The sequence below is a fragment of the Streptomyces sp. NPDC031445 genome (assembly GCF_055581365.1).
In genome coordinates, this window is record NZ_JBVIJO010000027.1 from 1 (window position 1) to 46,105 (window position 46,105).

Consider the following 46,105-nt stretch of genomic DNA (forward strand, 5'->3'; position numbering starts at 1 on the left):
ACGCAATCCCCGGAACTACCTGGCCTTTCTCGGCCTCGCCGCCGCCCTGTGCTGCTACAAGAGACTCGTCCACCTCACCACATAGGACACCGTCTAAGAGGCCGGATGCCCTGGAATCCGGGACGTACGCACACGAGTTCCGGCTCATTCCCAACGGGGGCCGGAAACGGGGGCACGATCTGGCGTCGCCGCCCGGCGCCGGTCCTCCGCGACCTGCGCGCCCACGGCCCGCCCGCCCGGCTCTTCACCCCTGCGCTGCGCCCGAGGCGGGAGAGCCCCGGGCGGACAGCCAGGGCGGGTGGAGTGCCGACCGGGCCCACCGTGCCGGGCAGGCCGACAGAACGACAGATCGGGACCGCCAGTGGGTGCGGTCGGCCTGGCCGGCCGGTCAGGACGGTCGAGCCGGTCGGCCGGTCGGGCTGGGCGGACCGGTCGGGCTGGGCGGACCGGTCGGCCTGGGCGGACCGGTCGGGCTGGCCGAGCTGGTCGAGCCAATGGGCCGGTCGGCCGGTCGGACCGAGCGAGCCGGTCTGCCGGTCGGGCTGGTCGAGCCGGTTGGCCAGGCGGGCCAGTGAGGCCGGTCTAGCCGGGCAAGCGAATCAAGCCAATGAGCCGGTCGGACCGGGCGGACCAGGTGAGCTGGTCGGCCGGTCAGACTGATCGGGCCGGGCGGACCGGTCGCACTGATCGGCTGGTCAAGCCGGTCAGGTCGGTCGGGTCGGTCGAGCCAGTCGAGCCAATCGGACCGGTCAGGCCCGGCAGGCCGATCCGGCTGGTCGGGCCAGTCGGCCCAGCGGACCGACCAGGCCCGGCGGACCGATCAGGGGCTGCGGACCGATCAGGGGCTGCGGCGGCGGGGGCGCGGTGTCCGTGAGCGGGCGCCGCGCGCCGTCGCGCTCGCGGCCCCCCCGCTCGGCGCCGCCCTGATCTTCGGCGGCCTGCCCGAGGGCGCCGCCGATCTGCCCGCGTCGCCGGCCTCTGCAGTCGCTGACGCGCGGGCTCCGGTATGAGGTCACAGGTACCGTCCGGCGCCCCGGGACGGCATAAGCTCGGCGGATGGCGAAGTACTTCGACGTGCACCCCGAGAACCCGCAGCCGCGCAGCATCGGCCAGATCGCCGACGCGGTCCGCTCGGGCGCGCTCATCGCATACCCGACCGACTCCTGTTACGCGCTCGGCTGCCGGCTGGGCAGCCGGGACGGCACGGACCGGATCCGCTCCATCCGCCGGCTGGACCACCGGCACCACTTCACCCTGATGTGCCGGGACTTCGCGCAGCTCGGCCAGTTCGTCCGGGTCGACAACGACGTGTTCCGGGCCGTGAAGGCGTCGACACCGGGCAGCTACACGTTCATCCTGCCGGCCACCCGCGAGGTGCCGCGCATGCTCCAGCACCCGAAGAAGAAGACCGTGGGCGTGCGCATCCCCGACCACGTGGTCACCCAGGCGCTGCTGGCGGAGCTGGGTGAGCCGCTGCTGTCCAGCACGCTGCTGCTGCCGGACGAGGAGGAGCCGCTGACCCAGGGCTGGGAGATCAAGGACCGGCTCGACCACGTGGTGGACGCCGTGGTCGACTCGGGCGACTGCGGCACCGAACCGACGACGGTGGTCGACTTCTCCAGCGGAGAAGCGGAGATCGTCCGACGGGGCGCCGGGGACACCAGTCGCTTCGAGTGAGCGCCCGGGACACCGGTACCCGCCGGGCGGGCACCCCGGCCGCTCAACGCGAACGGCACGGAAGCCGCGCGGGGGCGGGCGCACACCGACCGCGCACACAGCGCCACCGGCGCCGACCAGCACCGGCACCGGCACCGGCACCGGCACCGGGCGAGCCACCCGAGCACCACCCACCGCGCCCAAGTGCCCCCGGCCGCCCATCGCCGCCCCGCGCGTGAGCGCCCGGGGCACCGGGTGCGCCGGACTGGATCTTGCGTGGCAGCATGGCCGTAGCCGCGGCGCCGGGCGGGCACCCGCCGCCCGCGCCCATCCCCGAGGGAGGGCCTTCTCACCATGACCGATGTCCAGGCGACCGCCGTCGACATCCCCACCGAGGACGGCGTCGCCGACGCCTACCTCGTCCATCCGGCCGACGGCCGGCCCCGTCCGGCCGTCCTCTTCTACCAGGACGCCTACGGTCTGCGGCCGTACCTGCGGTCGATGGCCGACCGGCTCGCCGGTGCCGGATACACGGTGCTGGTGCCGAACGTGTTCTACCGCCTGGGCCGCGCACCGGTCCTTCAGCTGCCCGAGTTCATCGACCCCGGCGCCGACCCGACCCTCTGGGAGCGGCTCGGTCCGATCGTGACCGGACTGACGCCGGACCAGGTCAGGCGGGACGCGGACGCCTACCTGCGGTGGCTGGCGGACAGCCCGGTCGCGGCCGGCGGCCCGGTCGCGCTGACCGGCTACTGCATGGGCGCCCGGCTCGTGCTGTGGACCGCGGGCGCCCACCCGGACCGGGTCGCCGCGGGGGCCGGCTTCCACGGCGGGCGCCTCGCCACCGACGACCCGGACAGCCCGCACCTCCAGGCTCCGGCCATCACCGCCGAGCTCTACTTCGGGCACGCCGACGAGGACCCGTCGCTGCCCCCGGAGCAGGTGGCGCGCCTCGAGGAGGCGCTGACCGCCGCCGGGGTGCGGCACACCTGCGAGGTGTACACCGGCGCCCACCACGGCTACACCCAGGCGGACACCCCGGCCTACGACCGGGAGGCCGACGAGCGGCACTGGGCGGCGCTGCTCGGTCTGCTCGAGCGCACGTTCTGACCCTGTCCCGGGCACGTCCTGACCCCGGGCCCGGCGCCCTCCCGACGGCGGGCGCCGGGCGGATCTCGTCCATGTCATTGACATGCACTCGTCTCGGCCTGAATCTGAGAGCGCTCTCACGCAGGTACGGACCAATTCCGTACGACCCCGACCCCACACGGAGGTGGAGAGTGCTCCACAGGTCCATCCGCCGCGCGCTTCCCCGTCGCGCGCTCCCCCTGGCCGCCGCCGCGGCGCTGCTCGGCGGACTGCTCGGCCTCGGCGCACCGCAGCGCGCCGGTGCCGCCGTCCCCGACACCATCCCGCTGAAGATCACGAACAACTCGGGCCGTTCCGAGCCGGTGTACATCTACGACCTCGGCACCCAGCTGTCCTCGGGACGGCAGGGCTGGGCCGACGCGAGCGGCGCCTTCCACGCCTGGCCGGCGGGCGGTAATCCGCCGACCCCCGCACCGGACGCGGCGATACCCGGCCCGGCCGCCGGGCAGTCCACGACCATCCGCATCCCCAAGTTCTCCGGCCGCGTCTACTTCTCGTACGGCCAGAAGCTCGACTTCAGGCTCACCACCGGCGGACTGGTGCAGCCGGCCGTCCAGAACCCGTCCGACCCCAACCGGAACATCCTCTTCAACTGGTCGGAGTACACGCTCAACGACTCCGGGCTGTGGCTCAACAGCACCCAGGTGGACATGTTCTCGGCGCCGTACGCGGTCGGGGTGCAACGGGCCGACGGCAGCGTCAGCAGCACCGGGCACCTGAAGTCCGGCGGCTGGAACGGCTTCTTCGGCACGCTCCGCGCACAGCCGGGCGGCTGGGCGGGCCTGATCCAGACCCGTCCCGACGGCACCGTGCTGCGCGCGCTGTCCCCGCTGTACGGGGTGGAGACCGGCGCGCTGCCGGCGAACGCGATGGACGACTACGTGAACCGGGTCTGGCAGAAGTACACGACGACGACGCTGACCGTCACGCCGTTCGCGGACCAGCCGAACACCAAGTACTACGGCCGTGTCTCCGGGAACGTCATGAACTTCACCAACTCCTCCGGCGCGGTCGTCACCAGCTTCCAGAAGCCCGACGCGGCCAGCATCTTCGGCTGCCACAAGCTGCTGGACGCGCCCAACGACAACGTCCGCGGGCCCATCTCCCGCACGCTGTGCGCCGGTTTCAACCGCTCGACCCTGCTGGTGAACCCCAGCCAGCCGGACACCACGACCGCGAACTTCTACCGGGACGCGGTGACCAACCACTACGCGCGCGCGATCCACGCGCAGACGGCCGACGGGAAGGCGTACGCGTTCGCCTTCGACGACGTCGGCAACCAGGAGTCCCTGGTGCACGACGGCAGCCCGCAGCAGGCGTATCTGACGCTTGATCCGCTGAGCTGACACGCGAGCGGTCCCGCACCCGGAGGGCCGGGTGCGGGACCGCTGTCGTCAGTGCGGGATCAGCCGGTCGTCAGGGCCGTGTCGTCCACGACGAAGCTGGTCTGCAGCGAGGAGTCCTCCACGCCGTTGAACTTCAGCGTGACCGTCTGGCCCGCCAGCGAGGACAGGTCGAAGGTCTTCTGGGTGTAGCCGGAGGCCGCGTTGAGGTTCGAGTAGGTCGCGAGGGTCGTCGAACCCGCCGTCACCGTCAGCGTGTCGTACTGGGTGCTGGTGGTGGTCTCGGCGGTGTCGACGTGCAGGTAGAAGGTCAGGGTGGCCTTGCAGCCCGCGGGGATCGTCACCGACTGGGAGACGCTGTCGGTGTGCGAGGAGCCGTACCCGTCCAGCCAGGCCTTGTAGGACCCGCTGTGGGCCGCCTGCCCGCTGTCCGTGGTGATGACGCCGCTGGTCGAGGTCCAGCCGGTGCTGCCCGACTCGAAACCGGGGTTGCTCAGCAGCTGGGTGGAGGTGCAGCCGCCGCCGGTCGCGCTGACCGTCCAGCCGAAGGTGGCGGTGCCGGTCGCGCCGGTGGAGTCCTTCACCGTGACCGTGGTGCTGGAGGTGCCCGCCGTGGTGGGCGTACCCGAGATCAGACCGGTCGAGCTGTTGATCGACAGGCCGGCCGGCAGTCCGGAGGCGCTGTACGTCAGGGCGCCGCTGTTGGTGCTGCTCGCCTGGATCTGCAGGCTCACGGCGGTGCCGACGGTGGAGGACTGGCTGCCCGGGTTGGTGACGGTCACCCCGCTGCTCGGCGGGTTGATGTGGCTGCCCACGTTGATGCCGGCGAAGGCGTTGCCCACTCCCGCGTACTGCGTGGAGTTGGTGCCGTACAGCGCGGCGGCGGCGTTGAGGGCGGCGGTGCGGGCGCCGGCGTAGTTGGTGCTGGACGTCATGTACGTCGTCAGCGCCTTGTACCAGATCTTCAGCGCGGCGTCGCGGCCGATGCCGGTGACGGCGACGCCGTCGGAGGTCGGGCTGTTGTAGGTCACGCCGTTGATGACCTTGGTGCCGCTGCCCTCGGACAGCAGGTAGAACATGTGGTTGGCCGGACCGGAGGAGTAGTGCACGTCGAGGTTGCCGACCCCGGAGTACCAGCTGTCCGCCGAACCGCCGTCCTTGCTCGGCTTGTCCATGTAGCGCAGCGGGGTGCCGTTGCCGTTGATGTCTATCTTCTCGCCGATGAGGTAGTCACCGGGGTCGGAGCTGTTGTTGGCGTAGAACTCCACGCCGGTGCCGAAGATGTCGGAGGTCGCCTCGTTCAGGCCGCCGGACTCGCCGCTGTAGTCGAGGCCCGCGGTGTTGGAGGTGACGCCGTGGCTCATCTCGTGGCCGGCCACGTCCAGCGAGGTCAGGGCGTGGGTGTTGCCCGAGCCGTCGCCGTAGGTCATGCAGAAGCAGCTGTCGTCCCAGAACGCGTTGACGTAGCCGCTGCTGTAGTGGACGCGGCTGTAGGCGGCGACGCCGTCGTTGCGGATGCCGCTGCGCCCGAAGGTGTTCTTGTAGAAGTCCCAGGTCTCCTGCGCGCCGTAGGCGGCGTCGGCGCCCGCGGTCTGGGTGTTGGAGCCGGTCCCGTCGCCCCAGACGTCGTCGGCGTCGGTCATCAGGGTGCCGGTGCCGGACGTGCCCCGGTTGAGGTTGTACGTCTTGTGGCCGCCGCGCGTGGTGTCGTTGAGCTGGTACGTCGATCCCGACAGCGTGGTGTTCAGGGTGACGGTGCCGCTGTACTGGGTGTTGCCGGTGCCGGTCTTGACCGCCTGGTACCGGTACAGCTCCTTGCCGGTGCCGGCGTCGGTGATGACGTGCAGCTGGCTGGGCGTGCCGTCGTCCTGGAAGCCGCCGACCACCGTCTCCCAGGCGAGCTTCGGAGTGCCGCTGCCGGCCCAGATCACCTTGCGGGCGCTGTCGGTGGTGGGCTTCTCGGCGCGCAGGGTCTTCGCGGCCTTCAGGGCCGTGGTCGCGGCGGCGGCCTTGCTGACGGTCGCGGTGGTGGAACGCACCTTGATCGTGCGCTTGTTGTTGAAGGTGGCGCTCACCGTGCCCTTGGCCAGCGAGGCGGGCGGGGTGTGCACGACGAGGTCGCCGCCGAGGACGGGCAGCCCGGCGTACGTGCGCTCGTACCGCGTGTGCAGGGTGCCGTCGTTGTCCTTGACGACGTCCTTGACGACCAGCTTCTCCTGGGCGCCGAGGCCGAGAGTGCGGGCGGTCGTGGAGGTCTGCTGCCGGGCGCTCTTGATCAGCGCCTGGTGCTGGGCCGGGCTGAGCTTCGCCTCCAGGCCGCCGGTGCGCAGCGGGCCGGGGTGGGCGGCGGTCGGTGCGGCGGTGGCCGGGACCGCCTGGAGGCCGACGGCGAGGAAGGCCGCGGTGGAGACCAGGGCGGCTCCTAGCGTGGCCCGCTTGTGGGGAAGGGGTCTGTGGGGACTCACTCGTACTCCTCCTGCTGCGGCCGCGGGTCGGCGGCCGGTGACAGACGGGCAGACGGGTCTGCTGCCCGGGGTGAGCTGAGCTGTGCGGGACCGTGATCCAGGAACGGGTGGGGTGGATCAGCGTGCTGAGGGAGAATGACAGCATTGACCGAGCCATGTCACCTCACGGCGAGTCAATCGAGGGTTTTCCCTATCGCTCCGCGCACGCGAACACCATCGCCCGCGGCAGCCGCGCCTCCCCGCGCCGCGTCGTCACCCACCTGGTCCGCGGGGCGGGCAGCCGGCGGTTCCTGGACGTCTGACGACGACGCGACGGTCCCGGCGCACGCCCCGACGCCGCTCTCCTCCTCCCCCGCGGGGGCGGCCGCCTAGGTCGACGCCGGCGTCGTACCGGTCATCCGGTGACGCCCGGAACCCGGTCCCCGGCCCGCAGGCCGTCGCGGAACACCCAGGCACGCGGTCGGACCCACGGTCACCCCGTCGCCCACCGCAGGCAAGCTGCACGCGCCGTCCCGCGGAGGGAGGCGTGCTGCGAACCGGCCGAGCACGCGGGCGCGTTGGGCGTGACCCCGGCGTTCCGCCGCTGACCGGCGCGTTGTTACCGTGCACCGCGTGTCTGACTCCTCACGCGATACCGCACAGGGCGCCGGCTGGGGCGCGGCCGAACCCGGCACCTACGGACGGCTGATGCCGGACCACGTCGAGAAGCTGTCGTGGCTGAACCCGCGCGTCCTGTGGGCCGCCCGCAACGGCGTGCTGGCGTCCTGGTTCGGCGACCCGACCGGCCGTACGCGCAGCCGTTGGGTGGCCTCCCGGGCGGCCGCGGGAGCGCCCGGGGACAAGGTGATCCGCCGGGACGTACCGGAGCGGTTCTCCTTCATGGTCATCGGGGACACGGGTGAGGGGGGCGACTCCCAGTACGCCGTCGTGCCCGGGTTCCTCCGGGTGGGCCGGGACACCGACTTCGCGGTCATCGCCAGCGACGTGATCTATCCCGTCGGCAGCGCCGACGACTACGGCGACAAGTTCTTCAGGCCGTACCAGGACTATCCCGCGCCGATCTACGCGATCCCCGGCAACCACGACTGGTACGAGGACCTCGGCGGCTTCATGCGCGTCTTCTGCGCCGACCCCCCGCCGCCCGCCCCGGAGCCCCGGCCCCGCCCGCTCACCCGCGCCTGGTGGCGCTCCCTGCTGTGGCACCGGGCGCGCCCCGCCGACGAGCAACGGCCGGCGACGGCACGGGAGTCGCGCTCCGCGCCGGGCCAACAGGCGGCACAGCCCGGCCCGTACTGGGCGATCGACGCGGGACCGGTGCGGATCGTCGGCATCGACACCGGTCTGCTGGGCACGGTCGACGCCGAACAGGGCGCCTGGCTGCGGGAGATATCGAAAGGACCCCGGCCGAAGATCCTCGTCACCGGATCGCCGTTGTACGTCGACGGGGAGCACCACCCCTGCCCCATCGAGGGTGGCGGCACGGTGGACGAGATCGTCCGGGCTCCCGAGCACCACTACGTGGCCGCGATCGGCGGCGACATCCACAACTACCAGCGGTACCCGGTCGACGTGGACGGCCGCACGATCCAGTACGTCGTCGCGGGCGGCGGCGGGGCGTTCATGCACGCCACGCACACCATCCCGCCGGTCGCGGTCGGCGGGGTCACCGAAAGCGCGTTCCGCTGCTACCCGCTGCGCGGCGACTCGCTCGCGTTCTACAGCCGCCTGTACGGCCGCAGGCTCCGGCTGCGCCGCTTCTTCACCCTCACCGAGGCGGAGGCGACGGCTGTGATCGCCGAACGGCTCGGCATCGAGCCGGCCCGCGCACCCGGCCCGGACGTCCGGGTCACCCGCCGTGCCCGCCTGGTCGCGAGCCTCCTCGGGGCCGGCCGCCGCCCCGGCCGGTCCGCCCGGTTCCGGCTGCCCGTCCGCAAGATCTACACCCAGTTGTTCTCGCCGTCCTCCGCCACCTACAGCCCGCCCTTCTTCAAGTGCTTCCTGCGGCTGGACGTCGGTCCCGACGCGGTCCGGCTGCGCTGCTTCGCCGCGACCGGCAACCGCGCGCAGGAGCTCGACCCGCCGGTGGAGGACGAGGTGGTGATCCCGCTGCCCCGGACCGCGTGATCACGGGGCCGGCCGAACTGATCACACGGTTGTCACACTCGCCTGCGAGAATCGGTACGGAGCCGACGTACCACCGCTGGAGGAGCCCGTGCCGTCCACCCGTCGCCCGCTGCGCAAGCTGGGCTTCCTCAGCATCGGCCTGTTCGACCCCGCGGACCCGGGCCGGGGCCACGAGTCCACCCTGGAGATCATCGAGCTGGGTGAGCGGCTCGGCTTCGACAGCGCCTGGGTCCGCCACCGGCACCTCCAGTACGGCATATCGTCCCCGGTCGCCGTGCTGGCCGCCGCCTCGCAGCGCACCCGCCGGATCGCGCTGGGCACCGCGGTGACACCGCTCGGCTGGGAGAACCCGCTGCGGCTCGCCGAGGACCTGGCGACGGTGGACGTGCTGTCCGGCGGCCGGCTGAACCCGGGCGTCAGCGTCGGCCCGCCCCTGCACTACGACCAGGTCAAGGACGCCCTCTACCCGGACACCGCCGACGCGGAGGACTTCTCCTACGAGCGCGTGCGGCGGCTGCTGGACCTGGTGCGCGGCAAGCCCGCCACCGACTTCAGCGGGGTGGAGGGCATCGAGGTCTTCAGCGACGTCGTCCAGCCGCACTCCCCCGGGCTCGGCCGGCGGCTGTGGTACGGCGGCGGCAGCCTCGGCTCGGCGCGCTGGGCCGGCGAGCACGGCATGAACTACCTGACGAGCAGCGTCGTCAAGGCGGAGGACCCCGAGGCGCCCCTGGACTTCGCGGAGATCCAGCTGTCCCACATCCGCGCGTTCCGCGCCCATCACCCGGACGGGGAGGCGGCCCGGGTCTCCCAGGGGCTGGTCGTGATCCCCACCGACTCGGCGACACCGGAGCAGCGCGCCAAGTACACGGCCTACGCCGCCGGGCGCCTGCCCCGTACGGCCTCCCCGCAGGGCCCGGCGCGGCTGCTGTTCGCGCCGGACCTGGTCGGCACCTCCGCGGAACTGGCCGAACGGCTGCACGCGCACGTCGCGTTCCGCGAGGTCGACGAGGTGGCGTTCGCGCTGCCGTTCACGTTCGAGCACGAGGACTACGTGCAGATCCTGACCGACATGGCGACGCGGCTGGGCCCGGCGCTGGGCTGGCGGCCCGCCGACTGAGTCACCAGCGACCCGCCTCCGTGCCGGTCACCGGCTCGGAGCAGGTGCATCGTGGCCCGGTTGCTCCAGGAAGCGACACTGCCGGGCACCCAGCCGAAGCGGACCACGGGGCCAGCGGGCCGCCCGCCGGGCGTGCCCGTCACCGGCTCGGAGCACCGCCCGTCCACCCCGACCGGCACCTCACCGCGGAGCATCACCCGGTACGCGCCGAGCACCGGCTCGGCGTCGGCTCCCAGCCCCGGCCGGCGACGACGCTGGGCCGGCGGCCCGCCCGCCCAGTCACCAGCGGCCCGCCTCCGTGCCCGTCACCGGCTCGGAGCAGGTGCATCGTGGCCCGGTTGCTCACTGCCGGGCACCCAGCCGAAGCGGACCACGGGGCCGGCGGCCCGCCCGCCGAGCGTGCCCGTCACCGGCTCGGAGCACCGCCCGTCCACCCCGACCGGCACCTCACCGCGGAGCATCACCCGGTGCGCGCCGAGCACCGGCTCGGCGTCGGCTCCCAGCCCCGGCCGGCGACGACGCTGGGCCGGCGGCCCGCCCGCCGAGTCACCAGCGACCCGCCTCCGTGCCCGTCACCGGCTCGGAGCACCGCCCGTCCACGCCGAGCGGCACCTCACCGCGGAGCATCACCCGGTGCATGACCCGCGGGGAACCCACGTGGGCGTGGTCGCTCGGCGCCAGGTGCATCGTGGCCCGGTTGTCCCAGAAGGCGACGCTGCCGGGCTCCCAGCGGAAGCGGACCGTGTACTCGGGGCGCACGGCCTGCTCCAGCAGCATCTCCAGCAGCGCCGCGCTCTCCGGCCGGGAGACGTCCACGATCTGCTCGACGTAGTAGCCGTTCACGAACAGCACCCGTTCCCCGGTCTCCGGGTGCACCCGGACCAGCGGGTGCACGGAGGCGACCTGGTGGTCCAGCAGATGGCGGAGGTAGGCGTCGTCGCCGGGCCGGGGCTGGTAGCCGACGCCGAGCCGGTGCTCGGCGCGCAGGCCGTCGGCGAAGGCGCGGACCGGCGCGGACAGTCCGGCGTAGGCGGCGGCCAGGTTGGCCCAGGTGGTGTCGCCGCCGTAGGGCGGGACGGTCTCGGCGCGCAGGATGGTCGCGGCCGGCGGGTCGACGCGGGCCCCGTGGTCGCAGTGCCAGCCGCGCAGCAGGGTGTGCCGGCGCCGGCTCAGCCACTCGTCGTGGTCCATGTCGTACCGTCCGCCCAGTTCCAGCCGGTCGGCGGTGGTCTCGATCTCGGGGAAGCCGGGCGGCGAGTGCGGTCCGCGGCGCGGGAGCACCACCGGTTCGCCGAAGCGGCGCGCGAAGGCGATGTGCCCGGCGTGATCGAGCCGCTGACCGCGGAAGAACACCACCTTCCAGCGCAGCACCGCGTCCCTGATGAGCGCGGTCACCGCGTCGTCCAGCGGCCCGGCTAGGTCGACGCCGGTGATCTCGGCGCCGATGTGCCCGGCGACCGGCCGCACCTCCACGCCCGTGACGTGACCCGTTCCGTCCGCGGTCGCCCTGTCCGCCGTCATGCGCCCTCCGGTGCTCGTCCGTGTCCGCTACCGGTCAGATCGTGACACCCTCTGTCCCGGCACGGCGAACTCCCGTATCACCGTGTTGCGGAACACGGCCGTGCCGCCGGCGCTGAACAGGGCCAGGCGGTCGTCGACCAGGTAGGGGAACACCTCGGCGGAGTGCACGTACCGGCCGTCGTCCACGAACATCTCGACGGACGTGCGGTCCACGAGGATCCGCAGCCGCACCCGGCCGGCGGACCGGTCGAACGGGGTGCGGCTCTCCTGCCGGGTGCCGCCGGTGTCGGGGTTGACCGTGCCGCGACGGTTGAGGAAGGCGTAGTCGCCGTACACCCCGGCGTCGATGTGCCGTACGCCGTCCGGGGAGCGGCGCAACTGGACGCCCGCGCCGGTGAGTTCGGACCAGGTGATCTCGGTGCTCAGTTCGTAGGAGATGCCGGTGTGGTCGAGCGTGCGGGTGCCGTCGACCGTCAGGTCGCCGAGGCGCACGGTCCGGGAGACGTAGGCGTCGAGCGCGGGGACCGGGCGGGAGGCGAGGTGGTAGCCGCCGGAGGCGGTCCGCCTCAGGGTGATCTCGCGGACGATCGAGTCGGTGCCGTTGAAACCGTCGCCGTCGATGGTGGGGGTGGTGTGCGCGTAGGCCCAGTTGTTCAGCCAGCCGAGGGCGTGGCGGGTGGCCGGGTCGACCGTGCCGTCCGGGTTCCGCTTCTCGAAGGTGACGGCCGCGTACCAGTCCCAGCCGTGGTCGAGCCACTGCGGGCCGGCGGAGTCGGCGGTGAACCCTGCGCCGTCGAACGAGCCCGTCCAGTAGGCGTAGGTGCCGGGCTGCCCGGAGCCGGTGCCGTCCGCGCTCACGCCCAGCACCCACTTCACGGCGCCGTCGTCGGCGGTGATGCGGAACAGGTCGGGGCATTCGAGGACACCGAGGCCGTCCTTGACGAAACCGCCGGCGTACGTCCAGGACCTGAGGTCCGCCGAGTGGTAGAAGCCGACCTTGTTCCGTTCGGCGAGGGCCATCACCCAGCGGTCGCGGTCGCCGTCGCGGATCACCTTGGGGTCGCGGAAGTCGAGGACGCCCGGGTTGGCGAGAACGGGGCCGGTGCCGTGGTTCGTGAACGTGCGGCCGCCGTCCGTCGAGTAGTACAGGAACTGCTCCTGGTGGTCGGTGCCGCCGCCGGGTGACATGGTGACGACGGCGACGACAGCGCCCGCGCCGAAGCCGGCCGTGCCGGTGGTGTCGACCACCGCCGAGCCCGACCACACGTCGCCGTTGACGGTCGTGTCCTTGGGGACGGCGATGCCCCGGTCGGTGAAGGAGACGAGGTCGGTGCTGGTGGCCAGCCGCCACGCGGTGCCCTCACGGCCGTCCAGGTAGTCGGCGTTGTAGAGGTAGTAGCAGTGGTACTCGCCGTCGATCCAGACCGGGCGCTGCGGGTCGTTCTTCCACTGGTCGGGCACGGTGAAGTGGTAGTCGGCGCGGTACCGCGCGCACCCGGCCGGCGACCCGGGCCGCGGCCTCGCCCCGGCGGGCGCCGCGGGCAGCAGCGCCGCGCCGGCTCCGGCGGCCGTGGAGGCGAACAGGGCCCTTCTGCTCAGACCACGCATCGTTCGGTGTCCCCTTCCTGACGGGTCATCGGCTCAAGGGACTGTAGACCTAACTCGTTAAAGGTCAAGTGTTCCCGCGCCTTGACACGGATGTGACGCGCTTTTCATCATCGGGGGCATCACTCCTCGACTAACACGAGTTAGGCACGCTTGGATGACCGACTCGCTCTACTCCCGCCGCGCCCTGCTGCGCTACGGCGCCTACGGCGCGGGAGCCGCCGCGCTCGCCGGCACCGCCGCGAGCTGGGACCGGCTCACCGGAGCCGACATCCCGGGCCGCGACGACGGCTCCCTGGTCGTCGCCACCCTGGGGTCCGCGTTCGCCCCGGCCGGGGTCCGCGCCCTGGTCGACGGCTTCCGCCGGCTGCACCCCGACATCAAGGTCCGGATCAACGCGGTGCAGGCCGTGGACTGGTCGGACTTCTTCGCCAAGATCCTCACGCAGATCGCGGCGGGCACCGCGCCCGACCTGGTCTACGTGGCCACCGAGGGCGTGCAGTTGTTCGCCCGCCACCTGGGGGTGCCCCTGGACCGCTGGGTGCGGCGGGACGCGGCCGAACTGCGGGAGTACTTCGCCGACGTCCACCCCTCACTGGTGGAGTCGATGATGTACGAGGGCAGCCTGTACCAGCTCCCGATCGAGTTCAACGCCGCAGACATGTACCTCAACACCCGGGTGCTGCGGCGCGCCGGCGCCGAGTTCCCGGCCGGGGACTGGACGCGGGACGACTTCACCGCGCTGCTGCGCCGGATGAAGAGGGCGAGCGACTCGCACTTCACGCCGTACTTCTGGACCAACCGGCTGTGGGGCGGGGTGGTCCCCTGGCTGTTCGCGAACGGCACCAACCTGCTCGCCGAGTCCAAGGCGCCGGGCGGCTCCTGGCTGTGGGACGCCTTCTACCCGGCGGACCGGCGGCGGGGCCGCGGGGGCGGCTTCCGCTGGACGACGCCGCAGGCCACGGACGACCTGGTGGTGGAGGCGTACGACTACCTCGCCGGCCTGGTCCACGACGGACTGTGCACCCGGCCCGAGGGCGGCAACGGCCAGAACCTCATCGGGGTGTTCTCCACGGGCCGGGTCGGGGTCACCCCGGCCGGCGGCTTCTGGGCGGGCGGTCTGCATCTGGCCGGGATGCGCGCCGACGGCTTCGACGTGCAGTACTTCCCGCGCCGGCACACCCAGCGCCACCAGTTCGGCGCGGCCGGCTACGCGCTGCTGCGCACCTCGAAGCAGCAGGACGCGGCCTGGGAGTTCATCAAGTACTCGGCCCGCCGCGACACCCTGCGCAAGCTGTTCACCACCAACCAGACCACCGCGGCCCGCCGTTCGATGCTGACCGCGGACCGCTACCGGGAGACCGGCCCGGCGCACTGGCGGGTCTTCTACGACACCCTCGACCGGTTCCCCGACACCGGCCCCGTCCCGGCCCCGCCGCAGGTCGCCGAGGTGACCCAGGTGCTGCTGAAGCACACCGGGACGGCGCTGTCGAGCCCGGGTTCGGTCGGACCGGCGCTGCGCCGGATGCAGGGCGACCTGGAGAAGGCCATGGAGCGTGACGTATGACGGACACCCGGATCCCCTCCGTGCGGCCGCGCGCCGCGAGCCCGGCCGTGCGGGCCGTGCGCCCGGGACCGCGTGAGCGGGGGACGCGGCTGCTGGCGGCGGTGTTCCTGGCGCCGACGGTGGTCGGGATCGTGGTCTTCACGGTCGTACCGATCGCCGGTTCGGTCGTGCTGAGCCTCTTCCACTGGAACGTGATCGACCCGCCCGCTTTCGCGGGTGCGGCCAACTACCGGGAGGTGTTCGGCGATACGACCGTTCTGGTGTCCTTCCGCAACACGCTGGTCTTCATGGTCTTCGCGGTCGCCGCGCAGCTCCTGATCGCCCTGGCGCTCGCCCTCACGCTGAACGGCCGGATGCCGACGTGGCTGCGGTCGGTGTTCCGGTCGGCGTTCTTCTTCCCGCTCGTGCTGTCCGCCGCGTCCATCTCGGTCGTGATGAAGTACCTGTTCAACCAGGACTTCGGCGTGGTCAACTGGCTGATCGGCCTGTTCGGGATCGCCCCCGTGCCCTGGCTGACCTCCGAGCACGGCGCGATGGCCACGGTCGTCATCGTGTACGTGTGGCAGCAGTTCGGCTTCTCGTTCCTGCTGTTGGTGGGCGGACTGAACAACATCCCCAAGGAGATCCACGAGGCCGCCGCGCTCGACGGCGCGACCGGCCCGCGCAAGCACCTCGCCATCACGCTGCCGCTGCTCTCCCCCACCCTGCTGGTGGCCTCGGTGGTCGGCATCATCAACGCGCTCCAGGTCTTCGAGCAGCCGTACGTCCTCACCGACGGCGGCCCCGGCGACTCCACCCGCACGGTCGTGATGGTCATCTACGAGAAGGCCTTCGAGCAGCTGCGGTTCGGCGAGGCGTCCGCGGTGGGCGTGCTGCTGTTCGTGCTGATCATGGCGGTCACCGCCCTCCAGTTCCGGCTCAGCCGGCGTTTCGTCCACTACCAGTGAGCCGGGTGAGTCCCATGAGCCAAGCAACCCCGACCCTCAGCCGCGCCCGGTACTCGCTCGGACCGTGGGCGCGGGTCGCCGGGCTGGCGGTGTGCGCGCTGCTGACCCTCGGGCCGGTCGTGTGGACCGTGTCCACCTCGCTGCGCACTCCGGCGGAGTCGTTCGACCTGCCGCCGCGGATCATTCCCGCGCATCCCAGTGCCGCCGCCTACCACGGTGTGTTCGAGCAGATCGACGTGTGGCTGCTCGCGCTGAACTCGACCCTCGTGACGGCGTTGGTCGCGGCCGGCCAGATGGTCACCGCGGGGCTCGCCGGTTACGCGTTCGCCCGGCTCGACTTCCGTTTCAAGAAGCCGCTGTTCGGTCTGGTCCTGGCGACCATGATGGTCCCTTTGCAGGTCACCATCGTCCCGGTGTTCCTGGTGCTGAAGTCGATGGGCCTGACCGACACCCTGCTCGGTCTGATCGTGCCGGCGTTCCCGACCGCGTTCGGCACCTTCCTGATGCGCCAGTACTTCCTCGGCATGCCGAAGGATTTGGGCGAGGCGGCGATGCTGGACGGCGCCGGGCCCTGGCGGACCTTCCGGTCCGTGTACGCCCCGCTGGCCCGGCCGGGTCTCGCCATCGTCGGCGTGCTCGCCTTCAACTACCACTGGAACGAGTTCTTCCGCCCGCTGATCCTGGAGACCTCCGGCCAGAACTACACCCTGCCGCTGGGACTGGTCTCCCTCCAGGGCAACCTCGGCACCGGTTCCGTCTCGGTGGTCCTCGCGGGTGTCGTCCTCTCCATGATCCCCGCCGTCGCCGTGTTCGTCGTCGGCCAGCGCCCTCTCCGCGAGGGCATCACCTCCGCAGGAGTCAACCGTTGAGCCCCGCCGCTCCCGCCCAGGACCCGGACGCCCCCCGCTTCCGGGTCCGCCCGCCCGCCCACTGGATCAACGACCCCAACGGCCCCTTCCGCTGGCGTGGCCGCCACCACCTCTTCTACCAGCACAACCCGGCCGCCCCGGTGCACGCCGACGTCCACTGGGGCCATGTCTCCAGCCCGGACCTGGTCCGCTGGGAGCACCATCCGATCGCCCTCGCCCCGACCCCCGGCGGCCCCGACGAGGCGGGCTGCTGGTCGGGCTGCGTGGTGGACGACGGCGGTGTGCCCACGGCGGTGTACACCGGCGTCGACCACGCCCACACCGGGCTCGGCACCATCTGCCTGGCCCGCGCGGCCGACCCGGCCGACGACCGGCTGCTGGCCTGGCGGCCCCGGCCCGTCCCGGTGGTCCCGGGGCCGCCCCCGGGGCTCGACGTGGTGATGTTCCGCGACCCGTTCGTCTTCCGGCACGCCGGCCACCGCTGGGCCCTGGTCGGAGCGGGCCACGCCGACGGCACCCCGTCGGTGCTGCTGTACGGCTGTGACGAGCTGACCGACTGGCGGTTCGCGGGTGTCCTGCTGGACGGCCACGACCCCGTCGCGGCCGGCGCGTTCGGTGACGAGGCGGTCGGCTGGGAGTGCCCGCAGCTGTTCGGGACGTCCGGCGGCGACCACGTCCTGGTGGTGTCCCTGTGGGACGGCAGTCCCCGGACCACCGGCTATCTGACGGGCCGGCTGGCACCGGACACGCGGCCCCGGTTCGTGCCCCGCGCCGGCGGCCGGCTCGACCACGGACGGGACTTCTACGCCCCCGCCGTCCTCCAGGAGCCGGGCCGGGCCCTGATGTGGGGCTGGTCCTGGGAGGCGCGGGACGAGGCGGCGGTGCTGGCGGCCGGCTGGGCGGGCACGCTCACCGCGCCCCGGGTCGTCGACGCCGGTGCCGACGGCGCCCTGCGCGTCGCACCGGCCCCGGAGCTGGAACTCCTGCGCGCCGGCGCGCCGTTCGCGACCGGTCCGGGCCGGGCGGTGCCGCTTCCGCCGGCGTACGACCTGACGGTGACGGCGCGCGGCGCCACCACCGTCACCCTGCTGCGGTCGGCGGACCGGGCGCTGACGCTCCGGCTGGACCCGGACGCCGGCACCGTCGTCCTGGACCGCTCCGGGTGGCCCCGCGGGGGCGTCGGGGAGTCAAAGCCGGTGACGGTGGCGGTGCCGCCGGGGCCGGACCTCTGCGTGCGCGTCCTCGCCGACGGTTCCTTGCTCGAACTGTTCGTGGCGGACCGGGCGACGGTGACCGAGCGGGTCTACCGCCGGCCGGGCGATACCGCCGAGCTGCTGGTCGAGGGCGACGCCGGGGTCAGCGCGTGGGAGCAGGCCCCACCGAGGCGCGACTGACCACCGGACAGGCCAGCCGCCGCACGGTCGCGGGTGGGCTCCGGCCGGTGCCGAGGAGCGAGGAAGGCGGCCATGTGCTCCTGATCGTCACCGAGCGCGTCCACCGCCCCGGCCGGGCGATGCCGCCGAGCCGCTGGTCGAGGGCGACGCCGGGGTCAGCGCGTGGGAGCAGGCCCCACCGAGGCACGACTGACCACCGGACGGGCCAGCCGCCGCACGGTCGCGGGCGGGGTCCGGCCGGTGTCGATGGCGTCGAGCAGCAGCCGGGCCGCGGCCTCGCCCATCGCCCGGTGCGGCAGCGCCACGGTGGTGAGAGCCGGGGTCAGGAAGGCGGCCATGTGCTCCTGGTCGTCGTAGCCGACCACCGACAGCTCGCCGGGCACGGCAATCCCGAGCCGGGCCGCGGCGTGCAGCACGCCCGCCGCGACCCGGTCGTTGTAGCAGAAGATGCCGGTGGGCCGGTGGTGCGGGGCGGTGCCCGCGAGCAGCCGGGTGGCTCCCTCGTGGCCGCCGGTGATCTCGCCGCCGGTGCGTACGACCCACTCCCTGGGCACGGTGACGCCCTCGGCGCGCAGCGCGTCCCGGAAGCCGCGCAGCCGTTCCACCGAGGCGATGTCGTCCTGCCCGCCGACCAGGGCCACCCTGCGGTGCCCGGCCTCCAGCAGCAGGCGGGCGGCGGTCCGGCCGCCGGCCCGTTCGGCGGGGACGACGGCGGGCAGCGAGCCGTCCTCGGGCAGGCAGTTGGCGAGCACGGAGTGGGTGCGGTGCAGGCCCTCGGGGACCCGGACCCGGCGCAGGGACATCGCGGCGTAGATGATGCCGTCCACGCGCCGGTCGAGGAGTTCGGCGACGGCCGCGTCCTCCTTGGCCCGGTCGCCGCCGGAGTCCACGGTGAGGACGAGGTGGTCGCTGTCCCAGGCGGTCTCCATGGCGCCGCGCAGCAGCCGCCCGGCGAACGGGGACGTGGCGATCTCGTCGGTGACCAGGCCGATGACGGCGGTACGGCGGCGGCGCAGACCGCGGGCGACCGGGTCGGGCCGGTAGCCGAGCCGGGCGGCGGCCTGCCGGATGCGTTCCTGGGTGGCCGGTGAGAGGTTGCCCTCGGCACGGCCGTTGAAGACGAAGGAGACGGCGGTGTGCGAGACGCCGGCGAGCCGGGCGACGTCCCGTGAGGTGGGCCGCCCGCCGCCCACGCCGTTGCTGTCCGCGCCGCCGCCCATGCCGTCCGCCGCCCTCTTCCCACCGCCCGGTTGATCACCGCTCACCCTATCCGTGAGGCTGGAGACAGACACAGAGCAGATGATCGAGGGAAGGTCTCATCGTGAACGGTGTTCCGCTGTACACGCTCAACGACGGTACGACGATCCCCGCCGTCGGCCTCGGCACCTGGCCCCTGGACGACACGCAGGCCGAGCGGGCCGTGCGCACGGCGCTGGAGGCGGGCTACCGGCTGGTCGACACCGCGACGAACTACCGCAACGAGACCGGTGTCGGCCGGGGCGTGGCGGGCAGCGGGGTGCCCCGCGAGGAGGTGGTGGTGACGACCAAGCTGCCGGGCCGGCACCACGGGTACGAGGAGACCCTCGCGTCCTTCGAGGAGTCGCGGCGGCGGCTCGGCCTGGAGTACGTGGACCTGTACCTCATCCACTGGCCGAACCCGCGGGTGGACAAGTACGTCGGCGCCTGGAAGGCGATGATCCGGCTGCGCGAGGACGGCCTGGTCCGCTCGATCGGCGTCTCCAACTTCACGCCGGAGCACATCACCCGGCTGGAGAAGGAGACCGGGGTGCTGCCGTCGGTGAACCAGATCGAGCTGCACCCGCTGTTCCCGCAGGCGGAGCTGCGAGCCTTCCACGCGGAGAAGGGGATCGTCACCGAGAGCTGGAGCCCGCTGGGCCGGGGCAGCGATCTGCTGGACGACCCGGCGGTCGCCGGGGTCGCGCGGGCGCACGGGGTCACGCCCGCGCAGGTGCTGCTGCGCTGGCACGTACAGCTGGGCGCGCTGCCGGTCCCGAAGTCGGCGGACCCGGCACGGCAGCGCGCCAACCTGGACGTGTTCGGCTTCGAGCTGGACGAGGACGAGATGGCGGCCGTCGCCCGCCGCTCCCCGCGCCGGCTCGGCGGCGATCCCGAGACGCACGAGGAGTTCTGAGCGTACGAGGGGTCCGGGGCTACGGCTCCTCGATCTGCGCCTCGTCGCGTTCCGCGCTGGGCGCGCCGGTCCGTCCCGGGGCGGCGAGGCTGCCGAGGATGTCCAGCAGCTCGGCGCTGCGGCTGCCGGGTTCGGCGTGGAAGACGACCAGGGTGAGTCCGTCGGTGCCGTCCACGGACAGCTTGTGGGAGTGCAGGTCGATGTCGCCGGCCTGGGGATGGCTGAGGCGGCTGACCCGGCCGCGCCGGGGACGGACCTCGTGGCGGGCCCACAGGGTGCGGAAGCGTTCGCTGCGCAGGGACAGCTCGCCGACCAGGTCGCGCAGCCGGGGGTCGTCCGGATCGGTCCCGGCTTCGGACCGCAGGGCCGCCACGCCTTCCGCGGTGAGGTCCGTCCAGTCCCGGCGCAGGGCGCGCTCGGCGGGGTCGAGGAACACGGCCCTCAGCAGGTTGACGCCGGGCGCGTAGTTCGGGGTGAGCGCGGTGGCCAGGGTGTTGGCGGCCAGGCAGTCGGTGTAGCGGTTCTGGAGGTAGGCGGGGTTGCGCGGCCAGCCGTCGATGAGCTGGAGCAGGCTCGCCGGGACCTGCTGCGCCCGCCGCCCGGGGCGCGGGCCGGGCCCGGGCCGCTCCTGGGCGAGCCCGACGAGGTGGGCGGTGGCGTCCGTGTCCAGCCGCAGCACCCGGGCGATGGCCTCCAGCACCTGCACGGAGGGGTTGCGGTCGCGGCCCTGCTCCAGCCGCAGGTAGTAGTCGGAGCTGATGCCGGCCAGCATCGCGACCTCCTCGCGGCGCAGCCCCGGCACCCGGCGCAGGCCGCCACCGGGCAGCCCCACCTCCTGGGGCCGTACCAGCGCCCTGCGGGCGCGCAGGAACTCACCGAGCGCGTTCGATCCGTCCACGCCCCCACCGTACGGCCGGCCGGGCGGCGGTGACTGGCCCTGTCACTCCCAGGATCGCGGGGGCACTGCCGTGGCGCGCGGACCGGGCGGAGGGTGGAGCGCGAGGCCACCGGGAACGTCCGGTGGCCGGAACACCTGGAGAGGCACGACATGACTGCACAGCTCGGTGGCACCGTCACCCCGGCCGACGGCCTGACCCTGACCCGCGTCGGGTACGGCGCCATGCAGCTGGCCGGACCGCACGTCTTCGGCCCGCCGCGGGACCGTGACCGGGCGGTGGCGGTGCTGCGCGCGGTGGTGGAGGCGGGCATCACTCACATCGACACGGCCGACTTCTACGGGCCCGTCGTCGTCAACCGGATCATCAAGGAGGCCCTGCACCCCTACCCGGACGAGCTGCGCATCGTCACCAAGGTCGGGGCCCGGCGGGGAGCCGACGGCAGCTGGATCATGTCCCGGCACCCCGAGGACCTGAAGGCGCAGGTGTACGACAACCTGCGGAACCTCGGCGTGGACGCGCTGGACGTGGTCAATCTGCGGCTCGGCGACATGGACACCCCGAACGAGGACCCGGTCGCCGACCAGTTCGGCGCCCTGGCCGAACTGCGCGAGCGCGGGCTGATCCGGCACCTGGGGCTGAGCGCCGCGTCCGCCGCGCAGCTGGACGAGGCCCGGGCGATCGCGCCGGTGGTGACCGTGCAGAACCTGTACAACCTGGCGAACCGGCAGGACGACGCGCTGCTGGAGCGCACGGCGGCGGAGAACATCGCCTTCGTCCCGTACTTCCCGCTCGGCGGGTTCACCCCGCTCCAGTCGGACGCGCTCGCGAAGGTGGCCGCCCGGCTGGGGGCGTCGCCGCAGCAGGTGGCGCTGGCCTGGCTGCTGCGCCGCTCGCCGAACATCGTGCTCATCCCCGGCACCTCCTCCCCCGGTCACCTGCGGGAGAACATCGCCGCGGCGGGCCTGGTGCTGCCGGACGACGCGATGGCCGAGCTGAACGGCATCGCGGGCTGACCGCGGGGGGGGCGGGGTACCCGGGGGCGCGTGGGGCAGCGGTGGCGGGCCTCGTGGGAAGGAGCCGGAGGTGGCGGCACAGGACCGGTTGCGGACGTACCGCGGCAAGCGCGACGTCGAGCGGACCCGTGAGCCGTCGGGGCGGCCGGGCCGGACGCGGGGCGGGGAGCCCCGGTTCGTGGTGCAGATCCACGACGCGCGGCGGATGCACTTCGACTTCCGGCTCCAGGTCGACGGCGTCCTGAAGTCCTGGTCCGTGCCCAGGGGCCCGTCCACCGACCCCGGGGACAAGCGGCTGGCGGTGCCGACCGAGGACCATCCGCTGGAGTACGAGGACTTCGAGGGTGTCATCCCGGAGGGCGAGTACGGCGGCGGCACCGTGATCGTGTGGGACCGCGGGACGTACGAGCCGCTCAGCCACGACCGGCGGGGGCGCCCGGTGGACTTCGCCGAGTCCCTGGAGCGCGGGCACGCCGCCTTCCGGCTGCACGGCGCGAAGCTGCGCGGCGAGTACGCCCTCACCCGCTTCCGCGGCGGCGCGGACGGGGAGGAGGCCTGGCTGCTGGTGCGCAAGGGGCCGGCGCGGTCGGACGGGCACGGCACCCCCGATCCCCGGCGGGCCCGCTCGGTGCGCAGCGGGCGCACCCTGGCCCAGGTCGCCGCCGCCGGCCGGGAGTGACTCCGGCGGAGCCGCGCCGTCCGGGGTGACGGTGCCGGCGCGGCCCGCGGGCGCCGGAATCCGGATCACCGGGTTCCGGCCCCAGCCCGCCTTCGGGGCCTCTATGTTCGGGCGGTGTCCGCTCGCGCCCCTGGAGGCCCCGCATGCGCACCGCACTCCGTACCGCCGTCACCGGCGTGGTGACCGCCGCCGCCCTCGCCCTGTGCGGCCCCGCCGGGGCGACCCCGGCCGGTCCCGGTGTGACGGCCCGCGTCCTCGCGCAGACCACCGTCGGCGGCACCGACTACACCCTGCGGGAGATCACGGTCCCGCCCGGCCAGAGCACCGGCTGGCACTACCACAACGGCCCGCTGTACGGCGTCGTCGAGCAGGGCACCCTCAGCCATTTCGACGCCACCTGCGGCTCGGACGGCGTGTACCGGACGGGCGCGACGATCCGGGAGCCGTCCGGGAGCGACCACGTCCACATCGGCCGCAACCTGGGGGACACGCCGCTCGTCCTGGAGGTGCTGTACGTGCTGCCGCACGGCTCCCCGTTCTCCGAGGACGCGCCGAACCCGGGCTGCGCGTTCCAGTGATCAGTCCCCGGGCAGCGGTTGTTCGGCCCAGATGGTCTTGCCCGCGACGGTCTGCCGGCTGCCCCAGCGCCGGCTGAGCTGGGCGACGAGCAGCAGTCCCCGGCCGCCCTCGTCGTAGGCGTGTGCCCGGCGCAGATGCGGGGAGGTGGAACTGGCGTCGGAGACCTCGCAGATGAGGGCGCGGTCACGGATCAGGCGGAGCCGGATGGGCGGTTCGCCGTAGCGGATGGCGTTGGTGACCAGTTCGCTGACGACCAGTTCGGTGACGAAGGCGGTCTCCGCGAGTCCCCAGGCGGTCAGCCGTTCGGTGGCCGCCTGCCGCAGGACGGCGACCTGGGCGGGGTCGGGCGGCACGTCCCAGGTGGCGACCCGGTCGGTGCCCAGGGCCCGGGTGCGCACGAGGAGCAGGGCGACGTCGTCGCCGGGCTGATCGGGCAGGACGGCTTTGAGGACGTCGTCGGCAAGGGCTTCGAGAGAGGCGGCGGGTGCGGTGAGGGCGCGGCGCAGTTCCTCGGTGGCGCCGTCCAGGTCCCGGTCACGGTCCTCGATCAGGCCGTCGGTGTAGAGGGCGACGACCGAGCCCTCGGGCAGTTCCCGTTCCGTCGCCTCGAACGGCAGTCCGCCGACGCCGAGCGGTGGCCCGGCGGCGACGGGGAGGAACTGCGCGCTGCCGCCGGGCAGGACGACGGCCGGGGCGGGGTGGCCGGCGGCGGCCAGGGAGAGACAGCGGGAGACCGGGTCGTAGACGGCGTACAGGCAGGTCGCGCCGAGTTCGGCGACCTCCTCCCCGCTGCCGTCGGCGGCGAGGTGGGTGACCAGGTCGTCGAGGTGGGTGAGGAGTTCGTCGGGCGGCAGGTCGACGTCGGCGAGGGTGCGGACGGCCGTGCGCAGCCGGCCCATGGTGGCGGAGGACTGGATGCCGTGGCCGACCACGTCTCCCACGACCAGGCCGACCCTTCCTCCGGAGAGCGGGATGACGTCGAACCAGTCGCCGCCGATGCCGGCCAGTGATCCGCTCGGCAGGTAGCGGTGGGCGACGTCGACCGCGGCCTGTCCGGGCAGGCCGCGCGGGAGCAGGCTGTGCTGGAGGGTGAGGGCCGTGGCCCGTTCGCGGGTGAAGCGGCGGGCGTTGTCGATGCAGACGGCGGCGCGGCTGGCGAGTTCCTCCGCGAAGACGGCGTCGTCGGGGCCGTAGTCGTCGGGGTGGCGCATGCGGACGAAGACCGCGACGCCCAGGGTGGTGCCGCGGGCCCGCAGCGGCACCGCGATCATGGAGTGGGCACCCTGCCGGAAGGGGCGGCCCCCGGGTGAGCGTGTGTTGCGTTCGGCCAGCCAGTGCACGAATTCGGGCTCGCCGGCCTGGCTGAGCACCGCGCGCCCCTGGTATAGCGCGCGGGCGGGCGGGGAGGCCGGCTGGTAGACGTCGGTCTCCCCGAGGTGCAGGGCCGCCGCGCGGTTGCCGGGGCGGGCGGAGCCGTGGGCGACGCGGCGCAGGACGACCCCGCCGTCCGGCGGCGTCGGCGGTTCGTCGGCGCCGAGCACCCAGTCGAGCAGGTCGACGCTGGCGAAGTCCGCGTACTGCGGGACCAGCAGTGCGATCATCTCCTCGGCGGTGCCGATCACGTCCAGGGTGGTGCCGACGCGGGTCGCGGCCTCGTTCAGCAGGGCGAGGCGGCGCCGGGCCCAGTACTGCTCGCTGCTGTCGGACGCGGCGAGCGCGACCGCGGCCGGTTCGCCGGAGGCGTCGCGCAGCGGCCACATCTCGATGCTCCAGGCATGCTCCTGGTCGAGGGCGGGGGCGCCGGTGTAGCTCTCGTAGCGCACCGGGCGGCCGGTCTCGGCGACCTCGCGCAGACGGGCCAGGAAGGCGCGGCTGTGCTCGGTGTCCGCGACGGTGTCCGGGAAGGACCGGCCGAGCAGCGCTTCCTCGGGGACGCCCATGACGTGGCAGGCGGCGGCGTTGACGCGCAGGTAGCGCTGGCGGAGGTCGAAGACCGACATCGACATGGACGCCTGCTCGAAGGCCCGCGCGGCCAGGGCGGTGCCGGGGGGCAGGGCCGTGACGACGTAGCCGGCGGGCTGTCCGGCGGCGCCGGCGAGCGGGCAGACGGTGAGGGACAGCACGAGGCGGTGGCCGTCGCGGTGGCGCACGGCGACCGGGACGGGGCGGGCGGTGAGGATGCCGCCGGGGACCTCCTCGGCCAGCAGGTCCGTGGCCTGCCGGCCCACGACCTCCTCGGCCGGATGGCCGGTGAGCAGCCGCGCGCCCTCGGTCCACCCGGTCACCGTGCCGTGCGCGTCGATGACCGCCACGGCGGCGACATCTTTCATATGCCCCAGGATGATCCGATTGTCGCGGTCCATCAAGCGGCGGGCCGTCCGCTCCGGTCCCGGTGTCCGCTTCAGCCGCGGTGGGCGCGGAGGGCGGCGAGGGCCCGGTCGGCGTGAGTGCTCATGCGCAGTTCGCTGCGGATGACCTCCAGGACGGTACGGTCCTGGGCGATCACGAAGGTGACCCGCTTGGTCGGCGCCAGGGAGAAGCCGCGTCGCACGCCGAACCGCTCGCGCACCGTGCCGTCGGCGTCGGAGAGCAACGGCATGCCGAGACCGTGCCGGCCGGTGAACTCCCGCTGTTTGTCGACGGTGTCCCCGCTGATCCCGACGGCCTGGGCGCCGACGGCGGCGAACTCGGCGGCGAGGTCGCGGAAGTGGCAGGCCTCGGCGGTGCAGGCGGGGGTGAGGGCGGCGGGGTAGAAGAAGAGGACGACCGGTCCGGCCGCCAGCAGCTCGCTGAGCCGGCGGGTGGTGCCGGTCTCGTCCGGCAGGGCGAAGTCCTCGGCCTCGGCACCGGTCTCGACGCGGCCGGTCATGAGCGCCCCTCCCCGTCCCGGGCGACCCCGCGCGCCCACAGCACCAGCGGCACCTGGAGGGGCAGCCGGGCGAGGGCAGCCGCCCTGAGCGCCGCGGGCCGGTCGCGCCAGTCGACGGCCATCTGGACGTGGGCCGGGAACACGCCGACGAAGAAGGCGGCCGCCGCCTTCCCGGCGAGCGCGCGGGTGCGGGGCGCCGCGACCCCGGCCGCGAGGGCCAGCTCGACGGCCCCGCTCCCGTACGTCCAGGCCCGGGGCGGGCCCGGCAGCGCACGGGGCACGATCGCGTCGAACTGCCGCGGAACGGCGAAATGGGCCACTCCGGCGGTCGCCAGCAGACCGGCGAGCAGCAGGGGTGAGCGTGGGGACCGGGGCACGGTACCTCCTCAGGTGTCCTGCCGCCGGATATTACTGGACGGTAGGCGCGGGGGTGGCCGTTCCCGGCGGACGGACACGGAGGGGTGCCGGGCGGACGCCGAGGACCAGACGGGCCGGCCTGCGCGTACGGGGTGACGTGCGTCCGGCGCCGCGCCTGTGGACGCGGGGCGGTGCCGGGCGCGGGGAAGCGTCAGCCGGCGGTGACCAGCTTCCGTCCGGCCTCGCCGCCCCGGGCGCGGGGCGGCGAGGCCGGAGGAACACCGGGGACGGCACCCCGGCCGGGGCGAAGACCGTGGAGCCCCTCTCGCCGTTGCCCGTGGCGAGCGGCTGCCCGTCGAGCCAGGGGCCGAAGACGGCGCCGTATCGGCCCATGCGGGAGGTCCGGCCGACGGTGGTGGCGCGGTTCCGGGGTGGAGCGGACGGGGACGGTCGCGTGGATCACCGTTCGGGCGTCGTCGAGGAACACGCCGGCAGACGGGCGGCGGTCCCCCTGGCCCCGGCCTTGCCCGGATCAGGCGCCCGGGGCAGCCTGGTAGCTATGGGTGCTCAGGACGGTCCCACCCTGATCGGCTCCGTACAGCGGGCCTTCCGGCTGCTGGAGGCGGTGAGCGCGCACGAGAACGGCGCGCCCGCGAAGCAGCTGGCGCGCGAGACGGGGCTCCCCCTGGCCACCGCGTACCACCTGCTGCGCACCCTGGTGCACGACGGATACGTGCGGAAACTGGACGACGGCGGGTTCGTCCTCGGCGACCGGCTGAACTCGCTCTACGCGGCGGGCGGCGCCCAGTCGCTGCTCAGCCGCGTGCGCCCGGCGCTGGCGGCCCTGCGGGACGAGCTGTCCACACCCGCCTACCTCACGTTCTACGAGGACGGCGAGATCAGGGTCGCCGAGATCGTCGACGGTCCCCGTGTGCCCCGGGTGGATCTCTGGGTGGGGTTCGAGGACGCCGGACACGCCACCGCGCTGGGCAAGTCCGTACTGCGCGAGCTGGACGAGGAGGCCCGCCGCGACTACCTGTCCAGGCACCACCTCGCCGACCTCACGCCCCGCACGGTCACGAGCCTCGCGGAGCTGCTCCGCAGGATCGAGTCGCCCCCGATGGCACCGGCCGTGACCGATCTGGAGGAGTACGCGCTCGGCACCGTCTGCGTCGCCGTACCCGTCTATCGCGGCACCACCCTCGGCTCACTCGGCGTCTCCCTGCCGGTGGAACGGCAGGACCGGCTCCGGGAGATCGGGGCCCGGCTCCTGCCGATCGCCGGCCGGGTGACCAGGGGCCTCTCGCTCACTATCTGAAAATCCCCTCCTTGTGGCCGCACCCTCCCATCCCGTTTGCTGGACGAAACGGACATTCCGGGTGTGCACCCCCTACAGGCGAGGACCGCGGACGAGACATGCGCCAAGCCCTACGCCGGCTGTGCGGGAGCCGGGCGGCCGGTGACCGGGGAGCGGTCCGCCGGCGTGCCGGCGGGCTGCCGGCCGCGGTCGCGCACGGGCTGCCGGCCCTGGTCGCCGCGCTCGTCATGCTCGTCGGCGCCGCCGGGGGCACGGGTACGGCCTGGCTGCCGCTGCTGGCCGCCGGACCGGCCCTGGCCGCCACCGTCAACGGCCCGCACGGCGTGCTCTGCGCCGGTCTCCTCGCCGCGGCGACGGGCACGGCGCTGGCCCTGGCGCACGGGGTTCCCGGACACGAGCTCGCGGCCGTCCTGTCCGCCCTGGTGGCCGTCACCGCGGCGAGCGGCCTGGCAGGGGCGCTGCGCGGTCGCCGGGAACGGGTCCTGGCGGACGTGCGCTCGGTCGCCGAGGCCACCCAGCAGGCGGTGCTCCAGCCCGTGCCCGGGACCGTGGGCCCGTTCCAGGTGGCCGTCCGGTACAGCGCCGCCGCGGCGGAGGCCCGGATCGGCGGAGACCTCTACGCCGTGGTGCCCACCCCGCACGGTGTCCGGGTGATCGTCGGCGACGTGCGCGGCAAGGGGCTGCCCGCCGTGGGGACCGCCGCGCTGGTGCTCGGGGTGTTCCGCGAGGCCGCCCACGACGAGCCCGACCTGCTCGCCGTCGTGAACCGGATCGAGCGGAGCCTGGCGCGCAACCTCGGCCCCGACGACTTCGTCACCGCCGTGGTCGTCGGCTGCCCCTCAGCGGGGCACCTGGAGGTGGTGAACTGCGGGCACGCGCCTCCCCTGCTGATACCGGCCGCCGCGCAGGCGCGGGCGGTGGAGCCCGCCCACCCCACGCCGCCCCTGGGGCTGCGCGCCCTGTCGGGCGAGGAGCCCCGCCTCCAGCGGCTGCCCTTCACGGCGGGCGACCAGCTGTTGCTCTACACCGACGGGGTCACCGAGGCCCGCGACGGCGCGGGCGCGTTCTATCCACTGGCCGAGGGCGTGACCCGGCATCTGTCCGACGAGCCGGCCCGCACGCTCACCGGGCTCCACGGCGATCTGCTGGCCCACGTGGGCGGGCGGCTGCACGACGACGCGGCCCTCCTGCTGCTGCGCAGGACGGCCGCGCGGGAACCGGTCTCCGCGCCGTCCGCACCGCGGGCGGCGCCGGGAGGACGCCTCAGACGAGTTCCGCCCAGCGGGTGACCCCGGCACGACGGACCCGTATACCGTGACGTGTCGCCAGGGCGTGCACGATCGCCTCGCCCCGGCCGTGTTCGTCCGGGTCGAGCCAGCCGAGCGGCTGCCCCGCCGGACGCACGGGTCCCGCGTCGGTGACCTCCACGCGCAGCGTGCCGCCGCCATCGCCCGCCTCCCAGGACAGCCGCAGCTCGGCCGGGGGGCTGGCGTGCAGGATCGCGTTGGTGACCAGCTCCGACACCACGAGCAGCGCGTCCTCGGCGATCTCCGCGGACACGTCCCAGTCGGCGAGGGCCGCCGCCGCACCCCGGCGCACGGCCGAGACGGCGCCGGGGACGGGCGGCACCGGCCACACGTGTTCGTGTGCCGCCGCCCGTAGCAGCGTGTTGAGCTGTGCCGCCATGTTCTCTCCTGATGGTGTGTGCCGGCCGGGCGCGTGAGTCGACGCCTTTCCGGGCTTCCATGCAAACTATGGAGACAAATCGGGCTGGTCAATGAACAGCGGTCGGCATTACCGAACGAGCGGTCCCGGGACCCGTGTCTCGTCCGCGCGGCGAAGCGTCCGCAGCGGTAATAGGCTCGCCTCATGGCCGGCCCAGTCCAGTCGATCGAAAGGGCGGCGGCGATCCTGCGCCTGCTCGCCGGTGGCCCCCGCCGACTCGGTCTCGGCGAGGTGGCGGCGTCGCTCGGGCTGGCGAAGGGCACCGCCCACGGCATCCTGCGCACGCTCCAGCACGTGGACTTCGTGGAGCAGGACGCGACCACCGGGAAGTACCAGCTGGGGGCCGCCCTGCTGCACCTCGGCACCAGCTACCTGGACGTCAACGAGCTGCGCTCGCGCTCCCTCAACTGGGCCGACGCCCTGGCCGCCCGCAGCGGGGAGGCGGTGCGCCTCGGCACCCCGCTGGAGGGCAGCGTCCTCATCGTCCACCACGTGTTCCGGCCGGACGACACCTTCCAGACCCTGGACGTGGGCGCGCTGCTGCCCCTGCACGCCTCCTCGCTCGGCAAGGTCCTGCTGGCCTTCGGGACGGCGACCGTCGAACCGGTCCGGCCGCCGGGGCTGGAGGCGTACACCCGGCACACGCTGGTCGACCCCGAGCGGCTCGCCCGGGCGCTCGCCGAGGTCAGGGAGCTCGGCTGGGCCGCCGAGATCCAGGAGATGAGCATGGGCGAGGCGGGGCTCTCGGCGCCGATCCGGGGGCACGGCGGGCTCGTCGTCGGCGCCATCGGGCTGTCCGGGCCACTCGAGCGGATCTGCGACAGCCAGGGCCGGCCCCGCCCGCATCTGGTCAGTCTGATCCGGGAAGCCGCGCGGGCGGTCTCCAGGGATCTCGGAGCCACCCGCTGGTAGGCCAGGACAGCCGCCCCTCGATCCCCCGGAAGGCAGACCCGATCATGGCTGAACGGTACGTAATGTCCATCGATCAGGGCACCAACTCGACCCGCTGCATCCTGTTCGACCACCGTGGGCGGCTGGTCTCGGTCGCGCAGAAGGAGCACCAGCAGCACTTCCCGAGGCCCGGATGGGTCGAGCACGACGCCGTCGAGATCTGGCAGAACCTGCGGCGCGTGGTGCCCGAGGCCCTGGCGGACGCCGGTGTGGACCAGGGGCAGATCGCGGCGATCGGCCTGGCCAACCAGCGGGAGACGACGGTGCTCTGGGACCGGCGGACCGGCGCGCCGGTCGGCCGGGCGCTCGTCTGGCAGGACACCCGTACGGCCCCCCTCGTCGACGCCCTCGCGGAAGACCCCGGGGAGGCGTTCTTCCTCGACCGGTGCGGCCTGCCGCCGTCGACCTACTTCTCCGCGCTGCGCGTCCGGTGGCTGTTCGACCACGTCAAGGGGGTCGAGCAGCGCGCCCGGGACGGCGAGGTGCTGTTCGGCACGATGGAGAGCTGGCTGGTCTGGAACCTCACCGGCGGACCCGACGGCGGTCTGCACATCACGGACGCCACCAACGCCAGCCGCACGATGCTGATGAACATCCGCAAACTCGTCTGGGACGACGAGCTGCTGGCCTTCTTCGGGGTGCCCCGCTCGATGCTGCCCGAGATCAGGCCGTCCGCGGAGCCGTACGGCGAGGCCCGCGCGCTGCTGCCGGGCGTCTCCATCACGGCCGCGCTCGGCGACCAGCAGGCCGCTCTGTTCGGCCAGACCTGCTTCTCCCCGGGCGAGGCCAAGTGCACCTACGGAACGGGCAGCTTCCTGCTGCTCAACACCGGGGCCGACCTGGTGCGGTCCCGGCACGGACTCCTCACGACAGTCGCCTACAAGATCGGCGACCAGCAGCCGGCCTACGCCCTGGAAGGGTCGATCGCCGTCACCGGCGCGCTCGTCCAGTGGTTCCGTGACCGCCTGGGGCTGATCAGCAGCGCGCCGGAGATCGAGACCCTGGCCCGGACGGTCGAGGACAACGGCGGCTGCTACATCGTGCCCGCCTTCTCGGGCCTGTTCGCGCCGCGCTGGCGCAGCGACGCGCGGGGGGTCATCGTCGGGCTCACCTCGTACATCACCAAGGGGCACCTGGCGCGGGCCGTCCTGGAGGCGACCGGGTGGCAGACCCGGGAGGTCGTCGACGCCATGAACGCCGACTCCTCGGTCGCCCTCCGGCAGCTCAAGGTGGACGGGGGCATGACCTCGGACAACCTGCTCATGCAGTTCGTGGCCGACGTGCTCGACGTGCCGGTGGTCCGGCCGATGGTCGCCGAGACGGTCTCCCTCGGCGCCGCCTACGCGGCCGGGCTCGCCGCCGGCTACTGGTCCGACCTGGAGGTGCTGCGCCGCAACTGGCACAAGGCCGGCCAGTGGCTGCCCGCCATGGACCCCGCGCGGCGGGAGGAGGAGTACGACAACTGGCAGCGGGCCGTCGAACGCTCGCTGGGCTGGGTCGGACCGCCGCGGTCCTCCTGACCCCGGGCGGTGGGCCCGGCCCGCCGCCCGGTTCAGCCGCCCGCGGCCCGGCGGGCGGTGCCCACGGGGGCCAGCCACAGGCCCACGATCGCGTCCGCGAGGCCCGTGGCCACCTCGTCCCAGGTGGCGCGCGGGGTCGGGGTGCCCTCCGCCAGGGCCCGCTCCCGCTCGGCGCAGGTGTGCAGGATCAGCAGCCGGACCATCTGGCCGCGTTCGGCGCGCACCTCGGGCGGCAGCTCCGGCAGGGTGCGGTTCAGGCCCTCGACCGCCTCGCGCAGCGCCGGTGAGGCCAGGGACTCCTCGACCATGATCTCGTGCAGGGCCGGGTCGGTCATGGCCTGGGCGCAGAACCGGGCGTACCAGGTGGGGCTGCCGAGGCTCGCCAGGTGCCCGGTCACCGGCCGGACCAGGCAGTCGACCCAGTCGCGTACGTCCGTGGAGTCACCGGCCGCCGCCAGCGCCCGCTCCCGCAGGGTCTCGATGTGCTCGGCGTGCCGCCGGGCGACCGCGCGGACCAGGTCGGCCTTGGTGCCGAAGTGGTAGCCGACCGCGGCGTTGTTGCCCTGCCCCGCGGCCTCGCTGACCTGGCGGTTGGAGACGGCGTACACGCCGTGCTCGGCGAACAGCCGCTCCGCCGCGGTCAGGATCGCCTCCCGGGTCGCGCTCACCTGCTCGGCCCGCGCCGTCCTGCGCGCCATGCTCACCACCGCTCCGGGACTGCCGACCGCCTGGGCCGGCCCGTCCCGCGCTCCGTCCCAGGTCCTCGACCGGGGCGGCGAGGTCCAGCCAGGGCAGCCTACGGTCCCGCCCGCTCCGGCGGGGACAGGCCCCCGCGTGCCGCTGCTCCGTACCGCTACAGTAAGTCAAGCAGTTGACTTAAAAGCAGCCGGTCACCCGTCCGGCTCCCGTGCCCTGCCTCGTCCCGGAAGGTTCTCCCATGTCCGACGCCCCCGCCCGGCCCGCCGAGGCCGGCCGCTCCGCTCCGGCCCGGCCGGGCGCCGTGGTCGCGGTGCTGGCCCTGGCCGGCATCACCGTGTCGCTGATGCAGACCCTGGTGATCCCGATCGTCCCGGAGCTGCCCGGCTATCTGCACGCCTCGGCGTCCGACGCCGCCTGGGCGGTCACGGCCACACTGCTGGCCGCCGCCGTCGCCACCCCGGTGGCCGGCCGGCTCGGCGACATGTTCGGCAAGCGGCTCCTGCTGATGGCCAGCCTGGTGCTGCTGGTGGCCGGCTCGGTGGTGTGCGCGCTCAGCGACGCGCTCGTCCCGATGATCGTCGGCCGTACGCTCCAGGGGCTCGCCGCCGCCGTGGTGCCGCTGGGCATCAGCATCATGCGCGACGAGCTGCCGCCGGAGAAGCTGGCCGGCTCGACCGCGCTGATGAGCGCCTCGCTGGGCGTCGGCGGCGCGCTCGGGCTGCCCGCCGCGGCCTTCATCGCCGACCACTTCGACTGGCACGTGCTGTTCTGGACCTCCGGGAGCCTCGGCGTCGTCGCGTTCGTGTGCGTACTGAGCCTGGTGCCGGAGTCCAGCGTGCGCACGGGCGGGCGCTTCGACGTGGCCGGCGCGCTGGGCATGGCCGTCGGTCTGGTCTCCCTGCTGCTGGCCGTCTCCAAGGGCGCCGACTGGGGCTGGACCAGCGGCACCACCCTGGGTCTGTTCGCGCTCGCCGTCGTCGTCCTGCTGGGCTGGGGCCTGTTCGAGCTGCGCACCGCGCAGCCGCTGGTCGACCTGCGCACCACCGCCCGCCGTCAGGTGCTGTTCACCAACCTGGCCTCCATCGCGTTCGGCTTCTCGATGTTCGCGATGTCCCTGGTGCTGCCGCAGCTCCTCCAGCTGCCGACCCAGACCGGGTACGGCCTCGGCAGGTCGATGCTCACCGTCGGCCTGGTGATGGCGCCGCAGGGACTGGTGATGATGGCCATGGCGCCGGTCTCCGCCATGATCACGAAGTCCCGGGGGCCGAAGATCACGCTCATGATCGGAGCGGTCGTCGTCGCCGCCGGGTACGTGCTGAACATCGTGCTGATGAGCGAGGTCTGGCACCTGGTCCTGGTCTCCTGCGTCATCGGCGCGGGCGTCGGCTTCGCCTACGGCGCCATGCCCGCGCTGATCATGGGCGCGGTCCCGGCGTCGGAGACCGCCGCCGCGAACAGCCTCAACACGCTGATGCGGTCCATCGGCACGTCGGTGGCCAGCGCGGTCGCGGGCGTGATCCTGGCCCAGCTGACGATCAGCCTCGGCGGTCACGCGCTGCCGTCCGAGAACGGCTTCAAGGCGGTCATGGCGCTCGGCGCGGGCGCGGCGGCCCTCGCCTTCGTCCTCGCCTCCTTCCTCCCCCGCCACCGCCCCGGCACCCCGGCCCCGGCCCCGGCCCCGGAACCGACGACCGAACGGGTGTCCTGAGCGGGCACGGCGGTGCGGGCTCACCGGTGCGCGGGGTGCCGCGCACCGGTGAGCGGACCGGCGGCGGCCGGCGGGGCAAACCCGTCCCGATCGGCCCCGGCCGGCTCCTCCCAGCGGACCGGCCGGCCCGGTGCCACACCCGCCCACCCGCCGCACCGCGAGGAAAGGCGAGCGACGAGTCCCGCCGGTACGGCACACCGGCTCGGCCCGGCCCGGCGGCGCATGGCGGACTACGCCCCGGGCGACACCGGCAGCCGGTACCGCGCCCGCCCGGCACCCCGTAACCGCCCGCCCGACGTCGGACCCCCGCGAGCCCGGCCACCACGCCGTCTGCCGCCCCGCACCGAGCCCCGCCCGGACTCCGCGCCCTCTTCACCTCCCCGCACCGGCCCCACCCCTGTGCCGCTCCCCGCGCAGCCCGGGCGGCGGGACCGTTCAGGGGAACCCGGTGGGAAAGGCGCGTGAGGCGGCCGGGGGCGGTCGAGATCTCTGCCGTGACCGCCGTGACCCTGCCGCTGATTCCGCCCATGCTCGCGACACCCGGCAGCCTGCCGCCCGCCGCGCAGGACGCGCGGTGGGCGTACGAGACCAAGCAGGACGGACAGCGGGTGATGGCGTATCTGCCCGGCGACGGCAGCGTGCTGCTGCGCGCCCGCTCGGGCGAGGACATCACCGGCGCCTACCCGGAGCTCCGGCCGCTCGGCGGGGCGCTGGGCACCACCGCCGCCGTGCTGGACGGCGAGGTGCTGGCCCTGGACGAGCGGGGCCGGGCCGACTTCCAGCTCCTCCAGAGCCGGATGGGCCTCGCGCACGCCCCCGCGCGGGCGGCGCGCCGGGCCGCACAGGTCCCGGTGCACCTGGTGCTGTTCGACGTGCCCTATCTGGCGGAGCCTCTCGTACGGCTGCCGTACCGCCGGCGGCGGGCGCGGCTGGAGGAGCTGGGGCTGGCGGGCCCGTACTGGTCGACGCCCGGGGCGGTGACCGGGCACGGCGCCGAGGCGCTCGCGGTGACCAGGGAACACGGCCTGGAGGGCCTGGTGTGCAAGCGGCTGGACTCGGTGTACGAGCCCGGCGTGCGCTCCCGCGCCTGGATCAAGATCCGGAACATGCGGGCCGAGGACGTGATCGTCGGCGGCTGGCTGCCCGGAAAGGGGCGGCTGACGGGGCTGCCCGGCGCGGTGCTGGTCGGCCAGCGCGACCCGGAGGGCCGGCTGCGGTACGTCGGCGGGGTGGGCACCGGGTGGAGCGAGGCCGAGCGCGCCCGGCTGGCGGACCTGCTGCGGGACACGGCGAGCGACCGGTGCCCCTTCGACCCCGTGCCGCGTGTCCCCGGCGCCCGCTGGGTGCTGCCCCGGCTGGTGGGCGAGGTCGGCTACAGCACCCGCACCCGGCACGGCATGCTGCGCCAGCCCTCCTGGCTGCGGCTGCGTCCGGATCTCGCCCCGGAGGAGTCGGCGGCGGACCTGCCCGGGGAGTCCGGTTGAGGCCGGTGGGTCTATCGTGTCCCGCATGCCGGTTCCCGAACTGATCCGAATCGTCTCCCGCGACTCGCCCATGGCCCTGGCCCAAGTCGAACGGGTCCGCGCCGAGTTGGCGGTCCTGCGTCCGGGCGTGCGCACCGAGGTCGTCCCGGTGAAGACCACCGGCGACAAGTGGCTCGGCGATCTCTCCCAGGTCGAGGGCAAGGGGGCGTTCACCAAGGAGGTGGACGCCGCCCTGCTGGCCGGGGAGGCGGATCTCGCCGTGCACTGCGTCAAGGACGTGCCCGCCGACCGGCCGCTGCCGGCCGGGACGGTGTTCGCCGCGTTCCTGAAGCGGGACGACATCCGGGACGCGCTGGTGCACCCGGACGGGCTCACCCTGGACGAGCTTCCGGACGGCACCCGGATCGGCACCTCCGCGGTGCGCCGCATCGCCCAGCTGGCCGCCACCCACCCGCACCTGAAGTGCGTGCCCTTCCGGGGCAACGCCAACCGCAGGCTGGAGAAGCTGGCCGCCGGTGAGGCGGACGCGCTGCTGCTGGCGGTGTCCGGCCTGGAGCGCATCGGCCGGACGGACGTGATCAGCGAGGTGCTGTCCCCGGAGGCGATGATGCCGCCGATCGGCGCGGGCATCCTCGCGTTGCAGTGCCGGGAGGACGACAGCGAGCTGATCGACGCGGTCAGCGGGCTCAGCGACCAGGACACCCACCGGGAGGCGACGGCGGAGCGGATGTTCCTGCACGTGCTGCAGGGACACTGCAACAGCCCCATCGCCGGGTACGCGCGGGTGGACCGCAGCGGCGAACTCTCCCTGCGGGCCTGTGTCTTCACCCCGGACGGCAAGACCCGGCTGAACGCCCACGAGTGGGCGGGCCGGCTCGATCCGGCCACGCTCGGCACCTCGGTCGCGGTGGCGCTGCTGCGGCAGGGCGCGCGCGAGATCATCGACGGCATTCCGCACTGAGCGCCGTACGACGCCCCGCGCGGGCGTCCGTCAGGCGGAACCGGGCTCGGCCTGGTCCTTCAGGAACGCGCTGACCTGGTGGGCCAGGCTGCCCTGGCCGGTGCCGCCGGGCGCGGCCGGCGCGGCCGGTTCCCCGACGCCGATGCCGCCCGCCCACAGCCGGCGGTCGGTCCACTCGTCGTCCACCCGCAGCTGGACCTGGACGTCCACGTGCGTGAGGGCGGCCTCGGGCGCGGCGGCGTAGACGACGGCGGTGGCCCGGCGCAGCGGGTAGACGTCGAAGCCCTCGATGAACTGGGAGTTGCGCCAGTCGATGAAGGCGCCCTCGCCGTCCTGGCCGACACGGACGTCGATCTGGCCGTCCTCCAGATGGATGCCGTAGTGCCGCGCGCCGCGGTTCTCCACGGTCACCCGGACGCTGAAGTACGTCAGCCCGGCGGCGGCGTCGTCCCGTCCGCGCGGCGGTTCGGCCTGCTCCAGACGGTGGACGCGGACCCGCAGACCGGCATGCTCCTCGTACTCCTGCCAGTCCCCGACCACGTTCGGCTCGTACACAGTGCCCCTCTCGACCTTCGAGAGGTGCTGTCTATCTGTGCGCTCAGCGCACTGTCAAATGAGCGGAATGCGCCGTGGCCAGGGGATTCACCCGCTTTGATCGGTGATCAAGCGCTGCGCAGGAAGAATCCGTGTCCAACCTCTCGCGGCCGGGTACGCGCGCGTGCCGCACATCACGTCCGCGGCAAGATCAACGGGCCAGCCGGCCGAGCAGCGCGGAGGCCGCGGTGATGCCGGCCGCCGCGGCCACCGCCAGCACCCCGAAGTCGGCGGCGAGATGCGCAGGCGTACCGAGCAGCAGGCCCCGCAGGGCGTCCACTTGATAGCTCAGCGGGTTGACCTTGCTGACCGCCTGCAGCCAGCCCGGCATCACCGACACGGGATAGAGGGCGTTGGAGCCGAAGAACAGCGGCATCGTGATCGCCTGCCCGAAGCCCATCAGCCGGTCGCGGCTGAGCACGATGCCCGCGATGGTCATCGACAGGCAGGAGAAGAACACGGAGGCGAGGACCACCGCGAGGGCGACGCCGAGCAGCCGGAGCGGGTTCCAGGTGAGGGCGACGCCGAGCAGTGCGGCGATCACGATCACGACGACCGCCTGGACCAGGGACTTCACCCCGGCCGCGAAGGCCTTGCCGGTGATCAGGGCCGAGCGCGGGGTCGGGGTGACGAGCAGCTTGTTCAGGATGCCCGCGTCCCGCTCCCAGATGATCTGGATGCCGTAGAAGATCGCGATGAACATGGCCGACTGGGCGATGATGCCGGGTGCCAGGTAGTCGAGGTACGGGACCCCGCCGGTGGGTATCGCCCGGATCCGGGTGAAGGTCTGGCCGAAGATCAGCAGCCACAGGGCGGGCTGGACGGCGCGGGTGTACAGCTCGGTGCGGTCGTGGCGCAGCTTCTGGAGCTCGACGGCGCACAGGGCGGCCACCCGGGCGGGCAGGACGCGCCAGCCCGCGCGCGGTACGGGCGGGGTGAGCAGCAGGGCGGTGCCGTCTCCGGGAGTGCCGTCAGCCGACGCGGTGCGCGGTGCGGCGGGTGCTTCGGACATCGCGGAAACCTCCAGCGGGGTGGTCTTCGAGGCCGCTGCCGGCGACGTCGCGGAAGACGTCCTCCAGGGTGGGCAGGCGGTCGGCGCCCTGCCGCTCGGCGAGGCCGCGGCGCAGGGCCGCCGGGGTGCCGAGGGCGCGGACCCGGCCGCGGTGCATGAGGCCGACCCGGTCGCAGTACTGGTCGGCCTCGTCCATGTAGTGGGTGGTGACCAGGACGGTCATGCCGGTGGCGGCGCGTACGGCGTTGATGTGCTCCCAGACGCCGGTGCGGGCGATCGGGTCCAGGCCGATCGTCGGCTCGTCCAGGATGAGCAGCCGGGGTGCGCTGACCAGGGCCTGGGCGAGTTCCAGGCGGCGGACCATGCCACCGGAGTAGGTGCCGGCCAGCCGGTCGGCGGCGTCGGCGAGGCCGACGGCGGCGAGGGCCTGGGCGACACGCGCCGCGCGCTCGCGGCGCGGCACGTCGAAGACCCGGGCGAACAGGGCGACGTTCTCCCGGCCGGTGAGCCCGCTGTCGGCGGACAGCTGCTGCGGGACGTAGCCGAGCAGCCGGCGCACCGCCATCCGCTCCTTGGCGGCGTCGTGCCCGAAGACGCGGACCATGCCGGCGGGGACGGGCAGCAGGGTGGTGATGCACCGGATGGCGGTGGTCTTGCCGGCCCCGTTGGGCCCCAGCAGCCCGAAGACCTCGCCCTCCCGTACGGCCAGGTCGAGCCCGTCGACGGCACGGTTCTCGCCGAAGGCATGGGCGAGCCCGGTGCAGGACACGGCTTCGACGCCGCCCCGGGTTGTGGAGGCAGCGCCGCTCGGGCTCTCCGGCGCGCCGGGGACCCGGGACGCGCCGGCCCCGGAGGAGCCCGCCGCCTCAGAGGCACCGATGACCTCGGAGGCGTCCCTGGTCCCGGATCCGTCGGGCATGTCGCTCGTCATGTCTCCTCGGCCTCCTCGTGCAGCGTGACGGCCAGTTGGCGCAGGGCCGGGAGGGCCGCGCGCAGGGCCTCGCGGTCGGCCTCGCCGAGCCGGGAGACGTGCCGGCCGACCAGTTGGGCCCGGCGGCGCCGCCAGTCCGCGAGCCGCTGCTCGGCGGCCCCGGTCAGCAGCAGCCGGGCGGCACGCCGGTCGGCCGGGTCGGTCTCGCGGACCAGATGGCCGTCCCGGACGAGCCGGTTGACCAGGGTCGACACGGAGTTGCCGGCCAGGTGCAGTTCGCGCGCCGCGTCCGAGACGCCGATGCCGGGCCGGGACTCGACCAGCCGCAGCAGTTCGACCTCGGCGCCGCGCAGCCGGGGCCCGGTGAGCCCGCCGCGCAGCCGGCGCCGTACCAGCCTCTGGATGCGTACCAGCGCGTCGGCCAGTTCCTCCGGGAAGGCGTCGGCGTCCACGCTTCGGAGATTACCTCTGTTACAGAGGTATCGCCTCCCAAGGACCGGTCAAGGCACCACGCCCCACTCCCCCGATATGTCCGTATTTGTTTTGAGATGCCCCTCAGCGGGAAAGGGCAAGACAGTGCTTCGGACAGGAGGCACGTCCGTGGGAGCCGGTCTTTTGCCGGACGCCCCGGTGTCCTCTCCATGGTCCGAGCGCACCTCCCACGGTGTCTGTCATCCAGCACCTGCTGAGAGAGGTGCGCGCGATGCGTGTCACTGGCAGCACGAAACCCCATCCACACGACGACGCCCCGGACACCAGCGGCGCTTTCGAGCGGCTCGCCGGCCTGTCCGACGGTCCCGAGCGCCAGGCGCTGCGGGACGAGCTCGTCCAGCTGTGGCTGCCCATGGCCGAGCGGATCGCCGTACGGTTCCGCGGCCGTGGCGAGGCCCTTGAGGACCTGTACCAGGTGGCCGCGCTGGGCCTGGTCAAGGCCGTCGACCACTACGATCCGGACCGCGGCCGGGCCTTCGAGGCGTACGCGGTGCCCACCATCACCGGGGAGATCAAGCGCCACTTCCGCGACCACATGTGGACCCTGCACGTGCCGCGCCGGGTGCAGGACCTGCGCAACCGGGTCCGCGCCGCCGCCAAGGAGCTGGCGCAGACCACGCCGGGCCGGGCGCCCACCGTCGCCGAGATCGCCGCGTTCACGCGGCTCAGCGAGGACGAGGTGCGCACCGGGATGGAGGCGCTGGAGTGCTTCTCCGCGCTGTCCCTGGACGCCGAGGTGGCCGGCACGGACGGGTACGCCCTGGGTGACTCGCTGGGCGGCCTGGACCCGGGGTTCGACCTCGTCGTGGACCGGGCCGCGGTCAAGCCGTGCCTGGAGGCGCTGCCCGAGCGCGAACGCACCATCCTCTACCTGCGGTTCTTCGGCGGTATGACACAGAGCCGGATCGCCCAGCAGCTGGGCATCTCGCAGATGCACGTCTCGCGGCTGCTGAGCGGCTGCTTCGACCGGCTGCGCGACGAACTGCTGGCGGAGGTCCGCGCCCGCTGATCCCCCGGCCCCCCGTTCCCCGGCCCGGGGGCCCCTGTTCCCGGCTCCGGGTGGGCCTACTGGCCCTCGGACCCCGGCACCTGGGTCGGGCCGTACCGGTCCAGCGCGTCCTCCAGCTCGGCCCTGATCTGGGCCGGGATGTCGCCGCGCCGCCCCCAGATCAGGATCAGCTCCGCGATGTTGCGCAGCTTGATGTTGGTGTGCTGGGAGACCTCCTTCAGCACCTGCCACCCCTGGTCCGGGGTCACCCGGCCGAGGGCCACGACCATCCCGATCGCCTGGTCGATCACCGCGTGGGAGGTCATGGCCTCCTTCAGCTGGTCGACCTCCGCCTGCAGCGCGGCGATCCGGTCCGGCTCGATGTCTCCCATCCCTCCATCCTGCGCAGGGGCCTGTACCCCCGCCACCCGGGGTACTCGACAGGCAGCCCACCCGCTTCCGGCCGGACACTGGTGTCAGACCGGTGGCCGCCCGGCCCCGAGAGCAGGACGCGACTGCCATGAACCACGACACCCGCACCGGCGGCGAAACGCGCAGAAAAGACGTCGTCTCCACCCACTCCGTCTTCGGCGCACCGTGCTGGGTGAGCCTGACCAGCCGCGATCTGAAGACCACCCAGGACTTCTACGCCGCCGTCCTCGGCTGGCGCTGGCGCGGCGCCAAGCTCGGCGAGCACTTCCGGATCGCCCTGGCGGACGGGGTCCCGGTGGCCGGGATCGCCGCCGTGGCCTCCATGTGGCAGATGGCGGTGGCCTGGACGCCGTACTTCGCCGTGGCGGACGCGGACGTGGCCGTGTCCCGGGTGCGGGAGCGCGGCGGCACCTCGGCGGTCGGGCCGCTGTCCTTCCCGCCGGGCCGGGCGGCGCTGCTCGCCGACCGGGACGGGGCCACGTTCGGTATCTGGCAGGGCGAACTGGTCACCAACTGGGAGGCGTGGCGGCAGGCGGCCCCGACCTTCGTCCGGCTGCACACCCGGGACGCCTTCGACGCCGCGATCTTCTACGGCGAGGTCCTGGGCTGGGCGACCGGGCAGCCGGGCTGCTGCGAGGTCCAGTACGAGGGCGGCGAGGTGGTACTGCGCAGCCAGGGCGACATCGTGGCGCGCATCGACTCCGGAGCGGTGGAGGCGGCCCCGGACCCCTCGGTGCGACCGCACTGGCAGATCCACTTCGCGGTGGCCGACGTGTCCGGCTGCGCCCGCACGGCGGAGAAGCACGGTGGCAGCGTCCTGCGCGAGGAGGAGACGGAGGCGATCCTGCGCGACCCGGACGGCGCCCAGTTCACGGTGACGTCCCGCCGGAGCCCTTGAGGCCGGCACTCCGAGCCGACGGCGCCGCACCCCGGGCGGGTGCGGCGCCGTCGGCCGGTTCCGTCACTCACGTGCCGGCGGCACGCGACGGGCGGGACAGCAGGACCAGGCCGCGCGCCTCCACGCGCAGCTTGGTGCCCGCCTTCCGCTCCCGTTCGTCGGGGACGCCCTCCGGGTCGGCGGTGTCGATCAGGGTGGTCCAGCGCTCCCCGAAGGAGTCGTCGGGCAGGCGGAAGACGACCGGCTCCCAGTAGCCGTTGACGAACAGCAGGAAGGAGTCGTCGACCATGCGGCGGCCGTAGGAGTCGCGCTCGGCGATGGCGTCCCCGTTGAGGAACACCCCGACCGTGTGCGCGTCCCCGCGCTGCCAGTCGCGGTCGGTCATCTCCCGCGCGTCGGGCCGCAGCCACATCAGGTCGGGCAGCGGCTGCCTGGCGTGGGTCGCGGTCTCGCCGCGGAAGAAGCGGCGCCGGCGCAGCACCGGGTGGGCGGCGCGCAGCGCGATCAGGCGCCGGGTGAAGTCGGCGAGGGCGCGCTGCTCGTCGGTCAGGTCCCAGTCGATCCAGGAGATCTCGTTGTCCTGGCAGTAGGCGTTGTTGTTGCCCCGCTGGGTGCGGCCGAGTTCGTCGCCGTGGCAAAGCATCGGGATGCCCTGCGAGAGCAGCAGCGTGGCCAGCAGGTTGCGCTGCTGCCGGGCCCGCAGTTCGAGCACTGCCGGGTCGTCGGTGTCGCCCTCGGCCCCGCAGTTCCAGGACCGGTTGTGGCTCTCGCCGTCCCGGTTGTCCTCGCCGTTGGCCTCGTTGTGCTTGTCGTTGTACGACACCAGGTCGCGCAGGGTGAAACCGTCGTGCGCGGTGACGAAGTTGACGCTCGCGCGCGGCCGGCGCCGGCTGTGCTGGTAGAGGTCGGAGGAGCCGGTGAGCCGGGAGGCGAACTCGCCGAGCGAGCCGGGCTCGGCGCGCCAGAAGTCCCGTACGGCGTCGCGGTACTTGCCGTTCCACTCCGACCACAGCGGCGGGAAGTTCCCCACCTGGTAGCCGCCCTCGCCGACGTCCCAGGGCTCGGCGATCAGCTTGACCCGGCTGATCACCGGGTCCTGCTGGATCAGGTCGAAGAACGCCGAGAGCCGGTCCACCTCGTGGAACTGCCGGGCGAGGGTGGCCGCGAGGTCGAAGCGGAAGCCGTCGACGTGCATCTCGGTGACCCAGTACCGCAGCGAGTCCATGATCAGCTGGAGTACGTAGGGGTGCCGCATCAGCAGGCTGTTGCCGGTGCCGGTGGTGTCGTAGTAATGCGCCCAGTCGCCGTCGACCAGGCGGTAGTAGGAGGCGTTGTCGATGCCCCGGAAGGACAGCGTGGGGCCCAGTTCGTTGCCCTCGGCGGTGTGGTTGTAGACCACGTCGAGGATGACTTCGAGGCCGGCCGCGTGCAGCGCCTTCACCATGGCCTTGAACTCGTTGACCTGCTGGCCGCGGGTGCCGAAGGCGGCGTAGGCGTTGTGCGGGGCGAAGAAGCCGATGGTGTTGTAGCCCCAGTAGTTGGACAGGCCGCGGTCCTGGAGCACGCCGTCCTGGACGAACTGGTGGACCGGCATCAGCTCGACGGCGGTCACCCCGAGCGAGGTGAGGTGCTCGGTCACCGCGGGGTGGGCGAGGCCGGCGTAGGTGCCGCGCAGCCGCTGCGGGACGTCCGGGTGGGTCATGGTCAGGCCGCGCACATGGGTCTCGTAGATCACCGAGTCCGCGTACGCCGTCCGGGGCGGGCGGTCGTCGCCCCAGTCGAAGAACGGGTCGGTGACCACGCCCAGCATGGAGTGGCCGGCGCTGTCGGCCGGGGCGGGCCCGTCCGGGGCGCGCTCGTAGAGGGAGGCGTGGTTGTCGATCTGGCCGTCCACGGCACGGGCGTACGGGTCGAGCAGCAGCTTGGCCGGGTTGCAGCGGTGGCCGAGCGAGGGCTGCCAGGGGCCGTGCACCCGGTAGCCGTAGCGCTGGCCGGGTCCGACGCCGGGCAGGTAGGCGTGCCACACGAAGCCGTCGACCTCTTGCAGCGGGACGGGGGCGGCGGTGCCGGAGTCGTCGACGAGGATCAGGTCGACGCGCTCGGCGACCTCGCTGAACAGGGCGAAGTTGGTGCCCTGTCCGTCGAACGCGGCACCCAACGGGTAGGGGTGCCCGCTCCACACGGGCACCCCTTCGCGGTTCTTCCGGGCGGTCACCGGCTGCCCTCCAGGGCGTCGTCACCGGCGGGCGCCGGCGCGGCGAGCACGGCCACCGGCTCCTCACGCGGCACATCGAGGCCCTCCCGCAGCGTCGGCGCGGGAGCGGTGGGCACCAGCGGGACGCGCTGGCCGGCGCGGGCGCGCTGCGAGAACCAGATGATCTTGCTGCCGGTGTCCGAGGCGCAGCAGCCCCAGCCGTCGCTCATCGCGGCGATGTCCGCGAGGCAGGACCGCAGGTCCAGGTCCGGGCGCAGATCCGGGTCGTCGTCACCGAAGGCGGTGATGAGGTGCTGGCCGTTCCACCACATCTCGATCGAGGTGTGCTTGTCCGTCGCATGCTGGTCGATCGCGCGCAGCAGCAGTTCCGCGCCGCGGCGGACGGGGTCCACGAGGTTCTCGAGGTCCCAGTAGCGGAGGTGGGCGGCCAGGATGCGGCTGACCTGTCCCACCCGCTCCGGGCTGACTTCCACGTCGAGGTGGTAGTAGCAGGGCACTGCGGTCTTCATCGTCGCTTGCTCCTCACCGGCGAAGCTCTCGCTCCCCTTGCCCCGTCCGGGAGGGATCCCGGACACATAGCGTGAGCGCTGATCGCTTCTGAGTCACCTCCACGGTGCGCCCGCTACGCCATTCGTGCAACACGAGCACCCGGCCCCCCGAATGATTGAAGCTCCAACAAGACGCTGCGTCGTCGCGCGTGCACCATAAGTGAAAGCCTCGATCGCCGTAACGGTGCCGCGCCTTCCCCTGCGCGGACGCCACCCGACCGTCGGGAACGCGCCCAGTCGAGAGCGTGGAAGGTGGCTGAGGGCCATGCTGCTACCCGCCAAGGCCGAAGTGGCCCGGCAGTTGCGGCGTTACCGGGCGTGGGAGCGCGTGATGCTCGCCTCGCCCCACGACCGCACGGTCCGGGCCACCTTCGAGGACTCGGGATACACGCTGTGCGTGCTGATGGGCAAACGCTGCGCCCGCGAGGCCGCGGACGCCGCCGAGCGCTATCTGCGCACGAACCTGGTCACCTACCTGCGCGAGCAGGACGGACGGCCGCAGCCACGCCGGGCGGCCAGAAGGGCGCCGCCGCCGGAGCGGCGTTCCACGGCGCCAAGCCCCTGACCTGGCACCGTACAAGGCGTTCCTCTCGGGACCGGCGCGCGCCGGCCCGACTTTCGGATCGCGGAGCCGGGCCGGGTGCCCGGCTCCGCGCACGGCGGAGGTGAGATACATGCGCAGGACCCCGGCCATCGGCCGTGTCCCGGTACGTGACGTCCGGCCGGCCGTGGAGTGCGGCAGGCGCCCGGCGAAAGCGGTGGCCGGGGAGACCTTCGAGGTCACCGCCACCGTGTTCCGCGAGGGGCACGAGGCCGTGGGGGCGAACGTGGTCCTGCGTGATCCCCAGGGCCGCCGGGGCCCCTGGACGCCGATGCGGGAACTCGCCCCGGGCAGCGACCGCTGGGGTGCGCGGATCACCCCGGACGCGACGGGCCGTTGGACCTTCCGGGTGGAGGCCTGGAGCCATCCGCTGGCGACGTGGCGGCACACCGCGTCCGTGAAGGTGCCGGCCGGGATCGACACCGGCCTGGTCCTGGAGGAGGGCGCGGAGCTGTACGGGCGGGCCGCCGCCGGAGTGCCCAAGGGCCCCGAGCGCGCCCTGGTCCTGGCCGCCGCACACGCCCTCGGCAACGACTCCCTGTCGGTGCACGACCGTCTCAAGGCGGCCCTGGCGCCGGAGGTGGAGTCGGTGCTCGCCCGGTATCCGCTGCGGGAGCTGGTCACCGCCTCGGACCCGATGCCGCTGCTGGTGGAGCGCGAACGCGCGCTGTACGGCTCGTGGTACGAGTTCTTCCCGCGCTCGGAGGGCACCGCCGAGGAACC

General features: G+C 73.5%; 42 protein-coding genes. 25 read left to right on the forward strand and 17 right to left on the reverse strand.

The window, feature by feature from the left end:
- Nucleotides 1–1,056 precede the first annotated feature (1,056 nt).
- From ACZ5DC_RS38920 to ACZ5DC_RS38930, 3 genes are all read left to right on the forward strand, one after another.
- Nucleotides 1,057–1,677 (forward strand): L-threonylcarbamoyladenylate synthase, encoded by a 621-nt coding sequence (locus ACZ5DC_RS38920; protein ID WP_468660944.1) that lies wholly within the window; start codon nt 1,057–1,059, stop codon nt 1,675–1,677.
- 333 nt (nt 1,678–2,010) lie between these two features.
- Nucleotides 2,011–2,766 (forward strand): dienelactone hydrolase family protein, encoded by a 756-nt coding sequence (locus tag ACZ5DC_RS38925; protein WP_468660946.1) that lies wholly within the window; start codon nt 2,011–2,013, stop codon nt 2,764–2,766.
- A gap of 170 nt (nt 2,767–2,936) precedes the next feature.
- Entirely contained in the window at nt 2,937–4,151 is a 1,215-nt protein-coding gene (locus tag ACZ5DC_RS38930; RefSeq protein WP_468660948.1) for a glycoside hydrolase family 64 protein, read from the forward strand.
- A gap of 59 nt (nt 4,152–4,210) precedes the next feature.
- On the opposite strand, the gene ACZ5DC_RS38935 is transcribed toward ACZ5DC_RS38930, so the two are convergent.
- Nucleotides 4,211–6,613 (reverse strand): M4 family metallopeptidase, encoded by a 2,403-nt coding sequence (locus ACZ5DC_RS38935; RefSeq protein ID WP_468660950.1) that lies wholly within the window; start codon nt 6,611–6,613, stop codon nt 4,211–4,213.
- Nucleotides 6,614–6,768: 155 nt separating this feature from the next.
- On the opposite strand from ACZ5DC_RS38935, the gene ACZ5DC_RS38940 reads away from it, so the two are divergent.
- The 3 genes from ACZ5DC_RS38940 to ACZ5DC_RS38950 all read left to right on the forward strand — a co-directional run bounded on the left by ACZ5DC_RS38940 (nt 6,769) and on the right by ACZ5DC_RS38950 (nt 9,854).
- Nucleotides 6,769–6,915 (forward strand): hypothetical protein, encoded by a 147-nt coding sequence (locus ACZ5DC_RS38940; RefSeq protein ID WP_468660952.1) that lies wholly within the window; start codon nt 6,769–6,771, stop codon nt 6,913–6,915.
- Between the two features lie 310 nt (nt 6,916–7,225).
- Nucleotides 7,226–8,737, forward strand: a complete 1,512-nt coding sequence (locus tag ACZ5DC_RS38945) for a metallophosphoesterase family protein (protein ID WP_468660954.1) — start codon at nt 7,226–7,228, stop codon at nt 8,735–8,737.
- 88 nt (nt 8,738–8,825) lie between these two features.
- On the forward strand, nt 8,826–9,854 hold the full coding sequence (locus tag ACZ5DC_RS38950; RefSeq protein ID WP_468660956.1) for an LLM class flavin-dependent oxidoreductase: 1,029 nt from the start codon (nt 8,826–8,828) through the stop codon (nt 9,852–9,854).
- 546 nt (nt 9,855–10,400) lie between these two features.
- Here ACZ5DC_RS38950 and ACZ5DC_RS38955 read toward each other — a convergent pair.
- Nucleotides 10,401–11,375, reverse strand: coding sequence for a TauD/TfdA dioxygenase family protein (locus tag ACZ5DC_RS38955; RefSeq protein ID WP_468660958.1), 975 nt, complete (start codon nt 11,373–11,375; stop codon nt 10,401–10,403).
- Between the two features lie 27 nt (nt 11,376–11,402).
- Nucleotides 11,403–12,983 (reverse strand): glycoside hydrolase family 32 protein, encoded by a 1,581-nt coding sequence (locus tag ACZ5DC_RS38960; RefSeq protein ID WP_468660960.1) that lies wholly within the window; start codon nt 12,981–12,983, stop codon nt 11,403–11,405.
- Nucleotides 12,984–13,137: 154 nt separating this feature from the next.
- Here ACZ5DC_RS38960 and ACZ5DC_RS38965 point away from each other — a divergent pair, with 154 nt between their 5' ends.
- From ACZ5DC_RS38965 to ACZ5DC_RS38980, 4 genes are read left to right on the forward strand one after another with little or no spacing between them, the layout of a single operon-like run.
- The gene (locus ACZ5DC_RS38965) at nt 13,138–14,547 is read left to right on the forward strand and encodes an extracellular solute-binding protein (RefSeq protein WP_468660962.1); all 1,410 of its coding nucleotides are present in this window, start codon (nt 13,138–13,140) and stop codon (nt 14,545–14,547) included.
- Nucleotides 14,544–15,494 carry a carbohydrate ABC transporter permease gene (locus ACZ5DC_RS38970; protein WP_468660964.1) on the forward strand — a complete coding sequence of 317 codons (951 nt, stop codon included), beginning with the start codon at nt 14,544–14,546 and terminating at the stop codon, nt 15,492–15,494. Before ACZ5DC_RS38965 ends, ACZ5DC_RS38970 begins: the two co-directional genes overlap by 4 nt.
- 14 nt (nt 15,495–15,508) lie before the next feature.
- On the forward strand, nt 15,509–16,363 hold the full coding sequence (locus ACZ5DC_RS38975; RefSeq protein WP_468660966.1) for a carbohydrate ABC transporter permease: 855 nt from the start codon (nt 15,509–15,511) through the stop codon (nt 16,361–16,363).
- Nucleotides 16,360–17,757: a glycoside hydrolase family 32 protein gene (locus ACZ5DC_RS38980; protein ID WP_468660968.1), complete on the forward strand. Its 1,398-nt coding sequence runs from the start codon at nt 16,360–16,362 to the stop codon at nt 17,755–17,757. Before ACZ5DC_RS38975 ends, ACZ5DC_RS38980 begins: the two co-directional genes overlap by 4 nt.
- 155 nt (nt 17,758–17,912) lie before the next feature.
- On the opposite strand, the gene ACZ5DC_RS38985 is transcribed toward ACZ5DC_RS38980, so the two are convergent.
- Entirely contained in the window at nt 17,913–18,977 is a 1,065-nt protein-coding gene (locus ACZ5DC_RS38985; RefSeq protein WP_468661018.1) for a LacI family DNA-binding transcriptional regulator, read from the reverse strand.
- Nucleotides 18,978–19,078: 101 nt separating this feature from the next.
- Between ACZ5DC_RS38985 and ACZ5DC_RS38990 the strand changes: the two genes are divergently transcribed.
- A complete protein-coding gene (locus ACZ5DC_RS38990; RefSeq protein WP_468660970.1) occupies nt 19,079–19,909 on the forward strand; it encodes an aldo/keto reductase in 831 nt (276 codons plus the stop codon).
- A gap of 19 nt (nt 19,910–19,928) precedes the next feature.
- Here the strand turns inward: ACZ5DC_RS38990 and ACZ5DC_RS38995 are convergent, their stop codons facing one another.
- Entirely contained in the window at nt 19,929–20,807 is an 879-nt protein-coding gene (locus tag ACZ5DC_RS38995) for a helix-turn-helix domain-containing protein (RefSeq protein WP_468660972.1), read from the reverse strand.
- Between the two features lie 150 nt (nt 20,808–20,957).
- Here ACZ5DC_RS38995 and ACZ5DC_RS39000 point away from each other — a divergent pair, with 150 nt between their 5' ends.
- From ACZ5DC_RS39000 to ACZ5DC_RS39010, 3 genes are all read left to right on the forward strand, one after another.
- Complete coding sequence (locus ACZ5DC_RS39000) at nt 20,958–21,821, forward strand: oxidoreductase (RefSeq protein ID WP_468660974.1); 864 nt, start codon at nt 20,958–20,960, stop codon at nt 21,819–21,821.
- 70 nt (nt 21,822–21,891) lie between these two features.
- Nucleotides 21,892–22,500, forward strand: coding sequence for a DNA polymerase ligase N-terminal domain-containing protein (locus ACZ5DC_RS39005; RefSeq protein WP_468660976.1), 609 nt, complete (start codon nt 21,892–21,894; stop codon nt 22,498–22,500).
- A gap of 143 nt (nt 22,501–22,643) precedes the next feature.
- Nucleotides 22,644–23,078, forward strand: coding sequence for a cupin domain-containing protein (locus ACZ5DC_RS39010; protein WP_468660978.1), 435 nt, complete (start codon nt 22,644–22,646; stop codon nt 23,076–23,078).
- Here ACZ5DC_RS39010 and ACZ5DC_RS39015 read toward each other — a convergent pair whose 3' ends face one another.
- The 3 genes from ACZ5DC_RS39015 to ACZ5DC_RS39025 all read right to left on the reverse strand — a co-directional run bounded on the left by ACZ5DC_RS39015 (nt 23,079) and on the right by ACZ5DC_RS39025 (nt 26,325).
- A complete protein-coding gene (locus ACZ5DC_RS39015) occupies nt 23,079–25,409 on the reverse strand; it encodes a SpoIIE family protein phosphatase (RefSeq protein ID WP_468660980.1) in 2,331 nt (776 codons plus the stop codon).
- Nucleotides 25,410–25,480: 71 nt separating this feature from the next.
- Complete coding sequence (locus tag ACZ5DC_RS39020; RefSeq protein ID WP_468660982.1) at nt 25,481–25,948, reverse strand: peroxiredoxin; 468 nt, start codon at nt 25,946–25,948, stop codon at nt 25,481–25,483.
- Nucleotides 25,945–26,325 (reverse strand): DoxX family protein, encoded by a 381-nt coding sequence (locus ACZ5DC_RS39025; RefSeq protein ID WP_468660984.1) that lies wholly within the window; start codon nt 26,323–26,325, stop codon nt 25,945–25,947. Before ACZ5DC_RS39025 ends, ACZ5DC_RS39020 begins: the two co-directional genes overlap by 4 nt.
- Nucleotides 26,326–26,864: 539 nt before the next feature.
- On the opposite strand from ACZ5DC_RS39025, the gene ACZ5DC_RS39030 reads away from it, so the two are divergent.
- Nucleotides 26,865–27,623, forward strand: coding sequence for an IclR family transcriptional regulator (locus ACZ5DC_RS39030; protein WP_468660986.1), 759 nt, complete (start codon nt 26,865–26,867; stop codon nt 27,621–27,623).
- A gap of 98 nt (nt 27,624–27,721) precedes the next feature.
- On the forward strand, nt 27,722–28,912 hold the full coding sequence (locus tag ACZ5DC_RS39035; RefSeq protein WP_468660988.1) for a PP2C family protein-serine/threonine phosphatase: 1,191 nt from the start codon (nt 27,722–27,724) through the stop codon (nt 28,910–28,912).
- Here ACZ5DC_RS39035 and ACZ5DC_RS39040 read toward each other — a convergent pair.
- Entirely contained in the window at nt 28,887–29,309 is a 423-nt protein-coding gene (locus tag ACZ5DC_RS39040; protein ID WP_468660990.1) for an ATP-binding protein, read from the reverse strand. The genes ACZ5DC_RS39035 and ACZ5DC_RS39040 overlap by 26 nt on opposite strands.
- A gap of 183 nt (nt 29,310–29,492) precedes the next feature.
- Between ACZ5DC_RS39040 and ACZ5DC_RS39045 the strand changes: the two genes are divergently transcribed.
- Entirely contained in the window at nt 29,493–30,260 is a 768-nt protein-coding gene (locus tag ACZ5DC_RS39045) for an IclR family transcriptional regulator (RefSeq protein WP_366755080.1), read from the forward strand.
- A 44-nt stretch (nt 30,261–30,304) separates the two neighbouring features.
- Nucleotides 30,305–31,819 carry a glycerol kinase GlpK gene (gene glpK, locus ACZ5DC_RS39050; protein ID WP_468660992.1) on the forward strand — a complete coding sequence of 505 codons (1,515 nt, stop codon included), beginning with the start codon at nt 30,305–30,307 and terminating at the stop codon, nt 31,817–31,819.
- A gap of 32 nt (nt 31,820–31,851) precedes the next feature.
- Here the strand turns inward: glpK and ACZ5DC_RS39055 are convergent, their stop codons facing one another.
- Nucleotides 31,852–32,517: a TetR/AcrR family transcriptional regulator gene (locus ACZ5DC_RS39055; RefSeq protein WP_468660994.1), complete on the reverse strand. Its 666-nt coding sequence runs from the start codon at nt 32,515–32,517 to the stop codon at nt 31,852–31,854.
- Nucleotides 32,518–32,756: 239 nt separating this feature from the next.
- Here ACZ5DC_RS39055 and ACZ5DC_RS39060 point away from each other — a divergent pair, with 239 nt between their 5' ends.
- The 3 genes from ACZ5DC_RS39060 to hemC all read left to right on the forward strand — a co-directional run bounded on the left by ACZ5DC_RS39060 (nt 32,757) and on the right by hemC (nt 36,671).
- Nucleotides 32,757–34,226, forward strand: a complete 1,470-nt coding sequence (locus ACZ5DC_RS39060) for an MFS transporter (RefSeq protein WP_468660996.1) — start codon at nt 32,757–32,759, stop codon at nt 34,224–34,226.
- Between the two features lie 503 nt (nt 34,227–34,729).
- Complete coding sequence (locus tag ACZ5DC_RS39065) at nt 34,730–35,710, forward strand: ATP-dependent DNA ligase (RefSeq protein WP_468661020.1); 981 nt, start codon at nt 34,730–34,732, stop codon at nt 35,708–35,710.
- A 25-nt stretch (nt 35,711–35,735) separates the two neighbouring features.
- Nucleotides 35,736–36,671: a hydroxymethylbilane synthase gene (gene hemC, locus ACZ5DC_RS39070; protein ID WP_468660998.1), complete on the forward strand. Its 936-nt coding sequence runs from the start codon at nt 35,736–35,738 to the stop codon at nt 36,669–36,671.
- Nucleotides 36,672–36,701: 30 nt separating this feature from the next.
- On the opposite strand, the gene ACZ5DC_RS39075 is transcribed toward hemC, so the two are convergent.
- From ACZ5DC_RS39075 to ACZ5DC_RS39090, 4 genes are all read right to left on the reverse strand, one after another.
- The gene (locus ACZ5DC_RS39075) at nt 36,702–37,226 is read right to left on the reverse strand and encodes a hypothetical protein (protein ID WP_468661000.1); all 525 of its coding nucleotides are present in this window, start codon (nt 37,224–37,226) and stop codon (nt 36,702–36,704) included.
- Nucleotides 37,227–37,416: 190 nt separating this feature from the next.
- Nucleotides 37,417–38,277 carry an ABC transporter permease gene (locus ACZ5DC_RS39080; RefSeq protein ID WP_468661002.1) on the reverse strand — a complete coding sequence of 287 codons (861 nt, stop codon included), beginning with the start codon at nt 38,275–38,277 and terminating at the stop codon, nt 37,417–37,419.
- The gene (locus ACZ5DC_RS39085) at nt 38,237–39,208 is read right to left on the reverse strand and encodes an ABC transporter ATP-binding protein (protein WP_468661004.1); all 972 of its coding nucleotides are present in this window, start codon (nt 39,206–39,208) and stop codon (nt 38,237–38,239) included. The genes ACZ5DC_RS39080 and ACZ5DC_RS39085 overlap by 41 nt, the downstream gene beginning before the upstream one ends.
- Nucleotides 39,205–39,660, reverse strand: coding sequence for a MarR family winged helix-turn-helix transcriptional regulator (locus ACZ5DC_RS39090; RefSeq protein WP_468661006.1), 456 nt, complete (start codon nt 39,658–39,660; stop codon nt 39,205–39,207). Before ACZ5DC_RS39090 ends, ACZ5DC_RS39085 begins: the two co-directional genes overlap by 4 nt.
- Before the next feature lie 251 nt (nt 39,661–39,911).
- Between ACZ5DC_RS39090 and ACZ5DC_RS39095 the strand changes: the two genes are divergently transcribed.
- Nucleotides 39,912–40,709, forward strand: coding sequence for an RNA polymerase sigma factor SigF (locus ACZ5DC_RS39095; RefSeq protein ID WP_468661008.1), 798 nt, complete (start codon nt 39,912–39,914; stop codon nt 40,707–40,709).
- Nucleotides 40,710–40,765: 56 nt separating this feature from the next.
- Here the strand turns inward: ACZ5DC_RS39095 and ACZ5DC_RS39100 are convergent, their stop codons facing one another.
- Entirely contained in the window at nt 40,766–41,080 is a 315-nt protein-coding gene (locus tag ACZ5DC_RS39100; protein ID WP_366755090.1) for an ANTAR domain-containing protein, read from the reverse strand.
- A gap of 128 nt (nt 41,081–41,208) precedes the next feature.
- On the opposite strand from ACZ5DC_RS39100, the gene ACZ5DC_RS39105 reads away from it, so the two are divergent.
- On the forward strand, nt 41,209–42,018 hold the full coding sequence (locus tag ACZ5DC_RS39105) for a VOC family protein (RefSeq protein ID WP_468661010.1): 810 nt from the start codon (nt 41,209–41,211) through the stop codon (nt 42,016–42,018).
- Nucleotides 42,019–42,085: 67 nt separating this feature from the next.
- Here ACZ5DC_RS39105 and glgX read toward each other — a convergent pair whose 3' ends face one another.
- Nucleotides 42,086–44,233, reverse strand: coding sequence for a glycogen debranching protein GlgX (gene glgX / locus ACZ5DC_RS39110; RefSeq protein WP_468661012.1), 2,148 nt, complete (start codon nt 44,231–44,233; stop codon nt 42,086–42,088).
- Nucleotides 44,230–44,742: a pep a2 gene (locus ACZ5DC_RS39115; RefSeq protein ID WP_468661014.1), complete on the reverse strand. Its 513-nt coding sequence runs from the start codon at nt 44,740–44,742 to the stop codon at nt 44,230–44,232. The genes glgX and ACZ5DC_RS39115 overlap by 4 nt, the downstream gene beginning before the upstream one ends.
- Before the next feature lie 304 nt (nt 44,743–45,046).
- Here ACZ5DC_RS39115 and ACZ5DC_RS39120 point away from each other — a divergent pair, with 304 nt between their 5' ends.
- Together ACZ5DC_RS39120 and ACZ5DC_RS39125 are read left to right on the forward strand one after the other, a co-directional pair.
- Nucleotides 45,047–45,346, forward strand: coding sequence for a DUF5133 domain-containing protein (locus ACZ5DC_RS39120; protein ID WP_030641557.1), 300 nt, complete (start codon nt 45,047–45,049; stop codon nt 45,344–45,346).
- Nucleotides 45,347–45,455: 109 nt separating this feature from the next.
- Nucleotides 45,456–46,105 (forward strand): maltotransferase domain-containing protein (locus ACZ5DC_RS39125; protein WP_468661016.1); only part of this gene is annotated, 650 nt, incomplete at its 3' end.

What these genes read in the sequence shown, in the direction of transcription:
- ACZ5DC_RS38940 (WP_468660952.1), top strand. Translation starts at nt 6,769, where the DNA reads ATGTCACCTCACGGCGAGTCAATCGAGGGTTTTCCCTATCGCTCCGCG.
- ACZ5DC_RS38965 (WP_468660962.1), top strand. Translation starts at nt 13,138, where the DNA reads ATGACCGACTCGCTCTACTCCCGCCGCGCCCTGCTGCGCTACGGCGCC.
- ACZ5DC_RS39035 (WP_468660988.1), top strand. Translation starts at nt 27,722, where the DNA reads ATGCGCCAAGCCCTACGCCGGCTGTGCGGGAGCCGGGCGGCCGGTGAC.
- ACZ5DC_RS39115 (WP_468661014.1), bottom strand. Translation starts at nt 44,742, where the DNA reads ATGAAGACCGCAGTGCCCTGCTACTACCACCTCGACGTGGAAGTCAGC.
- ACZ5DC_RS39080 (WP_468661002.1), bottom strand. Translation starts at nt 38,277, where the DNA reads ATGTCCGAAGCACCCGCCGCACCGCGCACCGCGTCGGCTGACGGCACT.
- ACZ5DC_RS39010 (WP_468660978.1), top strand. Translation starts at nt 22,644, where the DNA reads ATGCGCACCGCACTCCGTACCGCCGTCACCGGCGTGGTGACCGCCGCC.
- ACZ5DC_RS39045 (WP_366755080.1), top strand. Translation starts at nt 29,493, where the DNA reads ATGGCCGGCCCAGTCCAGTCGATCGAAAGGGCGGCGGCGATCCTGCGC.
- ACZ5DC_RS39120 (WP_030641557.1), top strand. Translation starts at nt 45,047, where the DNA reads ATGCTGCTACCCGCCAAGGCCGAAGTGGCCCGGCAGTTGCGGCGTTAC.
- ACZ5DC_RS39100 (WP_366755090.1), bottom strand. Translation starts at nt 41,080, where the DNA reads ATGGGAGACATCGAGCCGGACCGGATCGCCGCGCTGCAGGCGGAGGTC.
- ACZ5DC_RS39105 (WP_468661010.1), top strand. Translation starts at nt 41,209, where the DNA reads ATGAACCACGACACCCGCACCGGCGGCGAAACGCGCAGAAAAGACGTC.
- ACZ5DC_RS38970 (WP_468660964.1), top strand. Translation starts at nt 14,544, where the DNA reads ATGACGGACACCCGGATCCCCTCCGTGCGGCCGCGCGCCGCGAGCCCG.
- ACZ5DC_RS39000 (WP_468660974.1), top strand. Translation starts at nt 20,958, where the DNA reads ATGACTGCACAGCTCGGTGGCACCGTCACCCCGGCCGACGGCCTGACC.
- ACZ5DC_RS38920 (WP_468660944.1), top strand. Translation starts at nt 1,057, where the DNA reads ATGGCGAAGTACTTCGACGTGCACCCCGAGAACCCGCAGCCGCGCAGC.
- ACZ5DC_RS38955 (WP_468660958.1), bottom strand. Translation starts at nt 11,375, where the DNA reads ATGACGGCGGACAGGGCGACCGCGGACGGAACGGGTCACGTCACGGGC.
- ACZ5DC_RS38985 (WP_468661018.1), bottom strand. Translation starts at nt 18,977, where the DNA reads ATGGGCGGCGGCGCGGACAGCAACGGCGTGGGCGGCGGGCGGCCCACC.
- ACZ5DC_RS38975 (WP_468660966.1), top strand. Translation starts at nt 15,509, where the DNA reads ATGAGCCAAGCAACCCCGACCCTCAGCCGCGCCCGGTACTCGCTCGGA.
- ACZ5DC_RS39085 (WP_468661004.1), bottom strand. Translation starts at nt 39,208, where the DNA reads ATGACGAGCGACATGCCCGACGGATCCGGGACCAGGGACGCCTCCGAG.
- glpK (WP_468660992.1), top strand. Translation starts at nt 30,305, where the DNA reads ATGGCTGAACGGTACGTAATGTCCATCGATCAGGGCACCAACTCGACC.
- hemC (WP_468660998.1), top strand. Translation starts at nt 35,736, where the DNA reads ATGCCGGTTCCCGAACTGATCCGAATCGTCTCCCGCGACTCGCCCATG.
- ACZ5DC_RS39030 (WP_468660986.1), top strand. Translation starts at nt 26,865, where the DNA reads ATGGGTGCTCAGGACGGTCCCACCCTGATCGGCTCCGTACAGCGGGCC.
- ACZ5DC_RS39055 (WP_468660994.1), bottom strand. Translation starts at nt 32,517, where the DNA reads ATGGCGCGCAGGACGGCGCGGGCCGAGCAGGTGAGCGCGACCCGGGAG.
- ACZ5DC_RS38960 (WP_468660960.1), bottom strand. Translation starts at nt 12,983, where the DNA reads ATGCGTGGTCTGAGCAGAAGGGCCCTGTTCGCCTCCACGGCCGCCGGA.
- ACZ5DC_RS39020 (WP_468660982.1), bottom strand. Translation starts at nt 25,948, where the DNA reads ATGACCGGCCGCGTCGAGACCGGTGCCGAGGCCGAGGACTTCGCCCTG.
- ACZ5DC_RS39040 (WP_468660990.1), bottom strand. Translation starts at nt 29,309, where the DNA reads ATGGCGGCACAGCTCAACACGCTGCTACGGGCGGCGGCACACGAACAC.
- ACZ5DC_RS39060 (WP_468660996.1), top strand. Translation starts at nt 32,757, where the DNA reads ATGTCCGACGCCCCCGCCCGGCCCGCCGAGGCCGGCCGCTCCGCTCCG.
- ACZ5DC_RS39015 (WP_468660980.1), bottom strand. Translation starts at nt 25,409, where the DNA reads ATGAAAGATGTCGCCGCCGTGGCGGTCATCGACGCGCACGGCACGGTG.
- ACZ5DC_RS38925 (WP_468660946.1), top strand. Translation starts at nt 2,011, where the DNA reads ATGACCGATGTCCAGGCGACCGCCGTCGACATCCCCACCGAGGACGGC.
- ACZ5DC_RS39095 (WP_468661008.1), top strand. Translation starts at nt 39,912, where the DNA reads ATGCGTGTCACTGGCAGCACGAAACCCCATCCACACGACGACGCCCCG.